This window comes from Limnobacter sp., from assembly GCF_036846585.1.
In the GTDB taxonomy this organism is placed as follows: Bacteria; Pseudomonadota; Gammaproteobacteria; order Burkholderiales; family Burkholderiaceae_B; genus Limnobacter.
On sequence record NZ_DAIUBR010000016.1, the window covers coordinates 1 to 57,671 of the forward strand.

Annotated in this window: 56 protein-coding genes (1 of these 56 running past the window's edge); 20 read left to right on the forward strand and 36 right to left on the reverse strand. The window is 52.4% G+C overall.

What is annotated here, in order from left to right; translation table 11 throughout:
* From V7028_RS08850 to V7028_RS08860, 3 genes are all read left to right on the forward strand, one after another.
* Positions 1-1,158, forward strand: a 1,158-nt coding sequence (locus tag V7028_RS08850; protein WP_334119721.1) for a cyclic nucleotide-binding domain-containing protein, incomplete at its 5' end; no start/stop codon positions are given.
* A gap of 87 nt (positions 1,159-1,245) precedes the next feature.
* Positions 1,246-1,971: an esterase/lipase family protein gene (locus V7028_RS08855; RefSeq protein ID WP_334119722.1), complete on the forward strand. Its 726-nt coding sequence runs from the start codon at positions 1,246-1,248 to the stop codon at positions 1,969-1,971.
* 149 nt (positions 1,972-2,120) lie between these two features.
* Positions 2,121-2,717, forward strand: a complete 597-nt coding sequence (locus V7028_RS08860; protein WP_334119723.1) for a hypothetical protein — start codon at positions 2,121-2,123, stop codon at positions 2,715-2,717.
* A gap of 4 nt (positions 2,718-2,721) precedes the next feature.
* Here the strand turns inward: V7028_RS08860 and V7028_RS08865 are convergent, their stop codons facing one another.
* Positions 2,722-3,654 (reverse strand): LysR family transcriptional regulator, encoded by a 933-nt coding sequence (locus tag V7028_RS08865; protein WP_334119724.1) that lies wholly within the window; start codon positions 3,652-3,654, stop codon positions 2,722-2,724.
* Positions 3,655-3,742: 88 nt separating this feature from the next.
* On the opposite strand from V7028_RS08865, the gene V7028_RS08870 reads away from it, so the two are divergent.
* Positions 3,743-4,741 (forward strand): TerC family protein, encoded by a 999-nt coding sequence (locus V7028_RS08870; protein ID WP_442918719.1) that lies wholly within the window; start codon positions 3,743-3,745, stop codon positions 4,739-4,741.
* Positions 4,742-4,814: 73 nt separating this feature from the next.
* On the opposite strand, the gene V7028_RS08875 is transcribed toward V7028_RS08870, so the two are convergent.
* The 3 genes from V7028_RS08875 to V7028_RS08885 are packed head-to-tail and all read right to left on the reverse strand — an operon-like array spanning position 4,815 to position 6,589.
* Positions 4,815-5,408 (reverse strand): YceI family protein, encoded by a 594-nt coding sequence (locus tag V7028_RS08875; RefSeq protein ID WP_334119726.1) that lies wholly within the window; start codon positions 5,406-5,408, stop codon positions 4,815-4,817.
* Between the two features lie 44 nt (positions 5,409-5,452).
* The gene (locus V7028_RS08880) at positions 5,453-6,022 is read right to left on the reverse strand and encodes a YceI family protein (protein WP_334119727.1); all 570 of its coding nucleotides are present in this window, start codon (positions 6,020-6,022) and stop codon (positions 5,453-5,455) included.
* 18 nt (positions 6,023-6,040) lie between these two features.
* Positions 6,041-6,589, reverse strand: coding sequence for a cytochrome b (locus V7028_RS08885; protein WP_334119728.1), 549 nt, complete (start codon positions 6,587-6,589; stop codon positions 6,041-6,043).
* Positions 6,590-6,772: 183 nt separating this feature from the next.
* Between V7028_RS08885 and V7028_RS08890 the strand changes: the two genes are divergently transcribed.
* Positions 6,773-7,309: a c-type cytochrome gene (locus V7028_RS08890; protein ID WP_334119729.1), complete on the forward strand. Its 537-nt coding sequence runs from the start codon at positions 6,773-6,775 to the stop codon at positions 7,307-7,309.
* Between the two features lie 71 nt (positions 7,310-7,380).
* On the opposite strand, the gene V7028_RS08895 is transcribed toward V7028_RS08890, so the two are convergent.
* Positions 7,381-8,049, reverse strand: a complete 669-nt coding sequence (locus tag V7028_RS08895) for a TetR/AcrR family transcriptional regulator (RefSeq protein WP_334119730.1) — start codon at positions 8,047-8,049, stop codon at positions 7,381-7,383.
* A gap of 140 nt (positions 8,050-8,189) precedes the next feature.
* Here V7028_RS08895 and V7028_RS08900 point away from each other — a divergent pair, with 140 nt between their 5' ends.
* The 3 genes from V7028_RS08900 to V7028_RS08910 all read left to right on the forward strand — a co-directional run bounded on the left by V7028_RS08900 (position 8,190) and on the right by V7028_RS08910 (position 10,258).
* Positions 8,190-9,086, forward strand: coding sequence for an SDR family NAD(P)-dependent oxidoreductase (locus V7028_RS08900; protein WP_334119731.1), 897 nt, complete (start codon positions 8,190-8,192; stop codon positions 9,084-9,086).
* 96 nt (positions 9,087-9,182) lie between these two features.
* Positions 9,183-9,833, forward strand: a complete 651-nt coding sequence (locus V7028_RS08905; RefSeq protein ID WP_334119732.1) for an NAD(P)H-binding protein — start codon at positions 9,183-9,185, stop codon at positions 9,831-9,833.
* A 59-nt stretch (positions 9,834-9,892) separates the two neighbouring features.
* Positions 9,893-10,258 (forward strand): response regulator, encoded by a 366-nt coding sequence (locus V7028_RS08910; RefSeq protein WP_334119733.1) that lies wholly within the window; start codon positions 9,893-9,895, stop codon positions 10,256-10,258.
* Between the two features lie 32 nt (positions 10,259-10,290).
* On the opposite strand, the gene V7028_RS08915 is transcribed toward V7028_RS08910, so the two are convergent.
* The 22 genes from V7028_RS08915 to V7028_RS09020 all read right to left on the reverse strand — a co-directional run bounded on the left by V7028_RS08915 (position 10,291) and on the right by V7028_RS09020 (position 33,049).
* Positions 10,291-12,291: a UvrD-helicase domain-containing protein gene (locus tag V7028_RS08915; protein ID WP_334119734.1), complete on the reverse strand. Its 2,001-nt coding sequence runs from the start codon at positions 12,289-12,291 to the stop codon at positions 10,291-10,293.
* Positions 12,292-12,336: 45 nt separating this feature from the next.
* A complete protein-coding gene (locus V7028_RS08920; RefSeq protein ID WP_334119735.1) occupies positions 12,337-14,430 on the reverse strand; it encodes a primosomal protein N' in 2,094 nt (697 codons plus the stop codon).
* Between the two features lie 271 nt (positions 14,431-14,701).
* Positions 14,702-15,796 (reverse strand): uroporphyrinogen decarboxylase, encoded by a 1,095-nt coding sequence (hemE, locus tag V7028_RS08925; protein WP_334119736.1) that lies wholly within the window; start codon positions 15,794-15,796, stop codon positions 14,702-14,704.
* A 25-nt stretch (positions 15,797-15,821) separates the two neighbouring features.
* The gene (locus V7028_RS08930) at positions 15,822-16,250 is read right to left on the reverse strand and encodes a CoA-binding protein (protein WP_334119737.1); all 429 of its coding nucleotides are present in this window, start codon (positions 16,248-16,250) and stop codon (positions 15,822-15,824) included.
* 32 nt (positions 16,251-16,282) lie between these two features.
* Complete coding sequence (locus V7028_RS08935; RefSeq protein ID WP_334119738.1) at positions 16,283-17,098, reverse strand: hydroxypyruvate isomerase family protein; 816 nt, start codon at positions 17,096-17,098, stop codon at positions 16,283-16,285.
* Complete coding sequence (locus V7028_RS08940) at positions 17,095-17,919, reverse strand: metallophosphoesterase (RefSeq protein WP_334119739.1); 825 nt, start codon at positions 17,917-17,919, stop codon at positions 17,095-17,097. The genes V7028_RS08935 and V7028_RS08940 overlap by 4 nt, the downstream gene beginning before the upstream one ends.
* A gap of 36 nt (positions 17,920-17,955) precedes the next feature.
* On the reverse strand, positions 17,956-18,345 hold the full coding sequence (locus V7028_RS08945) for a hypothetical protein (RefSeq protein WP_334119740.1): 390 nt from the start codon (positions 18,343-18,345) through the stop codon (positions 17,956-17,958).
* Between the two features lie 146 nt (positions 18,346-18,491).
* Positions 18,492-18,911: a F0F1 ATP synthase subunit epsilon gene (locus V7028_RS08950; protein ID WP_334119741.1), complete on the reverse strand. Its 420-nt coding sequence runs from the start codon at positions 18,909-18,911 to the stop codon at positions 18,492-18,494.
* 69 nt (positions 18,912-18,980) lie between these two features.
* Positions 18,981-20,372 (reverse strand): F0F1 ATP synthase subunit beta, encoded by a 1,392-nt coding sequence (gene atpD / locus V7028_RS08955; protein ID WP_334119742.1) that lies wholly within the window; start codon positions 20,370-20,372, stop codon positions 18,981-18,983.
* 38 nt (positions 20,373-20,410) lie between these two features.
* The gene (gene atpG, locus V7028_RS08960) at positions 20,411-21,280 is read right to left on the reverse strand and encodes a F0F1 ATP synthase subunit gamma (protein ID WP_334119743.1); all 870 of its coding nucleotides are present in this window, start codon (positions 21,278-21,280) and stop codon (positions 20,411-20,413) included.
* A gap of 73 nt (positions 21,281-21,353) precedes the next feature.
* Positions 21,354-22,895, reverse strand: a complete 1,542-nt coding sequence (atpA, locus tag V7028_RS08965) for a F0F1 ATP synthase subunit alpha (RefSeq protein WP_334119744.1) — start codon at positions 22,893-22,895, stop codon at positions 21,354-21,356.
* A gap of 32 nt (positions 22,896-22,927) precedes the next feature.
* Positions 22,928-23,461, reverse strand: a complete 534-nt coding sequence (locus V7028_RS08970) for a F0F1 ATP synthase subunit delta (RefSeq protein WP_334119745.1) — start codon at positions 23,459-23,461, stop codon at positions 22,928-22,930.
* Between the two features lie 24 nt (positions 23,462-23,485).
* Complete coding sequence (locus tag V7028_RS08975) at positions 23,486-23,956, reverse strand: F0F1 ATP synthase subunit B (protein WP_334119746.1); 471 nt, start codon at positions 23,954-23,956, stop codon at positions 23,486-23,488.
* A gap of 75 nt (positions 23,957-24,031) precedes the next feature.
* Positions 24,032-24,274 (reverse strand): F0F1 ATP synthase subunit C, encoded by a 243-nt coding sequence (gene atpE / locus V7028_RS08980; protein WP_008247085.1) that lies wholly within the window; start codon positions 24,272-24,274, stop codon positions 24,032-24,034.
* Positions 24,275-24,332: 58 nt separating this feature from the next.
* Entirely contained in the window at positions 24,333-25,193 is an 861-nt protein-coding gene (gene atpB, locus V7028_RS08985; RefSeq protein ID WP_334119747.1) for a F0F1 ATP synthase subunit A, read from the reverse strand.
* A 2-nt stretch (positions 25,194-25,195) separates the two neighbouring features.
* The gene (locus V7028_RS08990; RefSeq protein ID WP_334119748.1) at positions 25,196-25,546 is read right to left on the reverse strand and encodes an ATP synthase subunit I; all 351 of its coding nucleotides are present in this window, start codon (positions 25,544-25,546) and stop codon (positions 25,196-25,198) included.
* Positions 25,547-25,678: 132 nt separating this feature from the next.
* The gene (locus V7028_RS08995) at positions 25,679-26,560 is read right to left on the reverse strand and encodes a ParB/RepB/Spo0J family partition protein (protein WP_334119749.1); all 882 of its coding nucleotides are present in this window, start codon (positions 26,558-26,560) and stop codon (positions 25,679-25,681) included.
* A 21-nt stretch (positions 26,561-26,581) separates the two neighbouring features.
* On the reverse strand, positions 26,582-27,358 hold the full coding sequence (locus tag V7028_RS09000; RefSeq protein ID WP_334119750.1) for a ParA family protein: 777 nt from the start codon (positions 27,356-27,358) through the stop codon (positions 26,582-26,584).
* Positions 27,359-27,388: 30 nt separating this feature from the next.
* Complete coding sequence (rsmG, locus tag V7028_RS09005; protein WP_334119751.1) at positions 27,389-28,066, reverse strand: 16S rRNA (guanine(527)-N(7))-methyltransferase RsmG; 678 nt, start codon at positions 28,064-28,066, stop codon at positions 27,389-27,391.
* On the reverse strand, positions 28,063-30,015 hold the full coding sequence (gene mnmG, locus V7028_RS09010) for a tRNA uridine-5-carboxymethylaminomethyl(34) synthesis enzyme MnmG (RefSeq protein WP_334119752.1): 1,953 nt from the start codon (positions 30,013-30,015) through the stop codon (positions 28,063-28,065). The genes rsmG and mnmG overlap by 4 nt, the downstream gene beginning before the upstream one ends.
* 289 nt (positions 30,016-30,304) lie before the next feature.
* Complete coding sequence (locus V7028_RS09015) at positions 30,305-31,108, reverse strand: TSUP family transporter (protein WP_442918720.1); 804 nt, start codon at positions 31,106-31,108, stop codon at positions 30,305-30,307.
* Positions 31,109-31,207: 99 nt separating this feature from the next.
* Positions 31,208-33,049, reverse strand: a complete 1,842-nt coding sequence (locus V7028_RS09020) for a phosphoenolpyruvate carboxykinase (GTP) (protein WP_334119754.1) — start codon at positions 33,047-33,049, stop codon at positions 31,208-31,210.
* Between the two features lie 261 nt (positions 33,050-33,310).
* Between V7028_RS09020 and V7028_RS09025 the strand changes: the two genes are divergently transcribed.
* A complete protein-coding gene (locus tag V7028_RS09025; protein WP_334119755.1) occupies positions 33,311-33,916 on the forward strand; it encodes an MOSC domain-containing protein in 606 nt (201 codons plus the stop codon).
* A 15-nt stretch (positions 33,917-33,931) separates the two neighbouring features.
* Here the strand turns inward: V7028_RS09025 and V7028_RS09030 are convergent, their stop codons facing one another.
* On the reverse strand, positions 33,932-34,960 hold the full coding sequence (locus V7028_RS09030; RefSeq protein ID WP_334119756.1) for a hypothetical protein: 1,029 nt from the start codon (positions 34,958-34,960) through the stop codon (positions 33,932-33,934).
* A 24-nt stretch (positions 34,961-34,984) separates the two neighbouring features.
* A complete protein-coding gene (locus V7028_RS09035; protein WP_334119757.1) occupies positions 34,985-35,260 on the reverse strand; it encodes a TIGR03643 family protein in 276 nt (91 codons plus the stop codon).
* A 67-nt stretch (positions 35,261-35,327) separates the two neighbouring features.
* On the opposite strand from V7028_RS09035, the gene V7028_RS09040 reads away from it, so the two are divergent.
* Both V7028_RS09040 and V7028_RS09045 read left to right on the forward strand, forming a co-directional pair.
* Positions 35,328-35,789, forward strand: coding sequence for a DUF1499 domain-containing protein (locus tag V7028_RS09040; RefSeq protein WP_334119758.1), 462 nt, complete (start codon positions 35,328-35,330; stop codon positions 35,787-35,789).
* A 120-nt stretch (positions 35,790-35,909) separates the two neighbouring features.
* A complete protein-coding gene (locus V7028_RS09045; RefSeq protein ID WP_334119759.1) occupies positions 35,910-38,288 on the forward strand; it encodes a PAS domain-containing protein in 2,379 nt (792 codons plus the stop codon).
* Positions 38,289-38,294: 6 nt separating this feature from the next.
* Here V7028_RS09045 and V7028_RS09050 read toward each other — a convergent pair whose 3' ends face one another.
* Complete coding sequence (locus tag V7028_RS09050; RefSeq protein WP_334119760.1) at positions 38,295-38,783, reverse strand: hypothetical protein; 489 nt, start codon at positions 38,781-38,783, stop codon at positions 38,295-38,297.
* Positions 38,784-39,038: 255 nt separating this feature from the next.
* Between V7028_RS09050 and V7028_RS09055 the strand changes: the two genes are divergently transcribed.
* From V7028_RS09055 to V7028_RS09070, 4 genes are all read left to right on the forward strand, one after another.
* The gene (locus tag V7028_RS09055; RefSeq protein WP_334119761.1) at positions 39,039-39,713 is read left to right on the forward strand and encodes a response regulator transcription factor; all 675 of its coding nucleotides are present in this window, start codon (positions 39,039-39,041) and stop codon (positions 39,711-39,713) included.
* A 36-nt stretch (positions 39,714-39,749) separates the two neighbouring features.
* The gene (locus tag V7028_RS09060; protein WP_334119762.1) at positions 39,750-42,722 is read left to right on the forward strand and encodes a hybrid sensor histidine kinase/response regulator; all 2,973 of its coding nucleotides are present in this window, start codon (positions 39,750-39,752) and stop codon (positions 42,720-42,722) included.
* Between the two features lie 142 nt (positions 42,723-42,864).
* Positions 42,865-43,317, forward strand: coding sequence for a hypothetical protein (locus tag V7028_RS09065; RefSeq protein ID WP_334119763.1), 453 nt, complete (start codon positions 42,865-42,867; stop codon positions 43,315-43,317).
* Positions 43,318-43,326: 9 nt separating this feature from the next.
* Positions 43,327-43,923 carry a hypothetical protein gene (locus V7028_RS09070; protein WP_334119764.1) on the forward strand — a complete coding sequence of 199 codons (597 nt, stop codon included), beginning with the start codon at positions 43,327-43,329 and terminating at the stop codon, positions 43,921-43,923.
* Here the strand turns inward: V7028_RS09070 and V7028_RS09075 are convergent.
* Entirely contained in the window at positions 43,913-44,569 is a 657-nt protein-coding gene (locus V7028_RS09075; RefSeq protein ID WP_334119765.1) for a response regulator transcription factor, read from the reverse strand. The two genes, V7028_RS09070 and V7028_RS09075, sit on opposite strands and share 11 nt — an antisense overlap.
* Before the next feature lie 223 nt (positions 44,570-44,792).
* On the opposite strand from V7028_RS09075, the gene V7028_RS09080 reads away from it, so the two are divergent.
* Positions 44,793-45,197: a hypothetical protein gene (locus V7028_RS09080; protein ID WP_334119766.1), complete on the forward strand. Its 405-nt coding sequence runs from the start codon at positions 44,793-44,795 to the stop codon at positions 45,195-45,197.
* Positions 45,198-45,213: 16 nt separating this feature from the next.
* Here the strand turns inward: V7028_RS09080 and mnmE are convergent, their stop codons facing one another.
* The 5 genes from mnmE to rpmH are packed head-to-tail and all read right to left on the reverse strand — an operon-like array spanning position 45,214 to position 49,021.
* Positions 45,214-46,602 carry a tRNA uridine-5-carboxymethylaminomethyl(34) synthesis GTPase MnmE gene (mnmE, locus tag V7028_RS09085; protein ID WP_334119767.1) on the reverse strand — a complete coding sequence of 463 codons (1,389 nt, stop codon included), beginning with the start codon at positions 46,600-46,602 and terminating at the stop codon, positions 45,214-45,216.
* Positions 46,574-48,262, reverse strand: a complete 1,689-nt coding sequence (yidC, locus tag V7028_RS09090; RefSeq protein WP_334119768.1) for a membrane protein insertase YidC — start codon at positions 48,260-48,262, stop codon at positions 46,574-46,576. Before yidC ends, mnmE begins: the two co-directional genes overlap by 29 nt.
* Before the next feature lie 12 nt (positions 48,263-48,274).
* Positions 48,275-48,553, reverse strand: a complete 279-nt coding sequence (gene yidD / locus V7028_RS09095) for a membrane protein insertion efficiency factor YidD (RefSeq protein WP_334119769.1) — start codon at positions 48,551-48,553, stop codon at positions 48,275-48,277.
* Complete coding sequence (locus tag V7028_RS09100; RefSeq protein WP_334119770.1) at positions 48,493-48,852, reverse strand: ribonuclease P protein component; 360 nt, start codon at positions 48,850-48,852, stop codon at positions 48,493-48,495. Before V7028_RS09100 ends, yidD begins: the two co-directional genes overlap by 61 nt.
* Positions 48,853-48,886: 34 nt before the next feature.
* The gene (gene rpmH / locus V7028_RS09105) at positions 48,887-49,021 is read right to left on the reverse strand and encodes a 50S ribosomal protein L34 (protein ID WP_008247028.1); all 135 of its coding nucleotides are present in this window, start codon (positions 49,019-49,021) and stop codon (positions 48,887-48,889) included.
* Positions 49,022-49,281: 260 nt separating this feature from the next.
* On the opposite strand from rpmH, the gene dnaA reads away from it, so the two are divergent.
* The 4 genes from dnaA to V7028_RS09125 form a co-directional block, all read left to right on the forward strand.
* Positions 49,282-50,670 (forward strand): chromosomal replication initiator protein DnaA, encoded by a 1,389-nt coding sequence (gene dnaA / locus V7028_RS09110; RefSeq protein ID WP_334119778.1) that lies wholly within the window; start codon positions 49,282-49,284, stop codon positions 50,668-50,670.
* Between the two features lie 228 nt (positions 50,671-50,898).
* On the forward strand, positions 50,899-52,005 hold the full coding sequence (gene dnaN / locus V7028_RS09115) for a DNA polymerase III subunit beta (protein ID WP_334119771.1): 1,107 nt from the start codon (positions 50,899-50,901) through the stop codon (positions 52,003-52,005).
* Positions 52,006-52,028: 23 nt separating this feature from the next.
* Positions 52,029-54,554, forward strand: a complete 2,526-nt coding sequence (gyrB, locus tag V7028_RS09120) for a DNA topoisomerase (ATP-hydrolyzing) subunit B (protein ID WP_334119772.1) — start codon at positions 52,029-52,031, stop codon at positions 54,552-54,554.
* 204 nt (positions 54,555-54,758) lie between these two features.
* Positions 54,759-57,671, forward strand: partial view of a DEAD/DEAH box helicase gene (locus tag V7028_RS09125; protein ID WP_334119773.1) — the 5' portion only. Its footprint extends 2,406 nt past the window's final position; only the first 2,913 of its 5,319 coding nucleotides appear in the window; it begins with the start codon at positions 54,759-54,761; its stop codon lies beyond the right edge, outside the window.

The window sequence follows — 57,671 nt, forward strand, 5'->3', positions numbered from 1 at the left end:
TTGCTGACATGGCCCATTCTTGCCCAACTGCCTTTGCACATTCTGGCCACCGCCGTGGCCATCAGCTCCCTGTTTCTGATTCAAGGCAGCACCCTGAAATTGATTGCGCGGTTTGCGCGCCCCAGCCAACGCAAACGCATGGCCCCCACCGAACGCTTTACCGTGTGGGTGGTGTTCACCATGATTGTGATAACAGGCCTAAGCAACCTGTTGATCGGCACCTTGGTGGGCGTGTTGTTCGTGGCCGCCTACTTTTTGCAACAGCAATCCAGCAGCGGGTTGCGCGGCATTGAATTCAACCCCGCAGCACGGTCGCGCAGCATGCGCCCGCGTGCGCACCGCCAACAACTGGATGCCGCCTTTGAACACCTGGCCTGGGTGCATTTCGATGGCAACCTGTTTTTCGGGAATGCCCCCGCCATTGCCATTCGCCTGCAAGACGAACTGGAAAACGCGCAAACCACCGTGCTTGATTTCACACACCTGCGCTACATCGACGACACCGCCTGCGACTGCATTGAACGGCTGATAAAACAAGGCCTGCATTGCGCCCACACCGTGGCAGTTCTGCCCGCCACTTCCCAGCCCATGGGTGGTGAAAACCTGTTGCGCCGCACGTTAAACACGTGGGGAACCTCCATTCACAGCCATGTGGACGATGCCTTCTGGCACCTTGAAAACCGGCTATTGGAAAACAGCACCACCACCACCCCGACAAATGCATTGGAAACATTGATCGACAGCCACCTGTGCGACCACATGACCCCGACGCAAACCCACACCTTTGTCAACTACTGGCAAAGCGCAGAACTGCCCGCTGGCCAAGCCCTGTTCAACGAAGGCGCAACACCCTGCGGTTTGTATGTGTTGCAACAGGGGCAGCTTAGCGCCTGGCACCACACAGGCCACAGCAACGAAAGGCTGATGCGCTTTTGCCCCGGCAGCATGGTGGGTGAAATGGCGCTGATCGACCGCAAACCCCGTTCAGCCACCGTGCGGGCCGACACGCCTTGCCGCCTTCTGTTCATGCCCACGGCGCAGTTCGATCAACTGCTTCAGCACGACAGTGAACTGGGGCACATTGTGCACAACAACCTGGCCCGCGAACTGGCCCTGCGCATTCGCCTGGCCAACCAAAGCCTTGCGCTGATTCAATAAACAAGCAGCCACACTAGAGGAATTCCTCTTTGTGCAGCGCCCCGCCTTGCCGTATTTTCACGGGTGTGCACAACCTTGTAACACCCCATGAACAAAACAGAATTCCAGAAACGCTACGGCAACGCCATCGGCAAACCCAGACTGAGCCTGTTGCTTGGCGAAGTGAAAACCCCGTTTGAAGCTGCGAAGCTGGCAATGGGCTGGCACTTTCTGGCCCGCAAAAACGTGGGGCAAGGCCAAACCGTGTTGTTGTTGCCCGGCTTTGGTGCAAACCCCGGCAGCATGACATTCATCAAACGCTACCTCGATTCACTGGGCTACAAGGCCGTGCATTGGTCGGCTGGTTTTAACCACGGTGAAGTGGGCAAGCTGTTGCCACAGGTCATTGCCGACATCAAGGAACATTCCGAACAGGCACAAGCCCCCATCAAATTGCTGGGCTGGAGTTTGGGCGGCTACCTGGCCCGCGAGGCCGCACGCGAAGTGCAACACAATGTAAGCCGCATCGTGACCATCGGCAGCCCCGTGATTGGCGGGCCGAAGTACACCGCAGTCAAAGCCTTCTACGACATTCGCGGGCTTGACGTTGAATCCATCGAAAACAGCACCCTGAAACGGTTCGAACACCCGATTGTGTGCCCCATCGTGGCGCTGTACTGCAAAAAAGATTCTATTGTCAGCTGGCAGGCCTGCATCGACCGCTTTAGCCCCAACGTAGAACACATTGAAATTGACACCCCCCATTTGGCCATGGGCGTCAGCAAGGAAGTAATGAACCTGCTGCCCTATGCACTGGGCACCCCGCTGAAGTAAGCGCCGCGCAGTAAAACACAATTCAGGAAAACTTGAGCACTTTCAATCGCCGGAACAGGCGGGTGTTCAATTGTTTCCTCCGGGCTTCTACTGACTTGAAACTTTTACCAAGCGGCGTAGACTGATTTTGTGTCCTAAAGGGGTTCAACATGATCAGACAACACTATCAAGCACTCGAACACATCAGCGCTGCGGCCACTGACACCATTACGGTCAGCGATCCCAGTCGCCCTTTGAAGCTGACAGCCGATTCGCCAGCTTTCGACGCCATGACAGACCTTCGGCGTGTACACCCGGTCAGCATTTCAGGCTCTGAAACACTGGAACAAGCCCGCACCACCATGATTGTGTGTGGTGTGAAGTTGCTGTTTGTACGCAATGAACAAGGCCACCTGCAAGGCCTGTTGACCGCCAACGACCTGGCCGGTGAACGTGCCATCAAGGAAGCATCTTCCAGCAACCGCACAGTACCTGAACTAACTACACATGACGTGATGGTGCGCCTTCCCGACCTGGAGTTTCTGGAATTCGGCGCCGTGTCACGGGCCGAAGTGGGCCACATCATTGCCACGCTGCGTGCGCACAACCGTCAACATGCGCTGGTGGTGGACAACCGAACCGGAAAAATGCGCGTGGTCGGTCTGTTTTCATCCACGCAAATTGCCCGCCAAATGGGCATTCCCGTGATTGACCCCGTGAAAGCCAGTACCTTTGCGGAAATTGAAGCGGCGGTGGCTGCGGCTTGATCGCCTAAGCAGCAAGCCTGTCCAGTATGTCGACCACCAACGGGTGGTCGATCCCTTTCACATTCCACACACCGTGGATTTCCTCGTGCACTTCATCGCACTGCCCCAACAAGCGCAGCCCGCTCAGGGTTCCCGTGTCGTTCACACCCAACCGGCTCACCGGAAACACACCTGAACCACGTGCAGCAAACACCGACATCAGGGCGCTGTCCTCGAACTCCCCCACCACGTGAGGCACAATGTCCAACTGCTCAAACCAGTGATTCAAATCCACCCGCAGCCTTGAATGCCCCGTGGGCAACAACACAGGCAATTCGGCCAGGCATTGCGGGAAGTGATCCACGTGGCTTTTTTTCACCCATTTCGACGCACCGTACCAATCCACTTCCGAACTGATCAGCATGCGGCTTTGCACCCGCAAATTCGGGTTCGCCGATGGCGGCTGTCCGGCAAACACAAAATCCAGATGGTGCAAAGCCAGCTCAGCCAGCAACTGCTCGGGCTCGCCCTCATGGCAAGTGAGGTGCAAATTTTCCGTATCCAGCACTGGCTTTAACAAGGCATGCACTGCCAGCTTCGATATGCCGTCGCACAGGCCAACCCTGAAACGCAGCACCGGCTTGCCAGCCACCGCCCGCACCAGTTCAGGCAGGCTTTGGCCAATCTGGAAAATTTCCTCTGCCTTGGCAAAGGCCACCTGCCCGGCTTCGGTCAGCGCCACGCCGCGCCCAGCCGGCCTCAACAGCTGGTGCCCAAGGTCTTTTTCAAGTTCGCGCACCTGTGCGCTGATGGTTTGAATGGCCATGTCCATGCGTTCAGCAGCACGGGCAAAACCACCCTCTTTGGCCACCATCCAGAAGTAATGCAAATGGCGATAGTTCAGGGTCACGGGCACACCTTCAATTTTAGCTTCGTAAAAACCGAAGTAACGGTTCATTAAATACTGATTTTTCCGAATCCACAACTGATACACCATGGCGCCATGTTCAATTCAACCCTCATGGAGTAACAACGTGGACGTTTTAATGGAATTCATGCATGCCGACTTTCTGGGCACCGCCGCATGGATCTGGCTGTTGTTTGTCGGTATTGTGGTGGCGCTGCTCGCCTTCGACCTGGGCGTGCTGCACAAGGATGACCACGAAATAGGGGTCAAGGAAAGCCTGTTGCTGTCGGGTGGCTACATCACCGCCGCAGTGCTGTTCGGTTCATGGGTGTGGTGGTACCTTGGCGCGGAAAGCGGCATGAACTACTTCACCGGCTTTGCGATTGAAAAGTCACTGTCGATGGACAATGTGTTTGTCATCGCCATGATCTTCTCGTTCTTCGCCATCCCCCGCCAATACCAGCACCGGGTTTTGTTCTGGGGCATTTTGGGTGTCATCGTGTTGCGTGCCATCATGATTGGCCTGGGGGCCGCACTGGTGAAAGAATTCAGCTGGGTGCTGTACCTTTTCGGTGCTTTTCTTGTGGTCACGGGCATCAAGATGTGGTTCATGGCAGACCACGAACCCGACATTGAAAACAACGCGATTTTGAAGTTCCTGCGCAAGCGCATGCGTGTTACCGAGGGTTTGCGCGGCAACGCTTTCATGGTGAACGAGGCCGACCCCAAAACCGGCAAGGTGGTGCGTTTTGCCACCCCCCTGTTACTGGCACTGGTGTTGATTGAGTTTGTGGATTTGATCTTCGCAGTCGATTCCGTGCCCGCGATTTTCGCGATCACCACCGACCCGTTCATCGTGTACACCAGCAATATTTTCGCCATTCTTGGTTTGCGTGCCCTGTACTTTGCACTGGCCGCGATGATTCACCGCTTCCACTACCTGAAGTACGCTTTGGCCATGGTGCTGGTGTTCATCGGCAGCAAAATTTTCCTGGTGAACTTTATCGGCAAATTTCCACCCGCCTTGTCGCTGAGCATCACCTTGGGGCTGATAGCCGGTGGTGTGGCGTTCTCTCTCTGGAAAACCCGGGTAGAAAGCAAGCCACAAAAACTGGAACACGCCACCGACAGCAAGTAAGGCTTGCTAAAACAAAGAAGGCCGGCACCTGTTAATTACCAAGTGTCGGCCTTTCTCTTTCACTCATCTGTTTTTACTTCGGCTGCTTCACCGCTTCAATCGCAATCAGCACTTTCACTTCGGGAAAGAAGCCGCGGTCCACCGCATAGCCCAGATCGAAATCCGTGCGCTTGAATTCAGCCACCGCATTGGCGCCACACACTTCTGCTTTCTTGAAGGGGTGCATGATGCACTTGAAGGTGTTGATTTTCAAAGGCACCGGCTTGGTAATGCCCTTCAGGGTCAAATCGCCCAACACCTCCACAGGCTTGTCACCTTCAAAACGGATTTTGTTCGCCTTGTAGGTGATGGTGGGGTGCGCCTCCACATCGAACATGTCCACACCTTTGGCTTCCTCGTTCATTTTTCCATGGCCGAAGTCCAGGCTGGTGGCATCAATTTCAATGTCCACCATGCCGGTTTTGTTGGCACGGTCCAGGGTCACGGTGCCCTTGGTTTTTTCAAACTTGCCACGCCACAGGGACAAACCACCAAGGTGGTCGGCTTCAAAAGACGGGTAAGTGTGGCTGGGGTCCACCATGTAGGTATCCACCGCCGCATGCGCTGCACCCAACATGCCCAGCGCCAGTACGCCACCCATTGCCGTTTTTGATAACTGCTTGAACATCCCTTACTCCTTGTTTGTTGTTGCGTGCCTACGGTAACGCCACCTTATTTGGCGGGCATCACCAGTTTGAAATCAATGACCACTTCGTCAGCCACCAGGCTGGTGTCGCCCCACTCACCATCAGCACCCACCTTGAAATCAAGGCGCTTGATCTGCGTTTTGCCAGTGAAAGTGTGCTTACCGCCTGCGGTTTGGATTTTCACCGGAAACTTCAGCGGTTTTTTAATGCCACGAAGGGTCAAATCGCCCATGGCTTGAAGACTGTTGCCCGACCCTGTGACGCCCGTAATCAAAAAAGTCGCCTTGGGGTGGTTTTTTGAATCGAACCAGTCCTTGCCTGCCACTTCCTTGTTGTACTCGGGGTCACCCAAATCGTAACTGGCTGTGTCCACGCTCAGGGTTGCTTTGGTGTCAGAAGGCGCGGCAGGGTTGTACTGCACATCGCCAGAGAATTTCTTGAAGTTGCCACTGACCGGCACATTGAACTGCTTGAAGGTAGCCGTCACTTCGCTTTGTGCTGTGTCCAGCGGCGCCGCCAGAGTCGGGGTTACAAACCCCGCAAAAGCCAGGCCTGCGGCCATACTGCTCACAGTGAAGGCCAATCGATGAATCATGTTCTACCTGCTTGTGAATTAATCGGCCCGCATTCCGGGGATCATGCGGCCCAAAATGCCGTCTTTGTCCAGAATGTGGTGTTTCAGGGCCATCAACACATGGCCCGCCACCAGAAAGACCAAGCCTTTGCCTGAAAGTTCATGCAGGGTTTTGAACAGCTCTTTCAATTCCGGGTCTTTGTCGATCAACACCGGCAACTCGATCACGCCAAACCACACCACCGGGTAACCGGACGCCAGGCTGTACAGGTAACCAAACGTGGGCACCCCCAACATAAACACATACAAGGCCATGTGCCCCAACTTTGCAAACAACACGGTGTTGTGCCCCCAATGCGCGGGGTACCGGGGTGTTTTCGACATCATGCGCACCACAATACGAAGCAACACCAGCACAAACAAAGTAACACCCAGCCACTTGTGCCAGTTAAACAGTTTTAGCTTGAAAGGCGTAATGCCGGGTATGTCGACCATGTACAAGCCCACACCGAATGCCGTCAAAATGCCCGCTGCCATCAGCCAGTGAACCACCATCATGGGCAAACCATACCGATGGCTCTCGCTCAATGCACTCTTCAAAATCTCATCCCTCTGCTGCGCCTGCTTGCATTTTCAGCAATAAATAGTTGGGTTTAAAGTGTTTTTCACGATACAATTTACAGTTGTTTTGATGCTGCGTACATGCCACAGCATGCTTTTGCATCCCGTTATAATCTCGTTTCAACCCAGCGCTATCAATCAGGACGTCGTATGAGCGATTCAAACGAACACGAACTTCTTATCAAAACACCGAAGCAGCTCATCATTGCGATTGTTGCCTCTTTCGTTGTTCCAATTTTCATCATTATCTTGCTGGCCAACTACGTCAGCAGCAGTGAAAAGCCCGCCGCCGGCAGCAACGCGTTCTCCGAAGAAGCCATTGCGGAACGCCTGGCGCCCGTGGGAACCATTGATTTCGTGGACGCAAACGCACCCAGGGTTCTGAAAACCGGCGAGCAGGTATACGCCGCCGCCTGTGCAGCCTGCCACACTACGGGTGCAGCCGGCGCGCCAAAGCTGGGTGACCAGGGCCAGTGGGGTGACCGCCTCAGCAAAGGTTTTGATGCCCTGTGGAAAAGTGCCGTGAATGGCATTGGCGCCATGCCAGCCAAAGGTGGCAACGCCGACCTGGATGACATCGAAGTGGCCCGCGCAGTGGCCTACATGGGCAAAGAAGCGGGTGCAGATTTCAAAGCGCCTGAGCCCGCAGCCCCAGCCGATGCACCTGCGGCAAAACCTGCGAAGTAAGTTGTGCACCACGGCGTTTCCCGGTGGTCACCAAAAAAACCCGCTTTTCAAAGCGGGTTTTTTTACGCCCACTACCTGCTCAGCATGATACCAACGCCCTTGAATATCAACATGGCATTTTCCACCACATCCTCAACGGGCTTCTTGCAACCATCAAGGCTCCAGCGGGCGGCCATGTAAAGCACTGCCCCCACCAAACCAGACGCCAACAGGGTTGAATCCAGACCGGCCAGCTCGCCATCCTTGCGTTGTTCAATCAAGGGCTTGGCCAGGGTTTCCAGCATTTCCACAAAACTGTACAAGGTTTTCAAACTCAACTCTTCCAGGTGGCGGTTCACCGTCAACACCTCCACCAGCAAAATGCGCGCGGCCTGCGGGCTGTCCTTGAACTGGGTGAAGAACACCGTCAAACCAGCACGGGTCGCCTGCTCCAGATTGTCTTCTTCCATGCCCAGCAGCACATGCTGCAATTTCTCGCGCAGCGTGTCGGTGATGTGCAGGTAACAGGCCGTGAACAGCGCCTCGGCATTGTTGAAGCTTTCGTAAAAATACCGCTCGGTCAAACCCGCTTCCTGGCACAAGCCCTTCACAGTGGACGCATGGTAGCCCGTGGAGCCAAACACCTTGATGCCCGCATCAATCAGCTTTAGCCGACGATCGGCCTTGCGCGTTTCATTGGACACACCGCGGTACCGCCGCCCTGCGTTCTTGGCAATTTGTTCTGGTGCGTTTGCATTCATATTGGAAGAGATACTCGAATAATAGGCATTGACAGTATGAAGGCCCGACATTAAATTGACAACCACGATTGTCAAATTGCAGACACGATCACAAACCACAGATTGTGACGCCAAAATCATCGAATAACGGAGACCAACACATGAAATCATTCAACGGCAAAGTGGCCGCAATCACCGGCGCAGCATCCGGCATGGGCCGCACACTGGCCATTCAACTGGCCAAAGAAGGCTGCAACGTCTCTATTTCTGACGTGGACACCAAAGGCCTGGCTGAAACCGTAAAGCTGGTAAAAGCCACCAACGCCAACATCAAGGTGACCAGCCAACAACTGGACGTATCCAACCGCGACGCCATGTACGCCTGGGCCGATCAAACCGCGAAAGACCACGGCAAGGTAAACCTGATTTTCAACAACGCGGGTGTGGCTTACGCAACCCCGGTTGAACACATCGACTACGACAAGTTCGAATGGATCATGGGCATCAACTTCTGGGGCGTGGTGTACGGCACCAAGGCGTTTCTGCCACATTTGAAGGCAAGTGGCGAAGGCCACATCATCAACACCTCCAGCGTGTTTGGACTGTGTGCACAACCCACACAATCCACATACAACGCCACCAAATTTGCGGTGCGTGGTTTCACCGAAAGCCTTCGCCAGGAACTGGACATGATGAACTGCGGCGTGTCGGCCACCAGCGTTCATCCCGGCGGCATCAAAACCGCCATTGCACGCAAAAGCGTGACCGCGCCCGAAATTGAAGAATTCACTGGCACCGACCCGGAAAGCGGCAAAGACCTATTCGAAAAAATGTTCATCACCAGCGCAGGAAAAGCGGCCGATATCATTTTGAAGGCCGTAAAGAAAGACAAACGACGCGTACTGGTTGGCCCGGATGCCGTGGCCATTGACACCATGGTGCGCACCCTGCCCGAACTTTATCAAACCATCATTGTTGGTCAGATGAAAAAAATGCGCAGCAAACAAATTGCCCGCAAAAAACGCAAGGCCACCGAGAAGCAAATGCAAAGTGCCTAAACACTGACAGACATCAAACAGGCAACTGTTTGGACTTGACGTGTAAAACGCGGTTAGTCTTAAGGCTGCCGCGTTTTTTATTGAAGGGGAGCCACGTTGGAAACACCTGCAACACAAAAAACCATCCTACTGGTTGGCGCCACAGGCCTGGTGGGCCAAAATATATTGGCACAGGCACTTGCCAACCCACAAGTTGGCAAAGTTGTTGCATTGACGCGCAAACCCATCACCCCCCACCCCAAGCTGCTCAATCAACTTATCGACTTCAACGCCATTCCTGAAGAAGCACCTTGGTGGCAAGCCGATGCGCTCATCTGCACACTGGGCACCACCATCAAGGTCGCCAAAACAGCCGAGCAATTCCGGTTTGTTGATTTCACCCTGGTGGCGCAGTTTGCTGCACTGGCCGCGCAACATGCAGTGCCCTGCTTCGTGCTGAATTCTGCCATGATGGCCAGCACCAAGGCCAAGGGCCTGTACCTTCGCACCAAAGGCGAAGCCGAGCAGACGGTTAAAAATGCGGGCATTCCCGGCGTGGTGATCGCGCGCCCGGGGCTGCTGGATGGCGACCGCGAGGAATTTCGTGTCGGCGAAGAAATTGGATTGATGGCAAGCCGCCTGCTCAACCCGCTGTTGCCCAAACGCATTCGAAGCGTGAAGGTGGAGAAACTGGCACGCGTTATGCTGGAAGAAGCCCTGAAAGCCGAGCAAGGCGTCAAGGTTCTGGAATCAGAAAGTTTTCAGTGAGCCCGTCGTGGAAAGAATTTCACACGGTATGATTGGGCAAATAAATTTATATTCGCAGCATGGCCAACATTCTTCTAATTGATGACGCGAACACCATTCGCAAGGTGTGTTCGCACATTTTGACCCAATCAGGTCACGTGGTCCGCACAGCGGCTTCCGGACAGGAAGGCATTCGGGACATCATAGAAAACGGCGCACCCGATTTGATCATCACGGACATCGAAATGCCCGGCATGGACGGACTAGAATTGTGCAACCGAATTCGAAAAACCGGTGCCACTGTGCCCATCGTGGTGATCACATCCTATTCGGACAAAGAAATGATTCAACAGGCCAAAGCCCTCAGCCTTGCTGGGTGGTTGCTTAAACCGGTTACGCCTGAAGCACTCGTTCAAAAAGTAAATTCAGCGCTGGGTGCGGCTTAAGTGCCCACCTAAGTGCCCACCTAAGTGCCCACCTAAGTGCCCACCTTGGTCAGCAGCCCTTTCAAAGCACTCAGCCTGTCTTTCGGGCTCATCTTCGGTGTGTCATCGGGCAGGTCTTTGTCGGTTTCCAGTTGTAGTTCTTTAATAAACCTCGACGGAAAACAACTGACCAGTTCACGCGCTTTCTTGCGCTTTCTGCACCAGGTAATGTTCAGGCTGCGCTGCGCACGGGTTACGCCCACATACATCAGGCGGCGTTCTTCTTCCAGCCGGTCGTCAGTCAACTCGCGCCCTTCGCCATCACCAAAACTAGGCAATATACTTTCTTCACAACCAATCAAAAACACATGCGGAAATTCCAGCCCCTTGGCGGCATGCAGGGTGCTAAGCTGCACTGCGTCGGGCCTGGTGCCATCGTCTTGCCGGTCCAGCATGGTCATCAAGGCTACCTTTTGCGTCAGGTCCAACAGGGTTGCCCCCTCTTCCTCTCCCTTGTCGCCCATCCACTTTACAAAGTCCAACACGTTTTGCCATTTGGCTTGTGCACCACGCTCGTCTTGCTGCTCGTAAAGCCATTCTTCGTACTTGATGGTACTGAGCAACTCGTTCAACAAATCACGCGCGGGTTCGCGTTGTGCGCGGTATTCCAGCTTGTTGATGAAGGTACCAAATGTACGCAACGCATCCACCATGCCGGCATTCAAATGGCTTTCGGCACCAGTTTCAAACAGCGCTTCAAACAATGAAACGCCACGCGTGCCCGCATAGGTGCCCAAGGCCTCCAGTGTTTTCTGGCCAATGCCGCGCTTCGGTGTGGTCACCGCGCGAATAAACGCCGGGTCATCATCGGAATTCACCAACAGGCGCAGGTAGGCAATCACGTCCTTGATTTCTGCACGCTCGAAAAAACTTTGTCCACCGCTGAGAATGTACGGAATTTTCTGGCGGCGCAAAGCCTGTTCCAGAATACGGGCCTGAAAATTACTGCGGTATAACACAGCATAATCGCCGTACTTGGCACGGCGCTCGAAGCGGTGGCCACTCAGCATCATGGCAACCTGCTCGGCCTCGTGTTCGTCGTCGGCCATGGGGCTTATTACAATCGGCTCGCCCGGCCCGTGGTCGCTCCACAGTGTTTTCGGAAACAGCTTCGGGTTGTTCTCAATCAAGCGGTTGGCCGCCTGAAGAATACGCAGGGTGGAACGGTAATTTTGTTCCAGCTTGATCACTTTTAGTTGAGGATAGTCTTCGGTCAGCTGCCGCAGGTTTTCGATCGTGGCGCCTCGCCAGGCGTAAATGGCTTGGTCATCATCCCCAACAGCCGTGAACATGGCGCGCGGTCCGGCGATCAAACGCAGCAAATCGTATTGGCAGGCATTGGTGTCTTGCACCTCATCGACCAGCAAATAGCGCAGGCGGTTTTGCCAGCGGTTGCGCACTTCGTCATTGCTGGCCAACAGGCGCGTGGGTTTCAAAATAAGGTCGTCAAAATCCACAGCCTGGTAAGCCGCCAATGTCGCTTCATAGCTTTTGTACAGGCGCGCAATCTGCCCTTCATCATCCGTGGTGGCTTGGGCCAGCGCGGTGTCGGGATCGATCAAACCATTCTTCCAAAGCGAAACCACGCTTTGCGCCTTGCGTATCAGTTGCTTGTCGGTGGTGCCGTACAGCTGTTGCACCAAACCATAGGTGTCGGTGGCATCCAGAATCGAGAAGCGTGCCTTCAACCCGGCGTGCTTGTGTTCTTCACGCAGAATCCGAATGCCCAGGCTGTGAAACGTGCACACCAGCAGGCCCTTGCCTTCCGTGCCATGCAGCAGCTTGGCCGCACGTTCTTCCATTTCCTTGGCGGCTTTGTTGGTGAAGGTAACAGCGGCAATGTTCTTCGCGCTTACACCTTTGTTTTGAATCAGATGCGCAATTTTTTGGGTAATAACACGTGTTTTACCCGACCCGGCCCCTGCCAGTACAAGGCAGGGACCATCGACGTAATGCACAGCTTCGCTTTGGGCTTTGTTCAGGCCAACAAACATACAGGGGGGAAACTCCAGGGGAAGGCATTACTGTACCAGAGGCACTTACAGATCGACCGGATCCACTTCCAAAAACCAGCGAACGCTACCGGGTAACTCGTGCAGTTGCGCTAGCCATTGGGTTAAGAAACGATGCAAAGCAGGTCGCGATTCGCTTTCAATCAGCATTTGCGCGCGTTCAATGCCACCCACTCGCACAACCGTCAGCGGCACCGGGTCGCACATAAACACAGGGTTGTCCGCATCCACCAAAGGTTCACCCAACTCCCTCGCCGTGCTTAAAAACTGCAGGCAATTGGCCAGCTTTTTGTGGTCGGCCCGAATGGTGGCCTGGTGTGAAAACGGCGGCATGCGGGCGTCTTTGCGGGCCTGCATTTCATGGCCAGCAAAGCTTTCGTAATTGTGCGCCTTCAAGGCATCAAACAGCGGATGCTGCGGGTACCGGGTTTGCACAACCATGCGGGCATCACCGGCCCTGCGCCCCGCCCGGCCCGCCACCTGCATCAGCTGCGCAAACAAGCGTTCCGGCGCGCGGTAAGCATGCGAATACAGTGACGCATCCACATTCAAGGCCAACACCAGGGTTACGTTGGCAAAGTCGTGCCCCTTGGCAATCATCTGCGTGCCCACCAGCACATCGGCTTCCCCGCTGTGGGCCTGCTGAAGCAAAGCTTCCATTTGCCCCTTGTTGCGGGTGCTGTCGGCATCTATTCGCAGAATGTTCGCGGTGGGCAGCAAACCGGCAAGGGTTTCTTCAATGCGCTGGGTGCCCCGGCCAAAGCCGGTCAAATCCTGATTACCGCAGGTGGGGCAATGTGTGGGCACGCGCTGGCCTGCACCACAGTGGTGGCAACGCAGCATGCGTTCATTCTTGTGCCACACCATGTGCGCTGTGCAGTGGTCGCAATTGGCCACCCAGCCACAGGCATTGCACACCATTTGCGGCGCGTAGCCACGGCGGTTCAAAAACACAATACTTTGTTTGCCCGCTTCAAAGTTTTGCACCAGGGCCTGCATGGCGGGTTCGCTCAAACCTTCCTTGGCGGGAAAGTTGGCCGTGTTGATCAACTCTACCTTGGGCAAGCTGGCACCCAGCACTGCACGGTTCTTCAACGTCAAGCGCTTGTAAGCACCGAGATCGGCTTTCAACCAGCTTTCCAGCGCAGGGGTGGCCGAACCCAAGACAATGGGCACCTCGCGCTGTTTGGCCAGCATCAGGGCCAAATCGCGGGCATGGTAACGCATGCCGTCTTGCTGCTTGTACGAAGGGTCGTGTTCCTCGTCCACCACAATCATGCCAAGCCTGGGCAGGGGGGTCAGCACGCCCAAGCGCGTGGCAATAATTACATCAGCGGCACCTGTTGCGGCCTCAAACCAGGCTTTGGTTCGGGTCAGTTCGGCCAGGTTGCTGTGCATCACCACCACGCGGTGCGGGGCAAGGCGTTCTTTGTACAAGGCCTGCGCAGCCGGGGTCAGGTTGATTTCGGGCAGCAACACCAACACCTGTTCACCACGCCTCAGGCGTTCTTCCACAGTGTGCAAGTACACCTCGGTTTTGCCGCTGCCGGTTACGCCGTACAGCAAGAAGGGCTGAAAGCCGGCTGCAGTCGACAACTGCGCCACAGCCTCCAGCTGCTCGGTGTTCAACAGCGGTTTTTCCAGTTTGTCTATTTTGGTTTTGGCAACAGCAAGGGGCTCGTGTCGCTCGGCCAGCAACTTCAAGGCGTGTTCCCGCGATTTGCCCACCATCACAGGTTCTTCCCCACGGGCGTTCAGTACGCGCAGGGCTTTGGGCAAAGCCTCCAGGGCGATCATGCCCAAAGGGTGGTGGTAATACTTGGCTGCGAATTCAATCAACGCGCGCCACTCTGGGCTTAAGCACTCCGCCTCATCCAGAATCGCGTGCACAGGTTTGATGTTTTCAGCCATTTGCTGGTCAGGCGCAACACCTTGGACCAAACCAATTCGATGCTGGCGCCCCCACGGCACAATCACTCGCATCCCGAATTGGGGCGAGGTTTCGCTGCACCATTGGTATGTAAATGCTTTGGGAAGCGGTGCAGCAACCAACACATTCACCAGCAAATGACACCCCTCGATCGGGTTAGATGATGTGTCTGGACTTGGGTTTGTCTTCACAGCTTACTTTAAGTTCATGGACTAGCTGACTTGAATTAAACGGATTACAAAAGACCAACACGCATTGTGGATAACTTTGTGGACATCCGTGGATTGTAGATGTAAAGGTGCTACAGGATGCGGATCTTCATGTAAAGTACAAATTTTGTAAAATAACAATTTATTTCATTAAATCAACAACTTAACTGCCACCCCTGCCTGTCCGATCATCGTGCAATGCAAAAAAAGGTTTTCTTGGACTTGCGCCAAAAATGTGCATAAGTCCAAGTTTTCACTGCCTTTGTTTGCGGCTGTATGCATGAACAGCGTTCACCATGACCTCAACGCTGTCGGGGTTGGTGAACTGGGAAATACCATGCCCAAGGTTAAACACATGCCCCGCACCGGCTTGTGGAACCCCGAAGCTTTCCAGCGCCTTGGCCACTTCAGCCTCAATTTGCGCGGGCTCAGCGAACAGCACATTGGGGTCCAGGTTGCCCTGAATTGCACAACGGTCGCCAACGCGCGCACGTGCCTGCCCCAGATTCACGGTCCAGTCCACCCCCACGGCGCTGGCACCGGTGGAAGCAATGTCTTCCAGCCACAAACCACCGCCTTTGGTAAACACAATGGATGGGATGCTTTCTGTGAAACTGCCCCGGTTGGCCTGCAACGGCAAACTGGCGACAATTTTCCGGATGTAGTTCAAGCTGAACTTGTGAAATGCACCATCTGCAAGCGCACCACCCCAACTGTCGAAAATCATCACAGCCTGGGCACCGGCATCAATTTGCGCGCGCAGGTACTGGCTGACCGCCTCGGTGGTCACCTCCAGAATGCGGTGCATCAGGTCAGGGCGCTTGTACAGCATGGTTTTCACCTTGCGGAAATCGCTACTGCCACCGCCCTCCACCATGTAGCAGGCCAGGGTCCAGGGGCTGCCAGAAAAACCAATCAAGGGCACACGGCCATCCAGGGCACCACGGATGGTGCTGACGGCATCAGTGACATACTTCAGGCTGGTGCCAATATCAGGCACCGCCAGCTTGGCCACGTCTTCTTCCGTCACCAGGGGTCGCTCAAACTTTGGACCTTCGCCTTCGGAGAAGTACAAACCCAGGCCCATGGCATCAGGCACGGTCAGAATGTCGGAAAACAAAATGGCCGCATCCAGCCTGTAGCGCTCAAGGGGCTGCAAAGTCACTTCACAGGCGGCTTCCGGGTTGGTGCACAAACCCATGAAATTGCCAGCCTTGGCCCGGGTTGCCCGGTATTCCGGCAAATAACGCCCGGCCTGGCGCATCAGCCACACAGGCGTGTATTCAGTGGGCTCGCGGCGCAATGCACGCAGGAAAGTGTCGTTCTTGACGGGCTGAAAACTGCTCATGGTCTTTGGTGCTTGATAAAATGATTCAAATGAGAAACAGGCGCTGGTGCTCGGTTTTCAGACAGCGATCCATCACAAAAGGCAGTCCCGCTGCCTTTGCCTTGGCTTCCACCAAGTCGTTGCGAATACCCTGCTGCAACCACACTGCGCCAGCGCCGATATTCATGGCCTGTGCCAGTACGTCCGGCGTGTATTCCGCGCGGCGAAACACGTCCACCAAATCAACCTTGAGGCCGCTTTCTTCAACCGCTGTTTTCAAATCGGGATAACAGGTTTCACCCAACAGGCCGCTGGGGCGCCCCTGCAAGCCAGGATTGATAGGCAAAATCCTGTAACCCTGTGACTGCAAATACTTGGCAACAAAAAAACTGGGCTTGTGTGCCTGCGATGAAAAGCCCACCACGGCGATGGTTTTTGCTGTTTCAAGCAACTGCTTCAGTTCAGGGTCTTGCATGCACAATCCTTCTGGCGGTTGCCCGCTCAAGCTCAAGATTCGAAGGACTCCATTGTGCCTGAAAAACCGGTCTGCCGGACCCACCCAAGCCCATCCCGGGTGGCCCCTTTGGGCCGGTACTCACAGCCAATGTGCCCCGTGTAAACAAGTGCTTTTAGTTGCAGATACACTTGTGAGTAATCCAGCCCCTTGCAAGAAGGTTCGTCCCGATTGGGCACCCCCGCAATTTGCAAGTGCTTCACACGCCCTGTGGGCAGGTACCGGGCCAGTGCATCCAGCGCATCGCCCTCCACGCGCTGGCAATGGTAAAGGTCCATTTGCACGCCCAGGTTGGGGCGATCCACACGTTGTATCAAGGCATGCGCAGCCGCTTGCTCGGCGAGCAGATAACCGGGTATGTCGTTGCGATTGATCGGTTCGATCAGCCAATCAATTGACCCGCCAATTGTTGAGTCAGCCAACCACGACAGGTTCTTTTCATAGCAAGCCCATGCGCGCTCCACTGAAGCCGCCTCACCCAGGTTCACCGCGCCAGCCAGCACATGCACTTTGCGTACGCCCAGGGTGTTTGCGTATTCGCTCGCCAGCTCAATTGAACGCTTGAACTCATCGCGCCGCGCAGGCGAACTGGCCAAACCACGATCACCTTTGGCCCAGTCACCTGCAGGTGTGTTGATCAGCACCCAGGTAACGCCCGCCTCATTGGCTTTGTCGCGCAACAATTCAGCGCAATATTCATAAGGAAACATGCATTCAGCGTGCTGAAAACCGTCTTCGGCACACGCTTGCAACCGGTCCGGAAATTCGAACTCGGTGTATAACCAGCTCAGGTTGGCTGCCAGCTTCATACTTCAAACACCAGATTCGGATTAAAGAACGGATTCTCGAACGCCTGCGGCGTCACCTGCACTTGCCCGCGTTCCATTTTTCTGGCCTTGCCCTTCTTGCGCACGTAACCGCGCGGGTTCACCAGCACACGGGTTTGCCCGCCGTTCTGGTGAACGGTGTAGTCAAAGGAGTCGTGCATGTGGCCGTGCACCCACACATCGGCCTTACCCATCAAACGACCAAGATCCGACACAAATGCAGCATTGATCGGGCTTAAATAAAAACGCGGGTGAATACTTTGTGGGTGGGGTGCATGGTGGGTGACCACCACGGTTTTGCCGTCGAAGGGTTTTGCCAGCTCGCATTCCAGCCAATCGATGTTCTGGTAGTGCAAGTCAATGCCCATGGTTGGCGAAAACTGCTTGCCCCGCATGCGGATCAGTTTGTAATCGGGCAGAAAAGCCTTGGCCACCAGTTCTGCACCAAAACGCCAGCCAGGTTGAATATTGAAATCAGTCCACAAGGTACAACCCAGAAACCGGACACCATGAATCACGACACTGGTTCGCTGAAGATAATTCAGGGTTTTTCGGGCAGCAAGTTCAAACAGCTGATCATCAAGAATTTCGATGTCGTGGTGGTAGTACTCGTGATTGCCAGCAATATAAATGTGGTTTTCTTCACCCATATCGGCCAAAGCCTGCAGGCCTTTGATGCCTTGGTGAATGTCGCCGGCAAGTATCATCAAATCCACATCACTGGCGGGCTGGGGAACAGCCGCCAGAGCGGGAAAGTTGCGCATCGTTTCAAGATGCAGGTCAGAATACAGGGCGATTTTCATGCCTTTATTCTAACCCGTTCAAGACATGCAAATGGCTTACACGCCCTCGGTGCGCAAAGCCTGGCCCATCTGTTCAATGCAACGCATCACATGGTCTTCCAGAATTTTGCGGGTAAGGTGCCGCCAGTCAAGGCGGTTGATAAACACCAGTTTGTCGGTTTTCTCATTGATGGCAAACCAGGTGGGAATGGGGGTGGAACGACCCATCTCGCGGTTTGCTTGAAGCACCTTCTTGGCTGCGGCCAGATTGTCCACATGAAAGTGTTTCAACTCAATGTGAATGTCTACCCAGTGCACACCTTCCATTTCACCCTCCTGCAGTGCAACAGGCTGGTCATTAAAGAAGAACACAGGACCATTTGGGGTTCTTTCGCTGGGGCGGGACTGAGCAAGGTCAGCCAACAGATCGTCAAATTTCTTGTACATAAAGTAGCTCCTAGATAGCCCTTTATGTTGTCAACCGTGACGTGTAGTTCCAATAAACGTGCAGGTACTTCCGTTCAAGAAAAAAGCCACGGTTTTCACCGTGGCTTTTGTCCGCTTCAACCTTTGGGGCTTTGGCATTTTATTGCTTAACGTACTTTTCTCAAGCGCTTGATGGCCTGCAACTGCGCAATCGCGGAAGCCAATTCAGCCTGTGCTTGAGCATAGTCAATGTCTGCACTGCGATTGGCCAATGCTTCCTCTGCCAATCGCTTGGCTTCCATTGCTTTGGCTTCATCCAGGTCGCTGCCGCGAAGGGCCGTGTCTGCCAAAACAGTAACGGAGTTGGGTTGTACTTCCAACACGCCACCATTGACGAACACCACTTCTTCTTCAGCCTGACCTGCAATCTTGATGCGAACTGTACCGGGCTTGATGCGTGTAATCAGCGGGGTGTGGCGAGGGTAAATACCCAGCTCACCCTGCTCTCCTGGCAAAGCAACAAACTCTGCTTCACCTTCGAAGATTGATTCTTCTGCACTCACCACGTCCACGTGGATTGTCGACATACTCATTTCCTTTGTGATGGGTGCCAGTTTGGGTTTTCACCTCAACCGGCACACGACACACCAGTCGGATTACTGAATTTTCTTGGCTTTTTCGAAGGCTTCATCGATGGTACCTACCATGTAGAAAGCCTGCTCGGGCAAGTTGTCACACTCACCGTTCACAATCATCTTGAAGCCGCGAATGGTTTCCTTCAGTGACACGTACTTGCCGGGTGAACCGGTAAACACTTCAGCCACTGTGAAAGGCTGTGACAGGAAACGCTGGATTTTACGCGCACGGGCCACGGCCAACTTGTCTTCTGGAGACAATTCGTCCATACCCAAAATCGCGATAATGTCGCGCAGTTCCTTGTAACGCTGCAGTGTTTGCTGAACGCCACGGGCCACGTTGTAGTGCTCTTCGCCAATGATGTTGGGGTCCACCTGGCGTGATGTGGAATCCAGAGGATCCACCGCAGGGTAAATACCCAAAGAGGCGATGTCACGAGACAACACAACTGTCGCGTCCAAGTGGGCAAACGTTGTCGCAGGTGACGGGTCGGTCAAGTCATCCGCAGGAACGTAAACCGCTTGCACGGAAGTAATGGAACCCTTCTTGGTCGAAGTAATACGCTCTTGCAAGCGACCCATTTCTTCGGCCAGTGTTGGCTGGTAACCCACCGCTGAAGGCATACGACCCAGCAACGCAGACACTTCTGTACCGGCCAAAGTAAAGCGGTAAATGTTGTCCACGAACAGCAGCACGTCACGACCTTCGTCACGGAAGTATTCAGCCATGGTCAAGCCAGTCAGCGCAACACGCAGACGGTTGCCGGGAGGCTCGTTCATCTGGCCATACACCAGTGCAACTTTGTCCAACACGTTGGAATCTTTCATCTCGTGGTAGAAGTCGTTGCCCTCGCGAGTACGCTCACCCACACCGGCGAACACGGAGTAACCACCGTGCTGCTTGGCGATGTTGTTGATCAATTCCATCATGTTCACGGTCTTGCCCACACCCGCACCGCCGAACAAGCCTACCTTACCGCCTTTGGCGAACGGGCAGATCAAGTCGATCACCTTGATACCGGTTTCCAACAGTTCTGTCGAAGGTGACAGTTCGTCGAAAGCGGGTGCATCCTGGTGAATGGCACGTGTTGCATCGGTTTTCACGGGGCCGGCTTCATCGATTGGGCGACCCAATACGTCCATGATGCGGCCCAGTGTGCCTTGGCCCACGGGAACTGAAATTGGCTTGCCTGTGTTTGTCACAGCCATGCCACGGCGCAAGCCGTCTGATGCACCCAAACAGATGGTACGAACTACACCGTCACCCAGCTGCTGCTGAACTTCCAGTGTCAGTTCGGAACCTTCCATGGTTAGCGCGTCGTACACTTTCGGCATGTTGTTGCGTGAAAACTCAACGTCAATCACCGCGCCGATACACTGTACGATTTTTCCTTCGTTTGTCGCAGTACTCATCGTTATTTCCTTAATTCAAAATCGTTCCGAACTTCCGCTTACACAGCCGCTGCGCCGCCGACGATCTCTGCCAATTCTTTCGTAATGGCAGCCTGACGGGCTTTGTTGTAGGTAAGTTGCAGTTCACTGATCACATTCTTGGCGTTGTCTGACGCTGCCTTCATCGCAACCATACGTGCTGATTGTTCTGAAGCCATGTTTTCTGCTACTGCCTGGTACACCAATGCTTCGATGTAACGCAGCAACAAATCGTCGATCACGGCCTTCGCATCCGGCTCATAGATGTAGTCCCACGACGTGGAGCCTTCATCGGCTTGCAGCCTTTCGCCACCCAAGGGCAGCAGTTGCTCGAACACGGCCTCTTGCTTCATGGTGTTCACAAACTTGGTGTATGCCAGATAAACAGCATCCACTTCGCCTGCAACGTACGCATCAAGTTGTACCTTGATCGCGCCGATCAGCGCTTCCAGGTGGGGCTTGTCGCCAAGACCCGTGACCTTGGAAGTTACTTCAACACCAATGCGGTTAAAGAAGCCAGCGCCCTTTGTACCGATTGCGGTTGCTCGTACCTTTGCGCCCTTGGCACCAAACTCCTGAAATTTGCTGGTCACCAAACGCAGAATGTTGGTGTTCAAGCCACCACACAGACCTTTGTCCGTTGTCACAACAATCGCAGCCACGTTTTTGATTTCGTTGCGCGCCACCATGTATTCATGGCGGTATTCAGGGTTTGCCTTGGCCAGGTTGGCACAAATGTTCCGAACTTTGTCCGCATAGGGACGAGCCGAACGCATACGGTCCTGGGCTTTGCGCATTTTGGACGCAGCCACCATTTCCATCGCCTTCGTGATCTTTCGCGTGTTTTGCACGCTCTTGATCTTGGTCCGGATTTCCTTCATTCCTGACATCGTATTTCCTCCAATGACCGGGAAGGTGCAAGACCTTCCGGGTTATGCGGTGGGTACAATCAGATCGCTCTGATTAATACGCGCCAGTTTTCTTGAATGACTTCACGGCCTCGTGCAGCTTTGGCTCGTCGTCTTTCGACAACTCGTAAGTCTGCTCGATGCGATCGATCAGGTCCTTGTGGCTTGTCTGCATGAACTGACGCAGAGAAACCTCAAAAGGAAGAACGTTCGCGACGTCAACATCATCCAGATAACCATTGTTGATTGCGAACAGGGCCAGTGCCATTTCCCATGTTTTCAACGGGGCGTACTGGGGCTGCTTCAACAATTCAACCACACGGCGACCACGTTCCAGCTGGCGGCGGGTTGCTTCGTCCAGATCAGAAGCAAACTGCGCAAACGCAGCCAATTCACGGTACTGAGCCAAGTCGGTACGGATACCGCCTGACAGCTTCTTAACCACCTTCGTTTGCGCTGCACCACCCACGCGAGACACGGAAATACCCGCGTTGATCGCTGGACGGATACCGGCGTTGAACAAGTCGGTTTCCAGGAAGATTTGACCGTCAGTAATTGAAATTACGTTGGTTGGAACAAACGCGGTTACGTCACCAGCCTGGGTTTCAATAATTGGCAGTGCGGTCAATGAACCGGTTTTGCCTTTCACTTCACCCTTGGTGAATTTTTCAACGTAGTCGGCGTTCACGCGTGATGCGCGCTCAAGCAAACGGCTGTGTAGGTAGAACACGTCACCCGGGTAAGCTTCGCGGCCGGGTGGGCGACGCAGCAACAGGGAAATTTGACGGTAGGCCACAGCTTGCTTGGACAGGTCGTCGTACACGATCAAGGCGTCTTCACCGCGGTCGCGGAAGTATTCGCCCATGGTGCAACCTGAGTAAGGTGCCAGGTATTGCATCGCAGCCGATTCAGAAGCAGAAGCCACTACAACAATGGTGTATTCCAGCGCGCCGAATTCTTCAAGCTTGCGGACCACGTTCACGATGGAGGAGGCTTTCTGGCCCACAGCCACGTACACGCAAGTAACGCCTGTGCCTTTCTGGTTGATGATCGCGTCGATCGCCACAGCTGTTTTACCAGTCTGGCGGTCGCCAATGATCAATTCACGCTGGCCGCGGCCAACGGGAACCATGGCGTCAATCGCTTTCACGCCGGTTTGCAGAGGCTGGTCTACTGACTTACGCTCAATAACACCAGGCGCCACTTTTTCGATCACGTCAGTCATCTTGGCGTTCACTGGGCCTTTGCCGTCGATCGGCACACCCAATGCATTCACCACGCGACCACGCAGTTCAGGACCAACAGGCACTTCCAGAATGCGGCCGGTACACTTGACCAGGTCACCTTCAGAAATATGCTCATAGGAGCCCAAAATAACGACACCCACGGAATCACGTTCCAGGTTGAGCGCCAAACCAAAGGTGTTGCCCGGGAATTCAAGCATTTCACCTTGCATAACATCTGACAAACCATGAACGCGGCAAATACCGTCGCTCACGGACACTACAGTACCTTGTGTCCGGATGTCGGCCGATGATCCGAGGCCTTCGATCCGGCTCTTGATCAGTTCACTGATCTCAGAGGGATTAATCTGCATATTGATTGCTCCAATTACGTTTGAGGGCCAAGTTAGGCTGTTAAAGCCGCCTTCATCGCGTTGAGTTTGCCGCGCACCGAACTATCCAAAATCTGGTCGCCAACGGTGACGCAAACGCCACCAATCAGCGATTCATCCACCTGAACTGTTACCTTCAGCTTGGAACCAAATTTCTTCTCCAATGCGCCACGTACGTTTTGAACTTCAGCATCAGTCATGGGGAATGCAGAGGCGATGACCGCGTCTGCAGAACCTTCATGGCTGTTCTTCAATTCTTCGAACTGTCGAGCGATTTCTGGCAAGGCCAGCAAACGGCCATTTTCCACAAGCGCATTCAAAAAATTCGTTGCTTGCGCTTCCGCCGGTGTCTTGGTCAGTTCAACAAACACTTTCAACACCTGCTCGTCAGTCAACTTTGGGTTGCTGACCAGCAATTTGATGTCTGCGTTGCTTGCGACTGCCGACCACGACTGTAGCCAATCACTCCACTGATTCAGGTTTGAAGTTTTGGCAACTTCAAATGCAGCTTCAGCGTAAGGACGGGCGATGGTGGATAGTTCGACCATTTTGTTTTTCCTTAAGCGTTAGGCTTACAGTTCCGCTTTCAGTTGATTCAGCAAATCTGCGTGGGCCTGGGCGTTCACTTCCTTCTTCAGGATTTGTTCTGCGCCTTTCACCACGAGAGTTGCCAACTGATCGCGCAACTGGTCACGGGCACGTTGTGCTTCGTTTGCAGCTTCCGCTTCAGCCTGCGCAAGAATTCGCTTGCGCTCAACTTCGGCTTGTTGTTTTGCCTCTTCGATAATCTGCTGGGCACGCTTTTCTGCTTCGGCCAGGCGTTGCTGATTTTCAGAACGGCTAACAGCCAATTCCTGTTCAGCTTTACGACCGGCGTCTGCCAAAGCCTGCTTACCACGTTCTGCAGCGGCCAGGCCGTCTGCGATTTTCTTTGCACGCTCATCGATGCTCTTGATCAGTGGAGGCCATACGAATTTCATCGTAAAGACCGCCAAGATGAAGAAAACGACGAGCTGAGCAAACAGCGTTGCGTTTAAGTTCACGGCATGTTTCCTCTAAAACGCACGAATTGGACTTAAAACATTCGTGCGGTGTTGTTCGAAGGAAGTGGCGGTAAATTAACCAACAAATGGGTTGGCGAACGCGAACATCATCGCGATACCAACACCGATCAGGAACGCAGCGTCGATCAGACCGGCCAAAACGAACATCTTTGTTTGCAGTTCGTTCATCAGTTCTGGCTGGCGAGCAGACGCTTCCAGGTACTTACCGCCCATGATGGCAATACCGATACAGGCACCAATCGCACCCAAACCAATAATAATGCCGCAAGCAAGAGCTACGAAAGCAACGTTAGTCATGACAACTCCTTAAATTGAAAAAATGAAAAATTAAAAAAACCAAAAAAACTAAAATCGATCAGTGGCTCTGATGTGCCTGGCCAATGTAGATCAAGGTCAACATCATGAAAATGAAGCCTTGAAGCAACACGATCAGAATGTGGAAAATTGCCCAGATTGTTCCGGCCAACACATGGCCCAAGAAGGCAAACGCACCACCCATGGACAACGCAGCAGCGCCACCCAGCAAAGCGATCAGCATGAACACCAATTCGCCTGCATACATGTTGCCGAACAATCGCATGCCCAAGGACACGGTTTTCGCAGCAAACTCAATCAGATTCAACAAAAAGTTGGGAATCCACAGCAGTGGGTTGGCACCAAAGGGTGCGCAGAACAGTTCGTGCACGAAGCCGCCAGCACCCTTGATCTTTACGGAGTAGTAAAGCATCAGACACAACACACCCAAGGACAAGCCCAGCGTGCCGTTCAGGTCGGCTGTGGCCACCACGCGTATGTAGGGCTCGCCGGGGCTGGCTGCGTAGCCAAGTTGGTACATCAGTTGGCCCCAGGCCATTGGAATCAGGTCTACAGGGATCAAGTCAAAGGTGTTCATGACAATAATCCACAGAAACACGGTCAATGCCAGTGGGGCAATGAAGGTGCGGTCGCCGTGCACAATGGATTTGGATTGGTTTTCAACCATTTCCACCAACATTTCGACGAAACCCTGAAAGCGGTTCGGCACACCAGAAGTGGCTTTGGACGCTGCTTTGCGCAGAAAGAAAATAACAAGAAGACCTGACAGGATGGAAAAAAACATCGTGTCGAAGTTGATCACTGAGAAATCGACGATAAATTTTTGCTTATCGGTAGCGAAATGCTGCAAGTGATGGACGATGTACTCTGAGGGCGTTTGCCCGTGCTCGGAAGATGCCATACTTATCTCAAGAAAAATGCCAAAAAATAGCTTTTGAGGGTGACGATCGCTGTGAGGATCAAGGACCACCAAACAATGTTCGGGTCAACTTGACTCGCTACAAACATGATCGCGATTGTTGCGCCAACCTTCAGGAATTCTCCGGCCAAAAACACAAAGGTTCCGCCCATGGGGGTTTTACTGCCCAAGGCCAGCCGTGCGGCGAACAATGTGCTCGGCAACGCGACGGCGACGAAACCCCATGCAGCAGATTGCGCGTGAACAGGAGACACCAACCACAGGAGGAGGCACGTAGCCACCCCGACGACCCATTGGAGTCCAACTATTTTCCACATTTTTTGCTGCACCGCCACATTTCGCCTTTTCCGGGTACGTATTTCCCCGTAAGGCGCACGTGTTTTTGACAAACCGCCAGATTATAGGGGTTTGTACAGCCCTTCGTCAAACAAAAACGGCTTATTTTTCACACCGATTTGGTGCAAAAGTTAAAGGTCTTCCTTGGGAAAGCCGATGCGCTCCAGCACACCGTCCAATTCGTCCAGACTGTTAAATTTGATAGTAACACTGCCTTTGCCATTTGGATTGGCTTTTAATTGAACCGCACTGGCCAACCAGTCTGCCAAACCTTCTTCCAGGCGACGCACGTCCGCTGTTTGCCTGGGCTTGCTGGCCACCCGATCATTGTTGCTGGCCCAGTCATTGACCAGTTTCTCGGTTTCACGCACCGACAAACGCTTGTTGACCACTTCATTAGCACACGCGATCTGCTCAGCCGCGGTCAAAGCCAGCAAGGCGCGGGCATGGCCCATTTCAACATCACCAGCCAACAACATGGTTTGAACCGGCTCGGCCAGGTTCAACAAGCGCAACATATTGCTTGTTGCACTGCGGGACCGACCAATGGCACGTGCTGCGTCTTCGTGGGTCAGGTTGAATTCCCGAATCAAACGCTGGACGCCCAGCGCCTCTTCCAATGGATTCAAGTCTTCGCGCTGAATGTTTTCGATCAGCGCCATGGCCAGGGCAGACTCATCGGGAACCGCACGCACCAACACAGGGACTTCTTCAAGACCCGCTATTTTTGATGCACGGAAGCGACGTTCGCCAGCGATAATTTCATACTTTCCCGACCCGACAGGTCGAACCAGAATAGGCTGCATGATGCCCTGGCTTTTGATGGACTCCGCCAACTCCATGAGCGACGACTCATCCATGCGGGAGCGCGGCTGGTATTTGCCAGCCTGCAGCTTGCCCAGAGGCAGCGTCATGACTTGTTCACCCATGTCTTTGTTGACGTCGTCACCAGAAGGTCCCAATAGCGCTTCCAGCCCCCTTCCCAGGCCTTTTGTACGTTTAATCGCGTTCATATTTTCTTCTATTGAATGTGGTTAGGCTGCAATGGGCAAGCCCAGGCGTTCAACCATTTCATTGGCGAAATCAAGATAGGCCCTGGCACCCTTGCTGGATTTGTCGAACAGCACACCAGGCACACCATAACTGGGCGCTTCGGCCAAGCGGACATTGCGTGGAATGATTGTTTTGAACACCTTGTTGCCGAAATGCTTTTCAAGCTGGGCGGAAACCTGTTGGGCCAAGGTCATGCGGGGGTCGTACATCACCCGCAACAAACCAATAATGGTCAGGTTCGGGTTCAGGTTCTTGCACACCTGCTTGATGGTGTTCACAAGGTCGCTCAAACCTTCCAGGGCATAGTATTCACATTGCATGGGAATCACCACGCCATTGGCACAGCACAGGGCATTCAAGGTGAGCAGCGAAAGGGCCGGCGGGCAATCGATAAGAATGAAGTCGTACTGGCTGTCCACCTCGGAAATGGCTTCGCGCAGTTTGATCTCGCGATCCTCAAATTCAACCATTTCCACTTCGGCACCGGCCAGTTCACGGTTGGCTGCCAGCACGTCGAAATCGCCTTCAGCGCGCACGGTGGCCTCTGCCACACCCACCATGCCAACCAGCACCTGGTACACCGTGTGTTTGACGCTGCGCTTGTCGATGCCGCAACCCATGGTGGCATTGCCTTGCGGATCCAGGTCAACCAACAACACGCGCTGCTTGGCCATGGCCAAACCGGCAGCCAGATTCACCGCAGTGGTGGTTTTTCCCACGCCACCTTTCTGGTTGGCAATGCAGAACACTTTCGCCATCTTCTTGTCCTGTGAATGAATCTTCCGATTCTAGCGTTTAATCAGGAACAAGTGCCTTGTCTCGTCCAGGAATGGCACTTGAATTGGGTGCAAGGCTTCAATTCGCCAGCCTGCGGGCACGTCCTTGTCCACTTCCGCCCGGCCCTTTAAGGCAGCAAACTGTCCGTTTTCGGCCAGCAGGTGCTGGCCAAGCACAATGAAATTGTCGATGCTGGAAAAAGCGCGGGAGCAAATCAGGTCGAACCGCGTATTGGGTTGATACTCCTCTACCCGGCCATGTACTGCCTGTGCGTTCCTCAAGCCCAGGCTGGCAATTGCTTGCTGCATGAATGCCGCCTTTTTCTGAACGGTGTCGATCAGCGTGACCTGCCAGTTGGGCTGGGAAATCGCCAATACCAGACCGGGTAAGCCCGCACCGGCGCCCACATCCAGAATTTCGGCGTGTGGCGTGGCCTGTAACGCGAAAGAAATTTCGGGCAGCACGGCCAGTGAATCAAGCAAATGGTGCGTGATCAATTCACGGTTGTTGCGAATGGCGGTGAGGTTGTACACCCGATTCCATTTCTGGATAAGCTGCCCGTATTTGAATAACTGATCATGCTGATTGGCATTCAAACCCAAACGCAGTTGTGCAATGCCGTCATTCAGCAGGGTTTGGTCTGAAGACCCCAGGGTTTCAGACTTTGATTTTCGGTGAGCTGAATTCAAGCAACCTGCTCCGAGGTTCCATCAGAGGATTTGGACACACCAGTGCTTCGATTCAGCAAGTCACGCTTCTTCAGGTGCACAAGCAACAGCGAAATTGCCGCGGGCGTAATGCCTTGAATACGCCCCGCCTGTCCAATGGTTTCCGGCTTGTGCATGTTCAGCTTTTGTTGCACTTCCTTGCTTAGGCCGTTTACACCGGCATAGTCGAAATCGGTTGGCAAGCGAATGGATTCATTGCCCAGCCCCCGTTCTACTTCAGCCTGTTGGCGCAGCACATAACCTGCGTACTTCACTTCTATTTCCAACTGGGAAATCAAATCGCTTTGCTGCAAGGGGTCGACCATAGCCAGCTCGCCATCCTCTTTGCTCAGGGTACTCAAGTCTTGATAACTCACGTCCGGGCGTTTCAGCAGATCATACAGGTTGTATTCACGGTCAATGCCTTTGTGCAGTACGCGCTCGGCTTCAGCCTGCGCCACAATTTTCGGGTTGATCCACGTGGAACGTAGTCGCTGCTTTTCCAACTCCACTGCGTCCCGCTTTTCAGAAAACGCCTTCCAGCGAACATCGTCGACTAAACCCAGCCTCCGCCCAATCGGGGTGAGGCGTTGATCGGCATTGTCCTCACGCAGGCTTAAACGGTACTCTGCGCGGCTGGTGAACATGCGGTAAGGCTCAGCCACGCCCTTGCTGGTCAAGTCGTCGACAAGCACGCCCAAATAGGCCTCGTCTCGACGCGGAGTCCATTGGTCTTTGCCCTGCACCATCAATGCGGCATTGACACCAGCCAGCAAGCCCTGGGCTGCGGCTTCTTCGTAACCTGTGGTGCCATTGATTTGACCCGCAAAGAACAAGCCTTCAATTGCTTTGGTTTCAAGCGTGGTTTTCAGTGCGCGCGGATCGAAATAATCGTACTCAATAGCATACCCAGGGCGCATGATGTAGGCGTTTTCCAAACCCTTGATGGAATGCAGCAGGTTCAGCTGCACATCAAATGGCAACGAAGTGGACACGCCGTTTGGATAATATTCGTTGGTGGTCAGGCCCTCGGGTTCCAGAAAAATTTGATGTGATTCTTTGTCAGCGAAGCGATGAATTTTGTCCTCAATCGACGGGCAATAACGCGGACCAACACCTTCAATCACACCGGTGTACATGGGGCTTCGGTCCAGGCCACCACGGATAATGTCATGGGTTTTCTGGTTGGTGTGCGTGATCCAGCAAGGCAACTGCCGCGGATGCGTGGCGGCATTGCCCAGATAGGAAAACACAGGCACAGGATCCAGATCGCCGGGCTGCTCCTGCATCACCGAGAAATCAATGCTGCGACCATCAATGCGTGGGGGCGTTCCCGTTTTCAATCGCCCTTGTGGCAATTTCATTTCTTGCAGACGCATGCCCAAGCCAATCGAAGGGGGGTCCCCTGCCCGGCCTGCAGAATAATTTTGTAAACCCACGTGAATTTTGCCGTTCAGGAAGGTACCCGCTGTAAGCACAACTGCCTTGGCCTTGAACTTCAGGCCAATCTGCGCAACGGCCCCACACACCCGATCACCGTCCAACAACAGGTCTTCTACAGACTGCTGGAAAATGCTTAAATTGGGCTGATTCTCCAGACGCGTGCGTATGGCTTGGCGATACAACACACGGTCGGCTTGTGCGCGGGTTGCCCGCACCGCAGGACCTTTGGAGCCATTGAGAATTCTGAACTGAATACCCGCCTCGTCCGTGGCAATGGCCATGGCACCACCCAATGCATCCACTTCTTTCACCAAATGGCCTTTGCCTATGCCACCAATGGATGGGTTGCAGGACATTTGCCCCAGCGTTTCGATGTTGTGCGTTAGCAGCAGTGTTTTGCTTCCTGCCCGGGCAGCAGCAAGTGCGGCCTCGGTACCAGCATGGCCCCCACCAACCACAATGACATCAAACTCTTCGGGATAAAACATTCCTCACTCCTGGCACCGGGTGCCGGAATCCAACACGGGATTCAAAATTCAAATGCCGAGATCAAGATAATTGATTCGGCGACAATGGCGCAATTATATGCCTCAGCAAGAATTTGCCCAAGTGAACATGTTTCACGTGGAACACAAAAGTGACAAGCATTTGCAAAGGCGGAGAAACGGCAAAGCGAACTTCGCAAACGCCGCTGACTAGAGATGGCAATCGCGGCCAGTGCTGATGTGTTGCAAACCACCCAAACCACCAATCACCAACCATGTTCCACGTGGAACATCACACCCCAACCCAAGCTTCCACATACGGCCAATAACTGTCGTAACTCGTGCGTAATATCAACAAGAACACCACCGTCAAAAGCGCCTTGCGCACAAACCCGGCGCCCTTGCGAATAGCCAAGCCTGCCCCCACTCGGGCACCCGCCAAATTGAAAACCGCCATCAACAGACCCAAAGCCACAATCACATGCCCAGCTGGCGCAAACCAAGCCAGCGAAGCCAGGTTGCAAGCAACATTCACCATCTTCGCACCTGCCGTGGCAGCCAGAAAATCAAAACCAAAAAACACAACGAAGGCCACCATCAAAAATGATCCTGTGCCAGGCCCAAAGAAGCCGTCGTAAAAACCAATCGCCAAACCCACACAAGCACCAAAGAACCTTTCCCGATTTTTGTCCAGTTTAGGTGCATGCACACTGCCCAGGTCTTTGCGCAAGAAGGTGTAAATGGCCACAGCAAACAACAACAAGGGCAACATCAATCGCAACACTTCGGTCGAAACCTGCGTCACGATGTAAGCACCACAGAAAGCGCCAATCAACGCCATTACTGTGGCTGGCAGCACCGCATTCCACGGAACTTGAATGGCCCTGGCGTATTTGTAGGCGGCAAAAGTTGTACCAACCACACTGGAAATTTTATTGGTGCCCAGCAACGTGGCATGCCCCTGGCTTGGCAGTAAACCAAACAAAGCGGGGATCTGGATCAAACCACCCCCACCTACCATGGCATCAATCAAGCCTGCAGAAAAAGCAGCCGCACACAACAAAACCAAAACCCACAACTCGATGCCATCGAACATGAAAATAATTTCCGAAGAAAAGAAAACGGGCGCCTTGTGGGCGCCCGCCATAGGACTCATTCCGGTGTATCAGAAAAAAGTCAAAACTTTCAAACCAAATCAGGCAGCAAGACGACTTGCAATTTGCGCCTTGGTTTCTTCCAGCTGTACTGGCAGGTTGTGCTTTAGCTTCTCAAACAACTCGGCATGAAGGTTCAACTCTTCCAGCCAGGCCGCTTTGTCAATTGCTGTGATGGAATCAAACTGCTCTTTGCTGAATTCCAAACCGTCCCAAGAAATGTCGTCGTAGCTTGGTGATGTGCCAAACACGTGATCAATGCCCCTGCCCTTGCCCTCAACGCGCTCTAGCGCCCAGGCCAATACACGCATGTTCTCGCCAAAACCCGGCCAGATGAACTTGCCTTCTGCGTCGGTGCGGAACCAGTTCACGCAGAAAATGCCGGGTAACTTCGCACCGGTTGATTCCAGCTTCTTGCCCAGATCGAGCCAGTGCTGAAAGTAATCGGACATGTTGTAGCCACAGAATGGCAGCATGGCAAACGGGTCACGACGAACCACACCTTGCTGGCCAAACGCGGCAGCCGTGGTTTCTGAACCCATCGTTGCCGCCATGTATACACCCTCAACCCAATTGCGGGCCTCGGTAACCAAAGGCACGGTAGTTGAACGGCGACCACCAAAAATGAACGCGTCAATTTCAACGCCAGCCGGGTTGTCCCAGTTGTTGTCAATCACGGGGTTCTGTTCCGCAGCCACGGTGAAACGGGCATTGGGGTGTGAAGCCTTGCGACCACAATCGGGGGTCCAGTCTTGACCTGTCCAGTCGACCAGGTGCGCTGGTGCTTCCTTGGTCAAACCTTCCCACCACACATCACCGTCATCTGTCAGGGCCACGTTGGTGAAAATCACATTGGCATTCAAAGAGGCCATGCAGTTGGAGTTGGTCTTGGTGTTGGTGCCGGGGGCCACACCGAAATAACCCGCCTCGGGGTTGATCGCGCGCAGCCTGCCATTGACATCTGGCTTGATCCAGGCAATGTCGTCACCGATGGTGGTAACGGTCCAGCCCTTCATGGAAGCAGGTGGAATCAACATGGCGAAGTTGGTTTTACCGCAAGCGGACGGGAAGGCAGCAGCCACGTGGTATTTCTTGCCTTCAGGGTTTGTTACACCCAGAATCAGCATGTGCTCGGCCAACCAACCCTGGTCACGACCCATGGTGGAAGCAATACGCAGGGCCAGACACTTTTTCCCCAGCAGGGCGTTGCCGCCGTAACCGGAACCATACGACCAGATTTCGCGTGTTTCAGGATAGTGAACAATGTACTTGGTGGTGGGGTTGCAGGGCCATGAAACATCTTTCTGGCCTGCTTCCAACGGTGCGCCCACGGTGTGCACGCAAGGTACAAACTCACCGTTTTCGCCCAGCACGTCGTACACGGCTTTGCCCATGCGCGTCATCATGCGCATGTTCGTAACCACATAGGCGGAATCAGACAGCTCAACGCCGATGTGGGCGATGGGGCTGCCCAAGGGGCCCATGGAAAATGGAATTACATACAAGGTGCGACCACGCATGGAACCCTTGAACAAACCATTCAAGGTGGCGCGCATTTTCGCGGGGGCTTCCCAGTTGTTGGTGGGGCCGGCATCTTCTTTCTTTTCAGAACAGATGTAGGTGCGATCTTCCACTCGGGCAACGTCTGAGGGGTCAGACCAGGCCAGGTAAGAATTGGGGCGCTTTACCGGGTTGAGTTTGCGCAGTGTTCCTGCTTCAACCATTTCTGCGCAAAGGCGTTCGTACTCTTCTTGTGAACCATCGCACCACACAATATTCTTGGGCTCGGTAAGGGCTGCAATTTCTTGCACCCAAGCCACAAGCTTCTTGTGCTTGACATACGACGGCACGGTCTGGCTGACCATAGACAGCACTGCACTCATGCTAAAACCTCCAGATAGACAAATGTAATTCTTTTGTGCGGGGGGCTTTGGCGCGTTGCTCTACAGTGTGACCGGAACATGACACCAAGCGCACGGGCGATCGATGTGTCGCTTATCCGCAAACTTAGCCCTCGAGTTTAACATGTTGTAAGCAAACAGAAATAAGTTTTTCCTATAAGTTCAATCACCTAATCGCATGCCGTGTTTGCTTTCCGGCACAGGCCATGTAAAGTGGCAACACGGCATTACTACGGAATTCCCATGAAGTTGATTGCAATTTGCACGGGCCTGGTTGCCCCGCTGGTGTATCGAACTGCGTCTGGCGCCATCAAAACAGAGGCCAGCGGCATCAAAAAACAAGCGGTCAGCACCGAAGAAAACCCTTCAATGATTGAACTCAAAAAACTCGGTCTTGAAGGCGATGAACAATGCAATTTGTCCGTACATGGCGGCATGGACAAAGCGGTGTACATGATGCCCGCCGAACACTACGATTTCTGGAAGGCGCGGCGTGCGGAAAAAAACCTGGACACCGACCTACCCTGGGGGTTCCTCGGCGAAAACCTTGTGGTGGAAGGATTGAACGAAAACTACGTTCGAATCGGTGATGAATTTGAATTGGGCGCGGTTCGCTTGCGCGTGACAGACCCACGTGAGCCCTGCCACAAGTTTGCCATCCGCATGGGGTTCGGTGCTGCACCCAAACAGATGATTCAACAGGGCAACTGCGGCTGGTACCTGCGTGTGGTTCAAACCGGCAAAATTCAGGCGGGTATTGCACTAAAGCACTTTGCAAATCCGCACGGCAAAACCGTCATCGATTCATTCCGGCTGAAAACCCAGAAAGGGCAAATGGATTTGCTGTAACAACCAGGCACCGCGCTAAACGGCGTGCTGTTTTTTCCATGCCTTGATTTGGGTTTTCGCCGCCGGCGTGCCCAGCCTCGCCAACTTGTCGATCCACACCGGGTTGGGGTCATACCCGTGGTGAATCACCGCCAAGGCAAGTGCCTCTTCGTCCCAGCCATCTTCGGCATACAGATCAAACAGTACATCGGCCAAAACCGGGCTGCGCGGTAAAGCACGCATCCATTGTTCCGCCTGCACAATGGCATCGCGTGAACGCCCGGCATCACGCAGCATTCGAACAGCCGCCACGGCCTCAAAGTCGTCGACTGCCGATTTTCTCAACAACTCGGCCAACAAGCGCTTTTCTCCGAGGTGCTCCAGCAACGCACGCAACCGAAGCCTGCGCCATCTTTTATCGAACGACCGCCAGCTCACATTGCTGGTCGGCTGCATCTCATTCATGTCGTTGATTTCAAGCTCGACCAAGCCCAACACGGTGTGCCTGTCGCACAAGGCAATCTGCTTCCACCACCAGGACGGATCCACCAGACCTGCCTGGTCCAGCATGGCCACGGGGTAGACCAAATGCGCCCGCTCAATCGAATTTTCAACTCGGCTTGACACAATGCTTAACCAGTCTCGCGTAAATTCGCGAACCGCTTTGAGCAGCAGGCCGTGTTTGTCGTCTGCCCCCTCGCAAATCGTCAGAAGTTTCTGCAAACCGTGTGCGCCCAGGTCCACCAGCAAGTTAGGGTCGGATGTGCGCAGTAATTCTGATTGCAACCAGCCATCCAGAACCTGCGTTCGAATGGCAATTTTTTCACAAGACTGCGCAGACGGGCACCGGGCCTGACCCACAAAACGATTGATTAATTGTTTGAGCTGGCGGGTGCGCGTTTTCACATCGCCCCCATCGTCAACATCCATCAGCTCGCAACTGGATTCCAGAAACTGCAGTGCCCGATGCAGGTCGGGCATGTGTTGTGCTGCGCCCCCCAACCACAACAGCCATTCCTGACCACCCCGGAAAGCCAATGCCGATGTGTGAAGCGTTTTGGTCATGGAAACACCCTCAAATTCAACGGCCTAGCTGCGCCGTATTTTGTAGTGTGCGGGTGCATATGCCCTGGATTGCACGAAACCGCGCAACTTGAGGTGCTTGGTTTTGCGGCCGGTTACCCGTTCGCGCCACATCCGAAAGCTGCTGACTTTCATATTGGCACGCATCAGTTCGATTGTTTGGGATTCATTCAAACCAAACTGAAGTTCGATCGCCTCGAAGGGCGTTCTGTCTTCCCAGGCCATCTCAACGATGCGGGAAATTTCCTCATTGGACAACTTAAACTGCAAAGACTTGGACATCGGATCTCGCTGACCGCTACACTGGTGAAAATTCAATAATTAGTATATGACAGAAGGGGACTTTTCCGTGAAAAGAGCATTGCTCGGTTTGATTATCCTGATCACAGTGGTGATTGTTGCATTCTTCGCCATGGGTCTTTATTCAGAGACCGGTTCCGCACCGGGACTTGCCAACGGACAACTTTCAAGTTGCCCCAGCAAACCCAATTGCGTAAGCAGCGAAAGCGCGCCTTCCGACAATCATTCGATCGCCGCAATGACCATCACACCAGCCATGGGTGAAGAACCGCTGCTGAAAGTGAAGGAAGTGGTGGAGCTTTTGGGCGGCGACGTAAGCTACGCCGACGCCAATTACATGGCGAGCACCTTCACCAGTGAACTGTTCGGCTTTGTGGACGATGTTGAGTTTCGTGTGGATCAGGGCAGCGGCCTGCTGCATGTACGCTCCGGATCGCGGGTGGGTTACAGCGATCTGGACGCAAATCGCAAACGCGTGGAACAGATACGCCTGCTTCTAAATGCAAATTAAGACAAATTCCCACCAAACTCCTCTATTTATTTGTGGGTAGTTCAAATGTGTAGTCCCTCATACGGGTGACAAAGTGTAAAGTGAGCACAGACAGAAAAGCAGGACGGAGACACTTCCAAAATGAGCAGTCCAAAAGAAATTAACGAGGCGGTACGGCTGACAGAGCTGTATCAACTCGATATTCTGGACACGAACAATGAAGAATATTTTGAAGCCTTGGTGGATCTGGGTATTTCCGCATTCAACAGCGCTTTTTGCTTCATTGCGTTTGTTGATTCTACCAGGCAGTGGTTCAAGGCCAAACGCGGATTCGACATCAAAGAAATACCCCGAGACCTGTCCATCTGCTCTCAAACGATCAAACAGAACGCACCCAACGTAATCAATAATTGCCTTGAGCACCCCGAGTTGAAAACCAATTCACTGGTCATCGGCGATCCCCATGTGCGGGCGTATTTGGGTGTTCCAATTCAATCCCTTAACGGCAACAATGTTGGCACCTTTTGCGTGCTAGACAATGCACCACGGTCATGGAGCAAAGCGGAAATCGCGATTGCATCGGCCTTGAGCAAACTGGTTGAACACAATCTTGTTGAGCGCGCAATTAAAATCAATGAATCAAACGAAGTGAATTCAGTACCCCCACAATTACACACCAATCACCAGGGCCTGGGCAGTTGGAAAAGTGCCAGTCAGAATGAACAAATTGAGTTGTCTCCGTCCATGGAAAAATGGCTGTGCCTGTCACAAACCCGACTTGTTCAGGCAAAGTGGTTCTTCGACTTGCCAGTGGCTGAAGACAGGGACACAGCAAGCAAAGCCCGGCTTGAACGAACAGGCAATCCATTTGTTTACCGTGTCCGCTTGCCCAGTGGCGACATTGTCCGCTTTGAAGAACAGGTGTACGACAACGGCAACCCGGATGACCAGCGCCTGTTTGGATTGGTCAAGAAGATCAATGAAGTTTGTACCGCGCCCATTGAAATAAACCCCGCTGTCGACGAGACCGATTCGCAACGCATGGAAATCCAGGTTGATTTGAAGCGTTTTCCAAAGTCGTTTCTGCGCGAAACGGTGAGGGGAAAATTGTCGCTGGACCATCAAGGCTTTATCACCGGGCTGGCAAGTGCCAGTGAACAGGACATCACCAAAATCAGACAAAAGGAAAATTTTGTTGATTTGCTTTACAAAGAAGACCAGGAAACATTCCGGAAAACGCTGGCGCAATGCTTGAAAAACAATTCGCCCAGCGAGGCATGGGTTCGCCTGAATATTCATGACGACCGCACTTGGCTGCGAATGGAGCTGAACCCGAAAAAACGGTTTACCGCATTTAACAAACCCTCGGTGGATGCCGTATTCACCGCGCTGATCAACAAGTCCTCGTCAGCGCAAAAATCCATTTTTGATGAAAGTCTGCTGAACCTGACAGGCACACTGGGCAAGGTGGGTGGCTGGTATTACCATCTTGAAAGTGGCTCACTGAAAACCACAGACATGTTGCGCGAGGTGCTGGGGATCAGCAAGGATTCCCTTCATTCGGTCTTCCACCTCAGTTCCATTTTGTCGAGACTCTCGGGTAGAAATATCGCCGTGTTGTTCATCGAATGCATCAACAACCGGAAACCGGCAAGCCTGGAGTTTGAAGCGTCACAAACGGACGAGAAAAAGAAATGGTTTCGCATCATGATTCGCCCATCCGTTGGCGACGATGGTGTGCCCATGGGTTTGTACGGTTCCATCGCCGACATCTCGGAGACCAAGCGGGTTGAACAGGCGCTGGAAAAGAACCTGCTGACCTACAACCTGATCGTAGACAACCTGACAGACGGGCTCATTGAAATAGACTCAAACCTGAATGTCAGTTTCGTCAACCGCAACGCCAAAACATTGCTGCAGAAAGACCGCGAGCTGTTTGTGCATGCCATGCCGCTGGAGGAATTGATCCCGGACCTGGACAAAGTCCAGTTCGCCGCCTTGCTTGAATCTGTCAACAAAGTCGGGGTTTCAAAATCTGTTGAACAATTTGTGGGATTCATCAAACGCTGGATTTCGCTTCGTGTTTTTAAATCAGGATCGGGTTACACCATCCTGATCAAAGACATAACCAAACGAAAAAACCAGAGCAGCGATTTGTACATGCTGAACTCCGCGATCGAACAGATCCGCGAAATCATCATTGTGACCAACGACATCCGGAAAACCAAAGAACCATTTGGCTTGCTTTATGTGAACTCGGCCTTCGAGACATTTGTGGGGCAAGGCAGAGACAAATGGCTGGGACGCAACCCGTATCATTTGATTCACGGCCGCATACCCACACGCCACTATCGGCAACTGCTGGTTGCGTTTTTGAGCCGACAGAAAGTTCTAGTAAAAACCGAATACGAAGTCAACCCTGAACACAAGGTGACTTGTGACATTCTGATTTCTCCGTTTCTGGACACAGCACGCAACGCGCCGTGCTTCCTCATCGTATTCCGGGTATTCGACAACTAGGCAGACTCAAACCAGGGTGGCACCCAAACTCAGATTCTGGGTGCGTGGCGCAAACACCATGCAGTGAATGGTTTTGACCAGATTGCTCATGGTTGAGGAAGTGTCTTTGCGCAAAAACCTGGCCTTTTGAAGCGCATCTGAACGGTGTTCGGTCAGGCTTTCGGCCAACTCCAGGCTTTCCAGATTACACGACATGTAAGACACGGGCACCACATGTACATAACGACTGTAGAAAGCCAGAATGTCTTGCAAATCATCGTGTGCATTGTCGGGGAAATGAAGATCAGACAGCACCGCGGCGGGCAATGCGCGGCGGCCCTGCTCTGCCTCGCCAAAGGCTTGGCGAATGTCAGCGAACCGTTCAAACACGGTCAGTGAAATTGAGAAATAGGTGACCTTGGCGATCTCCTCAATCGCTTCTTCAACCACCAGGCGATAGAAAGGAGAATCCTCAGCAACCCACACTTCCAACAGTTTTGATCCGGATTCAATCACAAAAATCACCTAGCCAATCGGCATTAATACTTAATGATGTTAGGTTAGTGGATGACCCGTGGCATACTGTAGACACAAAGTGACCCCCCCCTATTTGGGGGACCAAATTATCTGAAGCAATAGACGCTTCAAATGAAGCCATCCTCCAAATGAAGGGGCACCACCAAGTGGGTAAGCACGTAATATCAATTTAAGAAATCGACAACACCGATTCCGGTTTTTTTTCAGGCAAAATAAAATTTGGAGGGTTGCCTCATGAGCCCCAACGCTGTACTTTTAATCGAAGATCACCCTCTGGTGTCCATGATGCTTGCAGACATGTTGACCGAGCACGCGCCAGACCTGAACGTTCGAAAAGTTCCCAGCCTTCAAGCCAGCGAACAACACGTGCATGAAAATCCGCGCTTGGTGATATTCGACCTGAACCTGCCTGACTGCGAAGGCATTGCCTCTGCCCAGCGCGTGCGCAGCCTTTATCCGTTTTCCCAGTTACTGGCCTTTACCGGCACCACGCACGATGGCATCTTGCAAGAACTGCAAGACATGGGAATCCCTTGTGTTCGAAAGTCTGCCGACTACCATGAGTTGCTGGACGCCGTCATGAAGGGACTGATGGCCGTGGGCGTAAGCTACCCGGAAGGCATGAACGCGGACAAAATGAAATCAAAGAACGAATTTCAGTCCAACATCATTGCACCCGGATCGAAAAAACCCCTGACCTGGAGACAAGTTGAAATCATGCGCCGCATTGCTGTGGGCATGACCGCCAAAGAGGCCGCCCGGGACATGAATCTCAGCCCGGAGACTGTGCGCGCCCACATGCGTGAAGTTCTTGTCAGGCTGGGTGCCCAGAATCGGGCCCATGCGGTGTCCATCTTCACCAAGGCAGAAAGACAATCACGGTTGCTTGAAGAAGCGCAAAGCAACTGAGTTCGGGCCGGACTACACCAAGAACAAGGCCTGGCCATGAAACTTTCCCTGCTTATTCGAATTTTCGCCCTGCTGATCGTGGTTTTTTCCGTGTTCGGCATCGGGGTGAAAAGCATATCGATTCATCAGCAAACCGTGCAGGAAGACTACTACCGTGCCTGGGCGTCGGATGAAGCAATACTGACGCGAACCCTGGCTGAATTCGAAGCCATGCGCAAGCTAGTCCTGCTGTACGCAGCCAGTCGCAATCCTGAATACATCAACCACTATCTCGACATTGTCGGCCTGCACAACGGCAGTCGCATTTACACCTCCGAGGTTGAGGTGGATTATTGGGTCGATGTGATCACGGGCCAGACAAAAGATTCCGCTGTGTCTTGGGGTATTGGTCAAAATCTTAGCGAGCGGCTTTATTCCCTTCGGTTCATTTCCGAGAACGAACCCGCCATTGAACGTATTCTTGACCTTCGGCACCGGCTGGAACGCAATGAACTGAGTGCGTTTGCCAGCGGAATCACGCGCTTTGTCGACAAACCTGCCGACAAATTCCTTTCTCCACCGGAAGTGCGTGACACATTCGGCATGCTGTTTGACCGTGAACACATTGAACTGACCAACGCCCTGTCGTTCGAGCTATCCAGCTTTATTGCACGTGAAAAAACCCGCTACCTGGGCTTGATTGATGCCTCACGCAAAGAACTGACCTACAGCGTTTATCTGGACGTGGTGTTCACACTGTTGTTCTTGCTGGGCTTGTTCGTGGGCTTGGTGTCAATCAAAAAGAAAGTGATTGATCCGATCAACTCGCTGTACAACGCCAGCGAAGAAATCATGAAGGGCGACTACACAGTGCGCGTGAACAACCGCACTGGTTCGCACGAAATCAACTTGCTCATTCGGGCATTCAACAGAATGATCCGCTCCTTTCAGCGCGACCTGGAAAAAAGTGAACGGGTGAAACAGGCGCTGGAAGAGGTCAGTCTAGCCAATGTGGAAAAAGAACGGGCCAAAAATGAGTCCCGGATCAAGAGTTCGTTCCTTGCCAACATGAGCCACGAAATTCGCACGCCCATGAATGCAATATTGGGCATGACAGCATTGACACTGAAAACAGAACTCAACGAAAAACAAAAAGACTACCTGAGCAAGATTCAATTGTCAGGTGACAACCTGCTGCACTTGCTCAACAGCATTTTGGATTTGTCCAAAATCGAATCGGACATGTTCAAACTGGAACAACGCCCGTTCAGGCTGGATGATGTGCTGGAAGAAGTGTTTGGAACCTTGGGCAATTCCGCACTGGACAAGAACATCCGCCTGCTATATACCCTGCAGGGCAAAGGCTTGCAATCCACGCTGAACCGCTTGGTGGGCGACTCGCTTCGGGTTGGGCAAATTCTGAAAAACCTGATCGGCAATGCCATCAAGTTCACCTCTGAAGGTCATGTCAACCTGACCGTCAAAGTACTCAAGCAACTCGACGATCAGGTAACACTGCAATTCAGTGTCAGTGATTCTGGCATTGGAATGAGCAAAGACCAGCTTCAACGCGTGTTCGACAAGTTCACTCAGGCCGATTCCAGCACCACACGCATGTTCGGCGGCAGCGGGCTGGGATTGAGTATTGCCAAGGAACTGGTGCATTTGATGGAGGGCGACATTCACGCCCACTCTACCCCTGGGCGCGGCTCGGTGTTTTACTTCACATTGAACCTGAAAACCCAGGAAGCAGAGGCACCAGCCCGCAACCCCAGTTTTCTGCACAGCCCGGATATCAAACGCGCATTCATTTGTTCACTGGACCAGAAACTGCACCGTTCGATTTCCAGCATTCTGGATCAGTTCTACGTGCCTCTGGCCGCACTTTCGCCCGAAGAACTCGTCATGGACCATCGGCCTTTCGAACCGAAGGACATTGTCTTCATCGACAGCGACATTGCCACCACATCGCCTGAACTGCTGTCGTTGTTGCAAAGCAACCGGCTTGACCAGCGTGAAAACCTGATTTGGCTATCAAACCGCAACGCCAGCGAACTGCAACGCGTGCATGGTGCGGATGCCAACAACAAGGTGCTGACCACCCCTATCCTGCCTGTTCATTTGATGAAACTTGCAGAACGGCAGATCAGCAACAACGACGTGTCGCCCAACCACAAGTCCAACGGGAAAAAGAAGATTAAGGCTGAGCCAATTGAAAAGAACACCATTGCGCGGGCGGCCAATATCTTGATCGTTGAAGATCACCCCCTGAACATGGAATTGCTGCTGGACTTCCTGAGCCCAAAAAATTACCAGATCCGTTGTGCCAAAGACGGGCGCGAAGCCATTCAAATTCTCAAAAACACACCCGAGCCCTTTGACCTGATGATTTCGGATCTGGAAATGCCTTTTGTGGACGGGTATCAACTGGCCACTTGGGTGAGGGAAAACGCCGTGCATTGTGTCACCCCGATCATGGCGCTGACGGCCCACGCATTCGAACAAACACGCGTACGGTGCGAAGAACACGGAATCAACGATGTATTGACCAAACCATTCCATGAACAAAACCTGTTCGACGCCATCAAACGTTGCTTGCGCAACAAGGAAGGCGTACTGACCGGCTTTGAAATGAGAACCGGGCCACTGGAACTTCAGGACCACATCGGCCCGGAAATGATCGCACCCAAACACACATCCATCTTCAAAGTGGACAGCTTTGAGCCAGAACGCATGGCCAAATACCTGGGCAAATTTTTACAAACCAGTGAAAACTTGATTGAACGCCTGGAAGACTGTGTGAAACAGGAGGACATTCAAACCCTGAAACGGGAAATACATTCTCTGGCTGGGGTGCTGGGTATGTTGGGCACAGAAAGCGTGCAGCAACAATTCTCGAGAATGGACAAATCGCTGGAGAATCCGTCGGCTTACCCCGCTGTACTGAAAGAAATGAAAGAAGTGTGGCCAAAGATTGTGGACGAGGCTGAAAAAATACTTGTGTTGATTAACCGGTTTGGGAAAAACTGATTCCAAATGTTGAATTGTTTGTTTTCAATTGCGGCTTGTTTTACACTGGATCGGCTGTAAACAACAAAAATAAAAAAAGTTCTAAGTATTTTTAGTATCAAGAACTTGCCCAAAGTAGTCAAAGTATTTTCAAGGGTTTGACGTGAAACATTTCGTTCAGGCAATCATGCTCGGCTTTGCCGTGTGTGCCATGGTGGCCATGCCCGGTATTGCGCATGCCGAGGTGGTGCTAGTTGGCTCAAGCAGGCTGCCTTTCGGTGAAATATCAAAAACCAAGTTGCGTGACTTGTACACAGGCCAAAGCCAGGTGGTTGGCAATTCCAGCGTGCTCGTCATTGACCGTGACAACACCTTTCGCGAACGAAGTGACTTTATTTTAAGCACGCTCGGCTTTACCAGTGAGGAATTCAAGACTGTGCAGCGCTTGCTTGAGTGCATCGGTGTCAGCAAAGCACCCACCGTAGCCCGCGACAGCAAACACCTGATTCAGATGCTGGTCAGCAATCCAAATGCCCTTGGTTACGTTACACGACAGGAATTCCAGGACGACGAGCTCAAGTCGAGATTGAGATTGATCAAGGTACTGGCAGAGTAAGCCAAACGCATGAAATCAGGAAAACCATCACATTGGCATATCACTGTGGCCACCTGGCCGTGGTTGCTACTCATCTTGCTTACCGGCAGTGGCAAGGCACATGCTTTTTGCGCCGGTGCCATGGTCAAGGAAATACAGGCCATTGCCGCCTTGAGAGATGTCGTGGAGACCGTGAAATCCGGCAATTCAAAACAGTTAAGCAAAGACGCCATTCTTGAACTGGACAAACGCTGGATCAAAACACTGGGCAAACTACCGGAAGCACAAGAAATTCTGGAATCCAGAACATCGGCTCTACTGGCCATGGAAATGAAAAAGAAAATCTACTTCAAGGAAGTGATTCTGACGGGCAATCAGGGTGAAACCCTGGCCATGAATAAAGTCACCACTGATTACTGGCAAGGGGATGAAGAAAAATTCCTGGAAGTATTTGACAGCAATGTGCCCTCAAGAAAACCGGATTCGTACATTTCGCGTGCACGCTGGGACGAAAGTACCAAAGCCATGATTGCAAAAGTCAGTGTGCCTGTTTATGACGGGGATCTGATGATTGGCACCCTCACCGTGGGTGTTGATTTAAAGCGGGTGCCCCACCCTAATCATTGAGCTTCATTTTTACGCTGCGCTCTGCTTTCAGAAACACATTGACCGCCTGCGCCTTGTTGGATACTTCCAAACGTTTGAAAATTTCCCGAATGTGCCCGCGAACTGTTTCGGGACTTAACCCGATCCGCTGAGCCACCATTTTTGCCGACAAACCCTCAGCTGTCATGCGCATAATTTCCACCTGCCGCCAAGTCAGTGGTTTAGCGCCTGGGTAAGCCACAATATTGGATTGATGTTCATTGGCCGGAGCGGGTTCCACTGCAGAACGGCTCAAAATGCCGGAACGAAACAGTGCAGCTTCTATTTCTTTGGCCAACACCGACTGGCTACAGGCCTTGTCAATTATCGTGTAACCCGACTGCACCGCCCTGGCCTGAATGTCCCCACTCACGAAACCCGTGTAAATCAAACCGCACACGTTGGGAAACATGGAATCAAGCCAGTCAATGGTTTCCTTGCCGCGGGAATCGGTCAGCGTCAAATCGAAAATGATCAGGTCTGGGCGCTCAAATACATGTTCGCGCGCCTGCAAAAGGCTGGTTACCACGGTCAACTGTGCATGGGGCACCATGTCTTTACAAACGTCCTCAATCACCATCGAAATCAGAGGATGGTCTTCCAGCACCAGTATTTTTTGATTTTTCATTGTTAGCAGGTCAATTCAAGCCATCGGACCGTTCAGTCTCTTCTTCATCCCAAAGAGTACATGAATTCGCCGGAAGAATTAAGACTGCTTTTTGTCCTTTGATACAAAGGGTTCAGCATTTTGGGGGGGCATCACAAACAAGCATCCTCAATTGACGGAATGGGAAAAAAAACTGAGACACGTAAGATGAAGTCAAGATCAATCCTTTGTGGAGCAAGGCATCATGAACATCGCACTGGTTCAAGAACACCGCACCAACATGCACGAACCGCTTTATTTCCGTCAGGCGGAATCGCGCGTGACCATGGAACTGGACAATGTCGCGCATGGCTTGAAACATTTCAGCGACCAGCTGGGCAAAACCCGTTCTGCACAGGCCCGGTTTGCGCTGGTACTGCAATTGAAAACCTGGGCCCTGAACAAGCCGACACTGCAAACCCTGATGGAACAATACGTGCTGGAAGTAGAACACACCCAAAAGGTTGTTCACATCGACCCGCAAAGCCACGATGAATCGATTCAATCGCTGTGCGAACAACTGATGTTTCTCAGCGCCGTGTTTGAACAGGAATCCAGCTTGCTCGAGCAAATGGTATTTGACGAAACGCTATTGGTGTTGTGCGACTAATCTGCCTGGGGCAGATTTACTTTCCGATACAAAAGCGGCTGAAAATCAAACCCAGCAAATCATCTGGCAACATGCGCCCGGTGATCTCGCCCAATGCGTCGTGTGCCAGGCGCAGCTCTTCGGCAAACAAATCCAGAATTCGATCGTCTTGTTGCGCAAACCCATGTGCAATGGCCAAGTGTTGACCGCACACTATCAAAGCATCCACATGGCGTTGACGCGCCATGAAACCATGATCAGGCGTATGGGCGATTCCCACTTTGGCCAGAATGGCATCTTTCAACTCTTCAAGTCCATACCCGCTTTTCGCAGACACATGAACTGCATCACTTCCTTGGCCTTGCTGCACTGAGTGATCTGCCAACAAATCCACTTTGTTGTACACCATCAGGCTGGGCAAATTCGCGGGCAATTCAAGGTGCGTGTCGAAGGTGTCCGCATCCGGGGTTGTTGCATCTTTCAAAACCAGCAACAAATCAGCTTCTTCAACCGATTTGCGGGTGCGTTCAATGCCAATCATTTCCACTTCATCGATGGTGTGCCGCAAGCCTGCGGTGTCGACCAACATCAGGGGGATGCCCCGAATATTCAATTCCTGTTTGATGCGGTCGCGCGTGGTGCCTGCAACAGCCGACACAATGGCCACGTCTTGCCCGGCAAGCGCATTGAGCAAACTTGATTTGCCCACATTGGGTTCGCCCACCAGCACAATTTGCAGCCCATCGCGAAACTTCACGCCCTCTTGCGCGGCAAGCAACAAATCATGGTGGGTTTGCAAAATGTGGCGAAGTTGGCCTTTGGCATCGGCTTTTTCAAGAAACTCGATTTCCTCTTCGGGGAAATCCAGTGTCGCCTCCAGCAACAAACGCAAGTGCACCAATCGATCCGCCAGCGCATTGACCTGTTTCGAAAAAACGCCACTGAGCGATGCCGCCGCCGCTTTGGCCGTGGACACTGAACCCGCGTCAATCAAATCGGCCACCGCTTCGGCCTGAGCCAAATCAAGCTTGTCATTCAGAAAAGCACGTTGAGTGAATTCGCCCGGCATCGCATGGCGCAATGGAATATTCAATTGCCGACCAACCATTAACGCCTGACCCAGCACCGCCTGCAATACGGCCTGCCCGCCATGGCCTTGAAATTCAAGAACGTATTCACCTGTGAACGAGGCCGGCGCATTGAACAGCAACACAATGCCTTCATCGATGGCATGTTGTTCGGCATCACGCAGTGTCAAAAGTGTTGCCCGGCGGGGTTTGGGCAACTTGCCGCAAAACCCCAGGCAAAACGATTCAAATTGTGCAGGGGAAGGAAAAGAAAACCGCACCACCCCCACCCCGCCCTTTCCAGGCGCGGTGGCGATGGCCACGATAGGGTCACCGTGCTGTGGCTGGTGCAGACTCAATTTGACGCGTAATTACCCACTGCTGGGCAATCGACAAAATGTTGTTGACCACCCAGTACAGTACCAGGCCTGCCGGGAAGAAAATGAACATGACCGAGAATACCAAGGGCATGATCATCATGATTTTGGCCTGAACAGGATCCGGTGGGGTGGGGTTCAATCTGGTCTGGATGAACATGGTCACCGCCATGATCACAGGCAAAATGTAGAAGGGGTCTGGTGCAGCCAGATCGCTCACCCAGCCCAGCCAAGGCGCATTGCGCATTTCCACACTGGCCAACAACACCCAGTACAAGGCAATAAACACCGGGATTTGAACCAGAATGGGCATGCAACCGCCCAAGGGGTTGATCTTTTCGCGTTTGTACATTTCCATCATGGCGCGCTGAAAGCCCATTTTGTCTTCGCCATATTGTTCTTTCAGTTTTTGCATGCGCGGGCCAACCTTGCGCATCTTCGCCATCGATTTGTAGCTTGCGGCAGACAGCGGGAAAAACGCCAGTTTGATCAGAATCGTCAACACCACAATTGCCCAACCCCAATTGCCAATATAGCCGTGGATTTTTTCCAGCAACCAGTAAATAGGCTGCGCAATCACGGTCAGCCAACCGTAGTCGACCACCAGGTCAAGGCCGGGTGACAATTCTTCGAGCACACGTTGGTCTTGCGGACCTGTGTACAACTTGGCTGAATAAGTGGCGGACTGTTCCGGCGCAACTGCACCCAAACTGCTGACCAAACCAACCGAGTACAGGTTGGCTTCAACCTGACGGGTGTAGTTTTCGCGTGGGCCATCCTGACCAATAATTGCCGACACAAAGTAGTGTTGAATCATTGCCAGCCAGCCGGAATCGGCTGTTTTCACAAACTCGGCACTGCGGTCTGCAATGTCGTCAAAACTGATTTTCTGATACTTTTTCTCTGGCGTGTACACCGCAGGGCCAGTGAACGTGGCGTATAAGGAAGAATCGCTTTCAAGAGAATTTCCATCGCGCGTAATTTGAACATACGCGCTCGGTGTAACCACCTCTGTGTTGGTATTGCGCGCCAGCATCACCAAATCCAGGTCATACCGGTTCTTGTAAATGGTGTAGGTGTACTGGCTTTCAATGCCACCGCTGGTGGCTTTGAACACCAGCTTCAGAATGTCTTTGCCGGCTTCGAAATCTGTGGGCCCCGGCACCAGTTCAAACAAGGTTCGGTGGTTGGGGGCGTCTTGAACGCCTACCAGACCAGCCTGGCCAAGGTAGGTGCGTCGGGATGATTGTTCAAACAATTGAACGGGCTCTTTCGGGTTTTCTGCCGCGGGATGATTCAACAGCTTTGAACCGATCAACTGCGCGCCCTGGGTTGAGAACTGCAATTCAAGCACATCTGTTTTTACGACAATGGTTCTCGCCGTTTCCACGGGTTTTTCTTCAGTTGTCGCGATGGAACTGGGGTCTGCAGGCAAATCATTTGACGAAGCTGCTGGCGCTTGGGGCAAGTCGTTGGCCTGACCATTGGCACCATTCTGATTGCTTTTTTCTTTGTCCGCAGTTTGTATGCCCGTGTTCAAACCAAACAGGGTGGGCTTGCCAATCGAAGCCTGGTAGTTGTCCCACAGCATGACGAGAGACAAACTGAAAATCATCAAGAGGACTAGCCTGCGCGTTTCCATTGAAATCCTTAATTACTTTGAATCGTGACTGGTGCGGCGAGCCTTTGGAACCGGGTCCAGCCCACCTGCATTCCAGGGGTTGCATCTGCAAATGCGGCCCAGAGACAGGGCCGCACCTTTCCATGCGCCATGAATTTTAACTGCTTCAAGGGCATATTCCGAACAACTTGGGTAAAAACGGCAAGACGGTGGGAAAAGGGGACTAACAGCAAGCTGATAGCCGCGGATCATCACTGTGATGGCGCGCGCCGTGCAAGATCGCTGAAAAGTTGTTGAAGTTCTGTCCACCATGCCGCTCGATCTGAATGACCTACTGCTTTCACTGGCTTGCTCAAGCGAACCAGAAATTTGCCTTGGTAGTTACCTAGCGCATCCCGACAGGCATGCCGGACCAAACGTTTCAAGGCGTTTCGATCCACTGCCCTTTTCGCCAGGCGCTTGGGAATCAGGATTCCGAACTGCGGGGGGGTGTCGTCTTGAAACAGCGCGTGAAGCATCAACCGATCTGTTTTGGCCACTGGCCTGGTTTTTAACAGACCACCGAATGATTCAGATCGAGTGATTTTTGTCGCATACGACCTGGAACCCACCCCGCGCAATTCAGAATTTTCAATGCGCTAAAGCTTAAACGGACAAACGTGCACGGCCTTTGGAGCGGCGCGCGCGCAGTACGGCACGACCACCACGGGTGCGTGAACGGACCAAAAAGCCGTGTGTTCTTTGACGGCGAACTTTAGAAGGTTGATAAGTGCGTTTCATGGCAAGCCTCTGGCCCACATGGGCTTAAAATTTGGCGAAAAATAGGTTGAAACTCTAGGCGCAGCTGATTTGGATCAAAGCTTGCACCAAGGGAACCCGAAATTATAGTGGCAAACGTCAGAAAAACCTAGAAAAATCTTCGAGTTCGCTTGAAGACCGGGAATGGCTCACTCAATCCGTGGGGGTTTGGATACAATGGAGCGCTGAGTTTTAATTCCTGCAAAGCAGTTCATCCGAATAATAAGGCTGTTCATAACGTGATTGATCAATTCTGGAACCACTGTGTTGAAGCGCTTCGGAAGGAAATTCCGGCCCAACAGATCAAACTGTGGATCGAACCACTGACTGTGGTTGAATTTGATGAAGACACAGCCAGCTTGAGCATGGCAGCACCAAACCGCTTCAAACTGGATTGGGTGTTGAACAACTACGGCGGCCGCTTCAATGAACTGGCCAGCGAATTTTTTGGTTGCGACATGGCCATTCAATGGCAAGTGGCGGCCAAACAGGCCAGCCCACTGATGCCCCCCCCCCCTTCTGCCGCCAGAACGAACAACGAAAATGCAGCCCAGGGCGGGACAAAGGTAGCCGCTGTCAAGCGCGATGAAATTGCCGCCACGGTGTATGAACGAAGCCGCCTGAACCGCGACCTTTGTTTTTCCAACTTCGTGTCAGGCCGGGCCAACCAGCTTGCCCGCGCTGCAGCGGAGCAGGTGGCATCCAACCCGGGCGTGTCGTACAACCCGCTGTTTTTGTATGGCGGCGTGGGCTTGGGTAAAACCCATTTGATTCATTCGATCGGCAACCGCCTGCTGGAACAAAACCCAAATACCCAGATTCGTTACATCCACGCTGAACAATACGTCAGCGATGTGGTGAAGGCCTATCAAAAAAAGGCGTTTGAAGAATTCAAGCGGTCTTATTATTCACTCGACCTGCTGCTGATCGATGATATTCAGTTCTTTGGGGGCAAAAGCCGCACCCAGGAAGAATTTTTCTACGCCTTCGAACAACTGATTGCCGCCAAAAAGCAAATCATCATCACCAGCGACACCTACCCCAAAGACATTCAGGGCATGGATGACCGCTTGATTTCCCGTTTCAACAGCGGTTTGACAGTCGCCATTGAACCGCCGGAACTTGAAATGCGAGTGGCCATTCTGCTGAAGAAGGCTGAACAGCAAAAAATTGTGTTCTCGGAAGATGTGGCCTTTTTCGTGGCCAAACACATGCGCAGCAACATTCGCGAACTGGAAGGTGCTTTGCGCCGCATCATGGCATTTGCATCGTTTCACAACAAGCCAGTGACCATGGACCTGGTACGCGAAGCCCTGCGCGACATGATTTCCGTGCACCACGGGCAGGTCTCCGTGGAATCCATCCAGAAAACAGTGGCCGATTACTACAAAATCAAGGTTGCAGACATGTTCTCCAAGCGCCGGCAGGCCCAAATTGTGTTGCCGCGCCAAGTGGCCATGTACCTGGCCAAGGAACTAACCGAGAAAAGCTATGTGGAAATCGGTGAATTGTTTGGTGGACGTGACCACACCACCGTACTGCATGCGGTGAACAAGATCTCGGAATTGCGCAATAAGTCTTCAGAGTTAAACCATGCATTGCATGTGCTGGACCAAACCTTGAAGGGTTGATTTAGAATTGTGGAAAAGTATGTAAAAACGGTGCACAAAAAGACGGGTTATCCACAGAAAAAAATGAACCCTGGGAATTCTTAAAAAGTTATCCACAGTGTGCAGATTGAACCCCGGTAGTTCTACACCAATTATGAAAGAACCCAAGAAGCTCAATTCAAAGGGAAAAATGGAGTTGTCCACAGAAATGAACCAACTCTATTAACTAATCCTATAAGGAAATATTAAATGGAATTAATTCATAGCTCGCGCGATGCATTGGTTCGAAAACTGCAAATTGTCAGCAACATCGTTGAACGTCGAAACACCTTGCCGGTGTTGGCCAACATTCTGTTGAAGAAACAGGGCGGCCTGCTGACACTGCTGTCTTCAGACATTGAAATGCAGATCCAAACCAGTGCTGAAGTGGGTGCAGGTGGTGAAGACACTGCAACTACCGTGGCAGCTAGAAAATTCCTGGACATTTTGAGATCGTTGCCCGAAGACTCGGATGTGATGGTGAAACTCGACGGCAAAAAGATATCGGTACAGGCCAAGAAAAGCCGTTTCGCATTGCAAACCTTGCCGGCAGAAGATTTTCCGTTGGTTCAGGAACCCAAGGAATGGGTAACGCAAATCAGTTTGCCTCAGAAAATGTTAAAAAATCTGTTGGGAATGGTTCACTTTTCAATGGCCCAACAAGACTTGCGTTACTATCTGAACGGTGTATTGCTGGTTATTGAAAGCGCCTGCGTGCGTGCGGTTGCCACCGATGGGCACCGCTTGGCGTATGCAGATGCACCTGGCCAGGGTGGTACGGCCAAGCATGAAGTGATCGTTCCACGCAAAACCGTGCTGGAATTGTCGCGTTTGCTCAACGACACAGACGACACCGTGACTATTGATCTGGCCAGCAACCAGGCCAAGTTCACGTTTTCCGACATTACCTTGATCACCAAACTGGTCGAGGGCAAGTTCCCGGATTACCAACGGGTCATTCCCAAAACCCACCAACATCACGTGGTGATTTCCCGTGACGCGTTGTTGCATTCATTGCAACGCGCTTCCATCCTGACCAGTGACAAGTTTCGCGGCATTCGTTGGGTGTTGGGTACCAATGGCTTGACCATTGTGGCCAACAACTCGGATCAGGAAGAGGCACGGGATGAAATGGAAGTCGAGTACCAAGGGCCCGAGATTGATGTGGGTTTTAACGTAAACTACTTGTTGGACGTGTTGAACAACCTCAAGTCGGAAACCGTGCAGTTCACGTTGCAAGACGGGAACAGCAGTGCATTGGTGACCACCCCGGGCAAAGACGACTTCAAGTACGTCGTAATGCCCATGCGTATTTAAAAAAGAGAACACAACAACACCCTATGACTTCAGAAACACAGAACGGCGGTATCTTGCCCGAGCAAATCACTGGCGCCGATTACGGTGAAGGTGCCATTCAGATTCTTGAAGGCCTGGAAGCAGTGCGCAAACGGCCTGGCATGTACATCGGCGATACGTCCGATGGTACAGGCCTGCACCACCTGGTGTTTGAAGTGGTCGATAACTCGATCGATGAAGCCTTGGCTGGTCATTGTGATGACATCGTGGTCACCATTCACGCTGACAATTCCATCAGCGTGACGGACAACGGCCGGGGTATTCCGACCGGTGTAAAGATGGATGACAAGCACGAGCCCAAACGCTCTGCATCAGAAATCGCTTTGACTGAACTGCACGCAGGTGGCAAATTCAACCAGAACAGTTACAAGGTGTCTGGTGGTTTGCACGGTGTGGGTGTGAGTTGTGTGAACGCGCTTTCCAGCTGGCTGCGCTTGATTGTTCGCCGGGAAGGCAAAGTCCATCAGCTTGAATTCTCGCGTGGTTTTGTGCAGAACCGCATCATTGAACAAGTCAATGGTGTGGATGTATCGCCGATGAAAGTGGTTGGCACCACGGACAAACGCGGCACAGAAGTTCATTTTTTGCCTGACACGGAAATTTTCCAGCAGAACAACGATTTCCATTATGAAATTTTGGCCAAGCGCCTGCGTGAACTGAGTTTCCTGAACAATGGTGTACGCATTCGCCTGAAAGACGAGCGCACCGGCAAGGAAGACGACTTCGCCGGTAGTGGCGGCGTGATGGGTTTTGTTGAGTTCATCAATGCCAACAAGAAAATTTTGCACCCCAATACGTTTTATGCTGCAGGTGAACGCCCGGCAGAAACCTACGGTGGTATTCCCGGCACCAGCATTGGCGTGGAAGTTTCGATGCAATGGAACGATGGTTTCAATGAATCGGTGCTGTGTTTCACCAACAATATTCCCCAACGCGATGGTGGTACCCACCTGACTGGTTTGCGTGCAGCCATGACCCGCGTAATCGGCAAGTACATTGAAGTCAATGAAATTGCCAAGAAACAAAAAGTTGAAGTGACCGGCGATGACATGCGCGAAGGCCTGTGTTGTGTGTTGTCAGTCAAAGTACCTGAGCCAAAATTTTCAAGCCAAACCAAAGACAAACTGGTGTCAAGCGAGGTGCGTGCACCCGTAGAAGATATTGTGGCCAAGGTGCTTAGCGAGTTTCTGGAAGAACGCCCCAACGATGCCAAACTGATTTGTTTGAAAATTGTTGAAGCCGCGCGTGCACGTGAAGCAGCCCGTAAGGCCCGTGACATGACCCGCCGCAAGGGCGTACTTGATGGTGTGGGCCTGCCGGGCAAACTGGCCGACTGCCAGGAACGTGACCCCGCAAAATGTGAAATTTACATTGTCGAGGGTGATTCCGCGGGTGGTTCGGCCAAACAGGGACGTGACCGTAAATTCCAGGCGATTTTGCCTTTGCGCGGTAAAGTGTTGAACGTGGAGAAAGCACGTTTCGACAAGTTGCTGACTTCCGAGCAAATTACCACGCTGATTACAGCCCTGGGCACCAGCATCGGCAAAGACGATTTCAACCTGGCCAAGCTGCGCTATCACCGCATCATCATCATGACCGACGCGGACGTGGACGGTGCGCACATTCGAACATTGCTGCTAACCCTGCTGTACCGCCAAATGCCGGAGCTGGTTGAGCATGGTCATATTTATATTGCCCAACCACCGCTGTACAAGGTGAAACACGGCAAAGACGAACGCTACCTGAAAGACGACCAGGAAGAAGCGCAGTACATGCTGACCATTGCCCTGGAAAAAGCAGCATTGGTTCCCGGTGAAGGCCTGGAGCCAATCAAAACAGAAGCACTTGAAGAGCTGGCCCGTCAGTTTGTCACCGTGGAAGCGGTGGTTCGCCGACTAAGCCGCATGATTGATCCTGATGTGTTGAATGCCATTGTGGAAGGTGTGGAACTGGATCTGGATTCCGAAGAAGCATCCAAGGCCAGTGCAGCGCGTTTGCAAGCGGTGCTTGACCCGACCATCATGACAGTGTTTTCCCAGTTTGATGAACAAACTGACAAACACCGCGTGCTGATTCACCGCCGCCACCACGGCAACGTGCGCGTAACAACAATCGACCCCGATTTTGTACACGGTGCCGATTACCCCTTGCTGGCTCACGCTGCCAAAACTTTCAAAGGCCTGATTGTTGAAGGCGCTGAAATTCAACGTGGCGAAGGCGAAAAGCAAAAAGTGCAAGCGGTACAAAGTTTCCGCGAGGCCATGCACTGGTTGCGTGAACAGGCTGAAAAAGCAGTGTCAAAACAACGATACAAAGGCTTGGGTGAAATGAACCCGCAACAGCTGTGGGAAACCACCATGGACCCCACTGTGCGCCGTTTGCTGCGTGTTCAAATTGAAGACGCCATTGCAGCGGATCAAATTTTCACGACATTGATGGGCGATGAAGTGGAACCCCGCCGGGCGTTCATTGAAAGCAATGCCTTGAAAGCGGGCAATATTGACGTTTAAGCGGATGTTGGGATTGGGAAAAGCTTGCGAATAAAAGTCTAATAGTTTGCGAATTCCAAGTAAAACTCTGAAAAAGTAGTAAATGTGGACTGAAGGTTCAACCGGCCTTCAGTCCAAACAGAAAATGTCTGCATCAGCCGCAACTATTCACGCGGGAAAATCATATAAAAACTGATGTAAGCCTTCAGAAGATGAGGTGTGTGATTGAATGTATTCGACTTCAGGAAGAATCTCGTCTCGGAATACTCTGAGTTCACCAGAAGCTTTGCCAAAATTAAAGCGGACGATATACGGGAATTCGTAGACCAGCAGTATGCATCACAACGCTACTGGCCTGAGCCACTAATCCAAGTTAACCCAAATTTTCAAGCAGGCGGCACAGTAGAGTCGCTCTGCACAGCTGGGCAGCTAAGTGAAGAATGCTCAGCAATCTTCAGATTCGATAAGTCAGCATCTTCAGCTGGCAAATCCTTACCGCTGTATAAGCACCAAGTTGAAGCTATAAGTCTTGCCGCTGCTGGTGAGAGCTATGTACTTACCACGGGAACGGGTTCCGGTAAGTCACTCTCCTACTTCATACCCATCATTGACTATTGCTTGAAACAAAAAGCAATAAACCCTGCACCAAGAACTAAGGCAATCGTTGTTTATCCGATGAACGCCCTAGCAAATAGCCAGTTAGAAGAACTGAAAAAGTTCCTAGGCGCTGAGACTTCAACTAGGAAAGTTACGTTCGGTAGGTTTACTGGGCAAGAAAGCACGGAAGAACGGGAGGTGATGAAAGCAAATCCTCCCGATATTCTGCTGACAAACTTTATGATGCTTGAGCTCTTGCTGACCAGGCAAAATGCCATTGACCAGCAAGTAATCTCAAACGCTAGAGGACTGAAATTTCTGGTTCTTGATGAGCTACACACATATCGAGGTCGACAAGGGGCCGACGTGGCATTGCTGGTCCGGCGTGTGCGAGAGGCTTTGGCAGACAATCTGGTTTGTATTGGTACGTCTGCAACAATGGCTACCGATGGAACTGAAGTGGAGAGGAACGCGAAAGTCGCTGAGGTTGCAAGCAGATTATTCGGTGTTTCAATCCCAGCAACAAACGTAATTACCGAAACTCTTCGCAGATGTACCCCGGAAAATCAAACTCTTGAAAGCGTCATATCAAAGCTGAAAGATGCAATTTTGGCTGGTGTACCAACTGAGACGAACTATTCTGAGCTGGCAAAACACCCAGTAGCTGTTTGGGTTGAACTGACTCTTGGCTTAACTTATGAAAGCCACAAACCTCGCAGAGCAAAGCCAAAAAAATTAAGTGACGCAGCTCGACTTCTTAGTGATGCGACAGGTTTAGGAGAATCAGTCTGCAGTGAATATTTACAAGCGTTCCTGCTTCACGCCTACAGTGTCACTGACGGTTCAGGCAAGCCTCTTTTCGCTTTCAAGCTCCACCAGTTTATTTCAGGTGGGGGAAAGGTTTTTTCCACGCTAGAAGCACCAGGCAAGCGCACGATTTCGCTAGAGGGCCAGCAATTTGCAACAGGTGACCGCAAGAAGCTGTTTTATCACGTCCATTTCTGTCGAAACTGCGGACAAGAATACGTTCCAGTCTGGGACCAAGAAACTTCGGATGGAAGAATTTTCGCAGTTCGTAGCATCGAAGAACGTGAGCATGATGAAGAAGGTGTGAAAGCTGGCTTTCTAATGCTGGACGGTCAGAATATTTGGGACCCTTCCGACCCTGAAAATTATCCTGAAACTTGGATTGAACAAAAGCCTGACGGCGATTGGAAAATCAAACAAAAAAAATTCGTACCCCAAGAAGTGAGCGTGACACCAGATGGTGCGATTTCTCAGCAGGCGGGTTACCAATCGTGGTTTATTCCAGGAAACTTTAGATTCTGCTTGTCTTGCGGAACATCGCACAGTACCAGCAGCAAGGATTCTGTTCGGTTGACATCACTTTCTGGTGAAGGAAGAAGTTCAGCAACAACGATGCTGACTTTATCGGCACTTCGCTACTTATACGAACAGGACCACACGTTAAGCGCTGATGCTAAAAAGGTACTTGGCTTCTCCGATAACAGGCAGGATGCCGCGTTACAAGCTGGGCACTTTAACGATTTCCTTCAGGTTCTTTTGACCAGAGCTGCTTTGTTTTCAGCACTGGAGAAAGCTGATGAGAATAGCTTGAGCGAAAAAGACATTGCGAACAGTGTTTTTGAAGCTCTTGGTTTCCATACCGATGATTACTCGGTTCGTGCTGAGTATATGCAGCAGTCCGACGTGAAGGGTAATAGTCGTCGCCAAGTACAAGAGGCTATGCGGTCGATTCTGGGCTACCGAGCCTTCTTTGACCTGAGGCGCGGTTGGCGTTTTAACAATCCCAATCTTGAACAACTCGGGCTAATGCAAATTGAGTATCAAGATATTGAGGATTTGGCTCAAGATGAACAGGAATGGAGCGAAGCTCCTCAAATTCTGAAATCTGCAAAGCCAGCAGAAAGAGCGGTGGTTCTGAAGCTTCTATTTGGTTTTATGCGAGAGGGGCTTTGTGTAGCATCTCGTTATCTCGACAGAACCGAGTTGGAACAACTGAAGACTTTGAGCTTTGCGAACTTACGTGAACCTTGGGGTTTTACTGAAGATGAAAGACCCGTTCCGTCGCGGTGGTTTGTTGTTAGCAGGCCGGAGGATGACCAAAATCGACGCAACAGACGCCAACGTATTGAAGACTATTTGGTGGTGGGGTCAAGCCGCTCAAAACTTGGTAAAGAACTGCGCAAACCAAGCACATGGGGTGGAAGCAACCCATTCTACAAAGACATCAAAGATGCAACCTACCCGGTTCTTATTAATGCGCTCCTGAAAGCTGCTGAAAGCTATGGTCTTGTTCGCAAGGAAGAAACTGATTTTGGTCAAACAGGTTGGCAGCTTGTTGGTAGCTGCATGCTATGGTCAAAGGGGCAAGGAAAAGGAACGTCTCAAGCTCATGAAAATGAATTCTTCAGAAATTTATACAGAAATATTTCCAAACTTCTGAGTGAACCCGCGCACAGGTTGTTCGATTTTGAAGCTCGTGAACATACGGCCCAAGTTGAGCAAGAAGATAGGATG

Coding starts and splice junctions, on each gene's coding strand:
- V7028_RS08855 (WP_334119722.1), top strand. CDS start 1,246: ATGAACAAAACAGAATTCCAGAAACGCTACGGCAACGCCATCGGCAAA.
- atpD (WP_334119742.1), bottom strand. CDS start 20,372: ATGAGTACTGCGACAAACGAAGGAAAAATCGTACAGTGTATCGGCGCG.
- V7028_RS09055 (WP_334119761.1), top strand. CDS start 39,039: ATGAGCCCCAACGCTGTACTTTTAATCGAAGATCACCCTCTGGTGTCC.
- V7028_RS08890 (WP_334119729.1), top strand. CDS start 6,773: ATGAGCGATTCAAACGAACACGAACTTCTTATCAAAACACCGAAGCAG.
- V7028_RS08910 (WP_334119733.1), top strand. CDS start 9,893: ATGGCCAACATTCTTCTAATTGATGACGCGAACACCATTCGCAAGGTG.
- V7028_RS09035 (WP_334119757.1), bottom strand. CDS start 35,260: ATGTCCAAGTCTTTGCAGTTTAAGTTGTCCAATGAGGAAATTTCCCGC.
- V7028_RS08945 (WP_334119740.1), bottom strand. CDS start 18,345: ATGTACAAGAAATTTGACGATCTGTTGGCTGACCTTGCTCAGTCCCGC.
- V7028_RS08875 (WP_334119726.1), bottom strand. CDS start 5,408: ATGTTCAAGCAGTTATCAAAAACGGCAATGGGTGGCGTACTGGCGCTG.
- yidC (WP_334119768.1), bottom strand. CDS start 48,262: ATGGAAACGCGCAGGCTAGTCCTCTTGATGATTTTCAGTTTGTCTCTC.
- atpB (WP_334119747.1), bottom strand. CDS start 25,193: ATGGCATCTTCCGAGCACGGGCAAACGCCCTCAGAGTACATCGTCCAT.
- V7028_RS09015 (WP_442918720.1), bottom strand. CDS start 31,108: ATGTTCGATGGCATCGAGTTGTGGGTTTTGGTTTTGTTGTGTGCGGCT.
- rpmH (WP_008247028.1), bottom strand. CDS start 49,021: ATGAAACGCACTTATCAACCTTCTAAAGTTCGCCGTCAAAGAACACAC.
- V7028_RS09025 (WP_334119755.1), top strand. CDS start 33,311: ATGAAGTTGATTGCAATTTGCACGGGCCTGGTTGCCCCGCTGGTGTAT.
- V7028_RS09045 (WP_334119759.1), top strand. CDS start 35,910: ATGAGCAGTCCAAAAGAAATTAACGAGGCGGTACGGCTGACAGAGCTG.
- V7028_RS09075 (WP_334119765.1), bottom strand. CDS start 44,569: ATGAAAAATCAAAAAATACTGGTGCTGGAAGACCATCCTCTGATTTCG.
- V7028_RS08930 (WP_334119737.1), bottom strand. CDS start 16,250: ATGCAAGACCCTGAACTGAAGCAGTTGCTTGAAACAGCAAAAACCATC.
- V7028_RS09000 (WP_334119750.1), bottom strand. CDS start 27,358: ATGGCGAAAGTGTTCTGCATTGCCAACCAGAAAGGTGGCGTGGGAAAA.
- V7028_RS09080 (WP_334119766.1), top strand. CDS start 44,793: ATGAACATCGCACTGGTTCAAGAACACCGCACCAACATGCACGAACCG.
- V7028_RS08880 (WP_334119727.1), bottom strand. CDS start 6,022: ATGATTCATCGATTGGCCTTCACTGTGAGCAGTATGGCCGCAGGCCTG.
- V7028_RS09070 (WP_334119764.1), top strand. CDS start 43,327: ATGAAATCAGGAAAACCATCACATTGGCATATCACTGTGGCCACCTGG.
- V7028_RS08950 (WP_334119741.1), bottom strand. CDS start 18,911: ATGTCGACAATCCACGTGGACGTGGTGAGTGCAGAAGAATCAATCTTC.
- dnaN (WP_334119771.1), top strand. CDS start 50,899: ATGGAATTAATTCATAGCTCGCGCGATGCATTGGTTCGAAAACTGCAA.
- V7028_RS09020 (WP_334119754.1), bottom strand. CDS start 33,049: ATGAGTGCAGTGCTGTCTATGGTCAGCCAGACCGTGCCGTCGTATGTC.
- atpA (WP_334119744.1), bottom strand. CDS start 22,895: ATGCAGATTAATCCCTCTGAGATCAGTGAACTGATCAAGAGCCGGATC.
- V7028_RS08900 (WP_334119731.1), top strand. CDS start 8,190: ATGAAATCATTCAACGGCAAAGTGGCCGCAATCACCGGCGCAGCATCC.
- V7028_RS08870 (WP_442918719.1), top strand. CDS start 3,743: ATGGAATTCATGCATGCCGACTTTCTGGGCACCGCCGCATGGATCTGG.
- hemE (WP_334119736.1), bottom strand. CDS start 15,796: ATGAGCAGTTTTCAGCCCGTCAAGAACGACACTTTCCTGCGTGCATTG.
- V7028_RS09060 (WP_334119762.1), top strand. CDS start 39,750: ATGAAACTTTCCCTGCTTATTCGAATTTTCGCCCTGCTGATCGTGGTT.
- V7028_RS08865 (WP_334119724.1), bottom strand. CDS start 3,654: ATGAACCGTTACTTCGGTTTTTACGAAGCTAAAATTGAAGGTGTGCCC.
- gyrB (WP_334119772.1), top strand. CDS start 52,029: ATGACTTCAGAAACACAGAACGGCGGTATCTTGCCCGAGCAAATCACT.
- V7028_RS09030 (WP_334119756.1), bottom strand. CDS start 34,960: ATGACCAAAACGCTTCACACATCGGCATTGGCTTTCCGGGGTGGTCAG.
- V7028_RS08995 (WP_334119749.1), bottom strand. CDS start 26,560: ATGAACGCGATTAAACGTACAAAAGGCCTGGGAAGGGGGCTGGAAGCG.
- V7028_RS08860 (WP_334119723.1), top strand. CDS start 2,121: ATGATCAGACAACACTATCAAGCACTCGAACACATCAGCGCTGCGGCC.
- atpG (WP_334119743.1), bottom strand. CDS start 21,280: ATGTCAGGAATGAAGGAAATCCGGACCAAGATCAAGAGCGTGCAAAAC.
- V7028_RS08915 (WP_334119734.1), bottom strand. CDS start 12,291: ATGTTTGTTGGCCTGAACAAAGCCCAAAGCGAAGCTGTGCATTACGTC.
- V7028_RS08935 (WP_334119738.1), bottom strand. CDS start 17,098: ATGAAGCTGGCAGCCAACCTGAGCTGGTTATACACCGAGTTCGAATTT.
- atpE (WP_008247085.1), bottom strand. CDS start 24,274: ATGACTAACGTTGCTTTCGTAGCTCTTGCTTGCGGCATTATTATTGGT.
- V7028_RS08940 (WP_334119739.1), bottom strand. CDS start 17,919: ATGAAAATCGCCCTGTATTCTGACCTGCATCTTGAAACGATGCGCAAC.
- yidD (WP_334119769.1), bottom strand. CDS start 48,553: ATGGTGGACAGAACTTCAACAACTTTTCAGCGATCTTGCACGGCGCGC.
- V7028_RS08970 (WP_334119745.1), bottom strand. CDS start 23,461: ATGGTCGAACTATCCACCATCGCCCGTCCTTACGCTGAAGCTGCATTT.
- mnmG (WP_334119752.1), bottom strand. CDS start 30,015: ATGTTTTATCCCGAAGAGTTTGATGTCATTGTGGTTGGTGGGGGCCAT.
- V7028_RS08895 (WP_334119730.1), bottom strand. CDS start 8,049: ATGAATGCAAACGCACCAGAACAAATTGCCAAGAACGCAGGGCGGCGG.